At 36.2% G+C, this 57,671-nt stretch carries 54 protein-coding genes, 1 tRNA gene and 1 pseudogene (1 of these 56 running past the window's edge); 43 read left to right on the forward strand and 13 right to left on the reverse strand.

From position 1 onward, the window contains the following. Positions 1-100 precede the first annotated feature (100 nt). The gene (locus tag FFM51_RS03635; protein WP_137597277.1) at positions 101-1,078 is read right to left on the reverse strand and encodes a polyprenyl synthetase family protein; all 978 of its coding nucleotides are present in this window, start codon (positions 1,076-1,078) and stop codon (positions 101-103) included. A 93-nt stretch (positions 1,079-1,171) separates the two neighbouring features. On the opposite strand from FFM51_RS03635, the gene FFM51_RS03640 reads away from it, so the two are divergent. The 13 genes from FFM51_RS03640 (at position 1,172) to FFM51_RS03700 (ending at position 17,617) form a co-directional block, all read left to right on the forward strand. Next, a complete protein-coding gene (locus FFM51_RS03640; protein ID WP_137597278.1) occupies positions 1,172-2,080 on the forward strand; it encodes a 1,4-dihydroxy-2-naphthoate polyprenyltransferase in 909 nt (302 codons plus the stop codon). A gap of 108 nt (positions 2,081-2,188) precedes the next feature. Continuing rightward, positions 2,189-2,830, forward strand: coding sequence for a glycoside hydrolase family 73 protein (locus tag FFM51_RS03645; RefSeq protein ID WP_137597279.1), 642 nt, complete (start codon positions 2,189-2,191; stop codon positions 2,828-2,830). Positions 2,831-2,839: 9 nt separating this feature from the next. Then, positions 2,840-3,424, forward strand: a complete 585-nt coding sequence (locus FFM51_RS03650; protein ID WP_137597280.1) for a xanthine phosphoribosyltransferase — start codon at positions 2,840-2,842, stop codon at positions 3,422-3,424. 15 nt (positions 3,425-3,439) lie between these two features. Next, positions 3,440-4,594 (forward strand): ATP-grasp domain-containing protein, encoded by a 1,155-nt coding sequence (locus FFM51_RS03655; protein ID WP_137597281.1) that lies wholly within the window; start codon positions 3,440-3,442, stop codon positions 4,592-4,594. Between the two features lie 174 nt (positions 4,595-4,768). Next, positions 4,769-6,979 (forward strand): DNA helicase PcrA, encoded by a 2,211-nt coding sequence (gene pcrA, locus FFM51_RS03660; RefSeq protein ID WP_137597336.1) that lies wholly within the window; start codon positions 4,769-4,771, stop codon positions 6,977-6,979. A 277-nt stretch (positions 6,980-7,256) separates the two neighbouring features. Next, a complete protein-coding gene (gene ligA / locus FFM51_RS03665; RefSeq protein WP_137597282.1) occupies positions 7,257-9,287 on the forward strand; it encodes an NAD-dependent DNA ligase LigA in 2,031 nt (676 codons plus the stop codon). A 50-nt stretch (positions 9,288-9,337) separates the two neighbouring features. After that, complete coding sequence (locus FFM51_RS03670) at positions 9,338-10,414, forward strand: CamS family sex pheromone protein (RefSeq protein ID WP_137597337.1); 1,077 nt, start codon at positions 9,338-9,340, stop codon at positions 10,412-10,414. Between the two features lie 374 nt (positions 10,415-10,788). Beyond that, positions 10,789-11,100 carry an Asp-tRNA(Asn)/Glu-tRNA(Gln) amidotransferase subunit GatC gene (gene gatC / locus FFM51_RS03675; protein WP_137597283.1) on the forward strand — a complete coding sequence of 104 codons (312 nt, stop codon included), beginning with the start codon at positions 10,789-10,791 and terminating at the stop codon, positions 11,098-11,100. Next, positions 11,100-12,569, forward strand: coding sequence for an Asp-tRNA(Asn)/Glu-tRNA(Gln) amidotransferase subunit GatA (gene gatA / locus FFM51_RS03680; protein WP_137597284.1), 1,470 nt, complete (start codon positions 11,100-11,102; stop codon positions 12,567-12,569). The genes gatC and gatA overlap by 1 nt, the downstream gene beginning before the upstream one ends. Then, the gene (gene gatB / locus FFM51_RS03685; protein WP_137597285.1) at positions 12,569-13,996 is read left to right on the forward strand and encodes an Asp-tRNA(Asn)/Glu-tRNA(Gln) amidotransferase subunit GatB; all 1,428 of its coding nucleotides are present in this window, start codon (positions 12,569-12,571) and stop codon (positions 13,994-13,996) included. The genes gatA and gatB overlap by 1 nt, the downstream gene beginning before the upstream one ends. Positions 13,997-14,017: 21 nt before the next feature. Continuing rightward, positions 14,018-15,046, forward strand: a complete 1,029-nt coding sequence (locus FFM51_RS03690; RefSeq protein ID WP_137597286.1) for a diacylglycerol kinase — start codon at positions 14,018-14,020, stop codon at positions 15,044-15,046. Between the two features lie 225 nt (positions 15,047-15,271). Continuing rightward, positions 15,272-16,636 carry a 23S rRNA (uracil(1939)-C(5))-methyltransferase RlmD gene (gene rlmD / locus FFM51_RS03695; RefSeq protein ID WP_137597287.1) on the forward strand — a complete coding sequence of 455 codons (1,365 nt, stop codon included), beginning with the start codon at positions 15,272-15,274 and terminating at the stop codon, positions 16,634-16,636. Positions 16,637-16,906: 270 nt separating this feature from the next. Further along, the gene (locus FFM51_RS03700; RefSeq protein ID WP_137597288.1) at positions 16,907-17,617 is read left to right on the forward strand and encodes a glycosyltransferase family 2 protein; all 711 of its coding nucleotides are present in this window, start codon (positions 16,907-16,909) and stop codon (positions 17,615-17,617) included. Between the two features lie 118 nt (positions 17,618-17,735). Here FFM51_RS03700 and FFM51_RS03705 read toward each other — a convergent pair. Next, positions 17,736-18,463: pseudogene (locus FFM51_RS03705) on the reverse strand (DUF554 domain-containing protein). Positions 18,464-18,589: 126 nt separating this feature from the next. Between FFM51_RS03705 and FFM51_RS03710 the strand changes: the two are divergent. The 5 genes from FFM51_RS03710 (at position 18,590) to FFM51_RS03730 (ending at position 23,878) form a co-directional block, all read left to right on the forward strand. After that, positions 18,590-19,477: a LysR family transcriptional regulator gene (locus tag FFM51_RS03710; protein ID WP_137597289.1), complete on the forward strand. Its 888-nt coding sequence runs from the start codon at positions 18,590-18,592 to the stop codon at positions 19,475-19,477. A gap of 288 nt (positions 19,478-19,765) precedes the next feature. After that, entirely contained in the window at positions 19,766-21,241 is a 1,476-nt protein-coding gene (locus tag FFM51_RS03715; protein WP_137597290.1) for a UbiD family decarboxylase, read from the forward strand. 25 nt (positions 21,242-21,266) lie between these two features. After that, the gene (locus FFM51_RS03720; RefSeq protein WP_137597291.1) at positions 21,267-21,863 is read left to right on the forward strand and encodes a UbiX family flavin prenyltransferase; all 597 of its coding nucleotides are present in this window, start codon (positions 21,267-21,269) and stop codon (positions 21,861-21,863) included. Further along, a complete protein-coding gene (gene lpdD / locus FFM51_RS03725) occupies positions 21,835-22,269 on the forward strand; it encodes a prenylated flavin chaperone LpdD (RefSeq protein WP_137597292.1) in 435 nt (144 codons plus the stop codon). The genes FFM51_RS03720 and lpdD overlap by 29 nt, the downstream gene beginning before the upstream one ends. 100 nt (positions 22,270-22,369) lie before the next feature. Beyond that, complete coding sequence (locus FFM51_RS03730; RefSeq protein WP_137597293.1) at positions 22,370-23,878, forward strand: glutamate--cysteine ligase; 1,509 nt, start codon at positions 22,370-22,372, stop codon at positions 23,876-23,878. 86 nt (positions 23,879-23,964) lie between these two features. Here the strand turns inward: FFM51_RS03730 and FFM51_RS03735 are convergent, their stop codons facing one another. The 3 genes from FFM51_RS03735 to gntK form a co-directional block, all read right to left on the reverse strand. Next, a complete protein-coding gene (locus FFM51_RS03735) occupies positions 23,965-24,534 on the reverse strand; it encodes an LOG family protein (RefSeq protein ID WP_137597294.1) in 570 nt (189 codons plus the stop codon). Positions 24,535-24,663: 129 nt separating this feature from the next. Then, the gene (locus FFM51_RS03740; protein ID WP_137597295.1) at positions 24,664-26,019 is read right to left on the reverse strand and encodes a gluconate:H+ symporter; all 1,356 of its coding nucleotides are present in this window, start codon (positions 26,017-26,019) and stop codon (positions 24,664-24,666) included. Positions 26,020-26,257: 238 nt separating this feature from the next. Then, complete coding sequence (gene gntK / locus FFM51_RS03745; RefSeq protein WP_137597296.1) at positions 26,258-27,796, reverse strand: gluconokinase; 1,539 nt, start codon at positions 27,794-27,796, stop codon at positions 26,258-26,260. A 259-nt stretch (positions 27,797-28,055) separates the two neighbouring features. Here gntK and FFM51_RS03750 point away from each other — a divergent pair, with 259 nt between their 5' ends. After that, positions 28,056-28,892, forward strand: a complete 837-nt coding sequence (locus FFM51_RS03750) for a MurR/RpiR family transcriptional regulator (RefSeq protein WP_137597297.1) — start codon at positions 28,056-28,058, stop codon at positions 28,890-28,892. A 494-nt stretch (positions 28,893-29,386) separates the two neighbouring features. Then, positions 29,387-30,163 carry a GH25 family lysozyme gene (locus FFM51_RS03755; RefSeq protein WP_137597298.1) on the forward strand — a complete coding sequence of 259 codons (777 nt, stop codon included), beginning with the start codon at positions 29,387-29,389 and terminating at the stop codon, positions 30,161-30,163. Positions 30,164-30,229: 66 nt separating this feature from the next. Here FFM51_RS03755 and FFM51_RS03760 read toward each other — a convergent pair whose 3' ends face one another. Then, on the reverse strand, positions 30,230-30,595 hold the full coding sequence (locus FFM51_RS03760; RefSeq protein WP_137597299.1) for a DUF4828 domain-containing protein: 366 nt from the start codon (positions 30,593-30,595) through the stop codon (positions 30,230-30,232). A 159-nt stretch (positions 30,596-30,754) separates the two neighbouring features. Between FFM51_RS03760 and FFM51_RS03765 the strand changes: the two genes are divergently transcribed. From FFM51_RS03765 to FFM51_RS03775, 3 genes are all read left to right on the forward strand, one after another. Continuing rightward, positions 30,755-31,756: a Gfo/Idh/MocA family protein gene (locus FFM51_RS03765; protein WP_137597300.1), complete on the forward strand. Its 1,002-nt coding sequence runs from the start codon at positions 30,755-30,757 to the stop codon at positions 31,754-31,756. A 13-nt stretch (positions 31,757-31,769) separates the two neighbouring features. Then, a complete protein-coding gene (locus FFM51_RS03770) occupies positions 31,770-33,104 on the forward strand; it encodes a DEAD/DEAH box helicase (protein WP_137597301.1) in 1,335 nt (444 codons plus the stop codon). Between the two features lie 77 nt (positions 33,105-33,181). Further along, a tRNA-Arg gene (locus tag FFM51_RS03775) sits at positions 33,182-33,254 on the forward strand. A gap of 173 nt (positions 33,255-33,427) precedes the next feature. On the opposite strand, the gene FFM51_RS03780 is transcribed toward FFM51_RS03775, so the two are convergent. Both FFM51_RS03780 and FFM51_RS03785 read right to left on the reverse strand, forming a co-directional pair. Next, positions 33,428-33,808 (reverse strand): DUF805 domain-containing protein, encoded by a 381-nt coding sequence (locus FFM51_RS03780; RefSeq protein ID WP_137597302.1) that lies wholly within the window; start codon positions 33,806-33,808, stop codon positions 33,428-33,430. A gap of 159 nt (positions 33,809-33,967) precedes the next feature. After that, a complete protein-coding gene (locus tag FFM51_RS03785; protein ID WP_137597303.1) occupies positions 33,968-34,348 on the reverse strand; it encodes a helix-turn-helix domain-containing protein in 381 nt (126 codons plus the stop codon). Positions 34,349-34,575: 227 nt separating this feature from the next. On the opposite strand from FFM51_RS03785, the gene wecB reads away from it, so the two are divergent. Then, positions 34,576-35,712, forward strand: a complete 1,137-nt coding sequence (gene wecB, locus FFM51_RS03790; protein WP_137597304.1) for a non-hydrolyzing UDP-N-acetylglucosamine 2-epimerase — start codon at positions 34,576-34,578, stop codon at positions 35,710-35,712. Between the two features lie 37 nt (positions 35,713-35,749). Here wecB and FFM51_RS03795 read toward each other — a convergent pair whose 3' ends face one another. The 3 genes from FFM51_RS03795 to FFM51_RS03805 form a co-directional block, all read right to left on the reverse strand. Then, positions 35,750-36,157 carry a GtrA family protein gene (locus FFM51_RS03795; RefSeq protein WP_137597305.1) on the reverse strand — a complete coding sequence of 136 codons (408 nt, stop codon included), beginning with the start codon at positions 36,155-36,157 and terminating at the stop codon, positions 35,750-35,752. A gap of 78 nt (positions 36,158-36,235) precedes the next feature. Beyond that, positions 36,236-36,691 (reverse strand): flavodoxin, encoded by a 456-nt coding sequence (locus FFM51_RS03800; protein WP_137597338.1) that lies wholly within the window; start codon positions 36,689-36,691, stop codon positions 36,236-36,238. 119 nt (positions 36,692-36,810) lie between these two features. After that, the gene (locus FFM51_RS03805) at positions 36,811-37,263 is read right to left on the reverse strand and encodes a hypothetical protein (protein WP_137597306.1); all 453 of its coding nucleotides are present in this window, start codon (positions 37,261-37,263) and stop codon (positions 36,811-36,813) included. Positions 37,264-37,546: 283 nt separating this feature from the next. Between FFM51_RS03805 and map the strand changes: the two genes are divergently transcribed. Together map and FFM51_RS03815 are read left to right on the forward strand one after the other, a co-directional pair. Beyond that, positions 37,547-38,332, forward strand: a complete 786-nt coding sequence (gene map, locus FFM51_RS03810; protein ID WP_137597307.1) for a type I methionyl aminopeptidase — start codon at positions 37,547-37,549, stop codon at positions 38,330-38,332. A 242-nt stretch (positions 38,333-38,574) separates the two neighbouring features. After that, a complete protein-coding gene (locus tag FFM51_RS03815; RefSeq protein ID WP_137597308.1) occupies positions 38,575-39,471 on the forward strand; it encodes a YihY/virulence factor BrkB family protein in 897 nt (298 codons plus the stop codon). 33 nt (positions 39,472-39,504) lie between these two features. Here the strand turns inward: FFM51_RS03815 and FFM51_RS03820 are convergent, their stop codons facing one another. Further along, positions 39,505-39,744, reverse strand: a complete 240-nt coding sequence (locus FFM51_RS03820) for a DUF2922 domain-containing protein (RefSeq protein ID WP_137597309.1) — start codon at positions 39,742-39,744, stop codon at positions 39,505-39,507. Positions 39,745-39,771: 27 nt separating this feature from the next. Next, complete coding sequence (locus FFM51_RS03825; RefSeq protein WP_137597310.1) at positions 39,772-39,978, reverse strand: DUF1659 domain-containing protein; 207 nt, start codon at positions 39,976-39,978, stop codon at positions 39,772-39,774. 162 nt (positions 39,979-40,140) lie between these two features. Here FFM51_RS03825 and recX point away from each other — a divergent pair, with 162 nt between their 5' ends. The 17 genes from recX to FFM51_RS03910 all read left to right on the forward strand — a co-directional run. Then, positions 40,141-40,941, forward strand: coding sequence for a recombination regulator RecX (gene recX / locus FFM51_RS03830; protein WP_137597311.1), 801 nt, complete (start codon positions 40,141-40,143; stop codon positions 40,939-40,941). 27 nt (positions 40,942-40,968) lie between these two features. Then, a complete protein-coding gene (locus FFM51_RS03835) occupies positions 40,969-42,720 on the forward strand; it encodes a hypothetical protein (protein ID WP_137597312.1) in 1,752 nt (583 codons plus the stop codon). Between the two features lie 244 nt (positions 42,721-42,964). Beyond that, the gene (locus FFM51_RS03840) at positions 42,965-44,680 is read left to right on the forward strand and encodes a GH25 family lysozyme (RefSeq protein ID WP_137597313.1); all 1,716 of its coding nucleotides are present in this window, start codon (positions 42,965-42,967) and stop codon (positions 44,678-44,680) included. A gap of 371 nt (positions 44,681-45,051) precedes the next feature. Continuing rightward, complete coding sequence (locus FFM51_RS03845) at positions 45,052-45,984, forward strand: glycosyltransferase family 2 protein (protein WP_137597314.1); 933 nt, start codon at positions 45,052-45,054, stop codon at positions 45,982-45,984. Positions 45,985-45,996: 12 nt separating this feature from the next. Beyond that, positions 45,997-46,644, forward strand: a complete 648-nt coding sequence (locus FFM51_RS03850; protein WP_137597339.1) for a sugar transferase — start codon at positions 45,997-45,999, stop codon at positions 46,642-46,644. Position 46,645: 1 nt separating this feature from the next. Further along, on the forward strand, positions 46,646-47,863 hold the full coding sequence (locus FFM51_RS03855; protein ID WP_137597315.1) for a hypothetical protein: 1,218 nt from the start codon (positions 46,646-46,648) through the stop codon (positions 47,861-47,863). Further along, positions 47,860-48,501, forward strand: coding sequence for a YveK family protein (locus tag FFM51_RS03860; RefSeq protein ID WP_137597316.1), 642 nt, complete (start codon positions 47,860-47,862; stop codon positions 48,499-48,501). The genes FFM51_RS03855 and FFM51_RS03860 overlap by 4 nt, the downstream gene beginning before the upstream one ends. A gap of 12 nt (positions 48,502-48,513) precedes the next feature. Beyond that, complete coding sequence (locus tag FFM51_RS03865) at positions 48,514-49,281, forward strand: DUF4422 domain-containing protein (protein ID WP_137597317.1); 768 nt, start codon at positions 48,514-48,516, stop codon at positions 49,279-49,281. Positions 49,282-49,301: 20 nt separating this feature from the next. Next, entirely contained in the window at positions 49,302-50,291 is a 990-nt protein-coding gene (locus FFM51_RS03870; protein WP_137597318.1) for a glycosyltransferase family 2 protein, read from the forward strand. Continuing rightward, complete coding sequence (locus FFM51_RS03875) at positions 50,288-51,298, forward strand: Stealth CR1 domain-containing protein (RefSeq protein ID WP_223875889.1); 1,011 nt, start codon at positions 50,288-50,290, stop codon at positions 51,296-51,298. Before FFM51_RS03870 ends, FFM51_RS03875 begins: the two co-directional genes overlap by 4 nt. A 46-nt stretch (positions 51,299-51,344) precedes the next feature. Beyond that, positions 51,345-52,250 (forward strand): glycosyltransferase family 2 protein, encoded by a 906-nt coding sequence (locus tag FFM51_RS03880; protein WP_137597319.1) that lies wholly within the window; start codon positions 51,345-51,347, stop codon positions 52,248-52,250. 25 nt (positions 52,251-52,275) lie between these two features. After that, positions 52,276-53,397: a UDP-galactopyranose mutase gene (gene glf, locus FFM51_RS03885; protein ID WP_137597320.1), complete on the forward strand. Its 1,122-nt coding sequence runs from the start codon at positions 52,276-52,278 to the stop codon at positions 53,395-53,397. Positions 53,398-53,400: 3 nt separating this feature from the next. Next, the gene (locus tag FFM51_RS03890; protein ID WP_137597321.1) at positions 53,401-54,822 is read left to right on the forward strand and encodes a flippase; all 1,422 of its coding nucleotides are present in this window, start codon (positions 53,401-53,403) and stop codon (positions 54,820-54,822) included. 79 nt (positions 54,823-54,901) lie between these two features. After that, positions 54,902-56,425: a prepilin-type cleavage/methylation protein gene (locus FFM51_RS03895; RefSeq protein ID WP_137597322.1), complete on the forward strand. Its 1,524-nt coding sequence runs from the start codon at positions 54,902-54,904 to the stop codon at positions 56,423-56,425. A 22-nt stretch (positions 56,426-56,447) separates the two neighbouring features. Then, positions 56,448-56,936, forward strand: coding sequence for an acyltransferase (locus tag FFM51_RS03900; protein ID WP_137597323.1), 489 nt, complete (start codon positions 56,448-56,450; stop codon positions 56,934-56,936). 17 nt (positions 56,937-56,953) lie between these two features. Further along, entirely contained in the window at positions 56,954-57,484 is a 531-nt protein-coding gene (locus FFM51_RS03905) for an acyltransferase family protein (protein WP_349720519.1), read from the forward strand. A gap of 172 nt (positions 57,485-57,656) precedes the next feature. Continuing rightward, positions 57,657-57,671 carry the 5' end (the start) of an aggregation-promoting factor C-terminal-like domain-containing protein gene (locus FFM51_RS03910; protein ID WP_137597325.1) on the forward strand. 1,236 nt of this gene lie beyond the right edge of the window, so only the first 15 of its 1,251 coding nucleotides appear in the window; it begins with the start codon at positions 57,657-57,659; the stop codon falls past the right edge of the window.

Genomic DNA, 57,671 nt, shown 5'->3' on the forward strand with positions numbered 1-57,671 from the left:
TAAAAACACCTCCGAATAAATTTTACTTTTTTCGAACGTGCTTTTATATGTTTGTATCAAATTATAACTTCAGTTCCATTTTGGTTCGTTTTTTTTGCGATTATTGTTCTCGTTGTAGCAAATTAGATGTCAATTTGGTGAGTGGTTCTTCGATAGAATTATTGTGCAAATCTTTAATTAGTTCCAATGCATCTGTTGTATACTGATCGGCAAGCTCAAATGCCCGTTTTACACCACCAACTGCGACGACAATCTGCTGTACCTGAGTGACATCTGTAGCTGTCATTTTATTTTTCTTGTTTAAAAAATGTTTTAAATCTGATCGGTTAGTTTCTAAAGCCAAAATTAATGGTAGGGAATATACACCTTGTCGGACGTCTTCCAGCGTTGGCTTAAGTGTATTTTTTTTCTGGCCAGTATAATCTAAAATATCATCTCTAATTTGGTAGGCCAGTCCAATTTTTTTGCCAATTTGTGCAGCAGTGTTGATAATAACTTGTTCACATCCACTTAATCGGGCTCCTTGAGAACAAGCAAGTTCAAATAGTTTAGCGGTTTTACCCTCAATTTCAGTAAGGTACTGTGTGACGCTGGTTTTTTGGTTATAATTAAGTTGCATTTGATTTAATTCACCATTTAAAATGGCATGCATAATATCTGCATTCGCGGCCACATCATCCATGCTATATGCTGATTTGATTACTTGCTTGAAGTAGAGGGTGAATAAAAAATCACCGGCATAGATAGCATTTTTTTGCCCGTATAAGGTTTGAATTGTGGTAACGTTTCGTCGTAGTGGTGATTCATCGATAACATCATCGTGAATCAAAGTTGCCACATGTAATAATTCTAACGCAGCAGCTCCCGCTTGGAGTTTTTCCGGATCTTGTGTAGGCCCTAGCGAACTAAATAAATAAAAATAACCTGGTCGCAAAAGCTTGCCACCAGCGCCAAGAAGCTCTAAAATCTTAGTTTGAATGGGTTTATTTGTTAACGAAACCAAACTAAACATGTATTCTTTTAAATCGTCAAGTTTGACTGCTGTAGCTGGAAAATTTTGCCAGATTCGATGTGCCATTTTGTTACCCCGGAGTAAGAATTTATATCTTTAACGATACAAATAACTGTAAGCCTTGTCAATCTTATTTCACTATCTTGGAGGACGTTTATTTTGAAGCCCAAAGTTTTTTTTGAATTTATTGAGATTCAATCACTAATTGCATCTGTTTTTCCGTTTGTACTAGGAATTATGTACGCGTACTACAATTATCATCTGATCCAGGTTGGAAACATGATTTTATTTTTTGTTGCAGCCAACGTGTTACAAATGGCAGTCAATGCTAACGATAATTACCAAGATTTTATCCATTCTGATGATGAGTTAGAGTTTAAGTCGAAGACAAACGTAGTGGGCGTGAACAATATCCCGATTGGTTTGGCTCGTGCAATCACCATTGGACTAGCAAGTATATCGGCCATAATTGGAATTTATCTGGTTGTCAGAGTTGGTTTACCGTTGTTGTGGCTGGGTCTTTTTAGTTTTGCGGTTGGTTATTTTTATGCGGCTGGTCCGCTACCAATTTCTAATACCCCATTTGGTGAAATTTTTTCTGGGTTTACGATGGGTTTTATCATTTTTCTGATTGCTGCTTTTTTGAATGTCTACAATGTTCAAGCATTAACCTTTAGTTTTTTATGGCGAGTGTTATTGGCTTCTGGTATTGCTATTTTTGCAATTTCAAACATTATGTTGGCGAATAATATCTGTGATGAACAAGAAGATCGTCGCAATAATCGACGAACAGCTGTGTATTATTTTGGTAAGAAAATAATGTTGCGTGTGTTTGCACTTAGTTATGTCGCTGGATACTTGTGCTTGTTAGTTGCTGTCTGGATTGGTATTTTACCAATATTATCGGTGTTGACGCTATTGAGTGTTCCACTGGTTTGGCATAATGTGCGTATTTTTTTCCAAAATCAAGTTAAACGTGAGACATTTGTCTTGTCAGTTAAAAATTCAGTAATCATCACTTTATTTTTTGCAATTGCTATGGGACTCGGAATTTGGTTGAATTTTTAAGGAACCATAAATTAATGGAATTGTTTTTCCGCTAGCGTGACTTTCAGTGTAAAATGAAGATTATTGCTAAGCTAATTAAATACGGTGGCTAGGAAAGGGGAACATTTTTTGGCGCGTAGAAGAAAAAAAAGGTCAAAAACAACGAACTTTTTATTCAAACGAGGGCAGTTCCGTTGGTTAAATTTATTAGTTCTAATACTAGCTATTTCGCTAGTGGGATATGGTATTGGCCAATTACACCAGCTCCGTGAACGACAACAAATTGTTTCAAAACAGTCAGATGCTAAAAAATTATTTATTAAACAGATTGCACCAGAGTCACAAAAAATGATGAAAGAGCACAATGTATTAGCATCGATCACAATGGCTCAAGCAATTCTAGAATCTGACTGGGGCAGTTCAACATTGGCTGCAAAGTATTATAATCTTTTTGGGGTTAAAAGTTCATCACTTACTAACAGTCAGGTATTAAGCACCAAAGAATATGAAAATGGTAGTTGGATCGTGATTCATGGCCGCTTTCAGGTGTACACAAGTTGGGCCGCCTCTATTGACGCACATACAATGCTTATGGTTAATGGAACTACTGATGATCAAGACAAATATGCGGGCGTAATTAAAGCAACTAACTATAAAGATGCGGCCCAGGCCTTACAAGAAGCGGGATACGCCACTGACCCTGATTATGCTGCTAAATTAATTCAAGTTATCCAAACTTACCACTTAGACAAATACGATCAGAATGGATAGGGAGTTCAAATGAGAGAATTAGAAGAACGAATTAAAACAGATGGACAAGTTCTATCAAATAACGTGTTAAAGGTTGATCAATTTTTAAATCATCAGGTTGACCCTGATTTAATGTTTGCAATTGGTCAACGATTTGCTCAGTTGTTTATGGATGCCCACATTACTAAGATATTAACAGTAGAATCTTCTGGAATTGCACCAGCACTGATGGCTGGCTTACAATTACATGTTCCTGTTATCTTTGCTCGCAAGCATAAGAGTTTAACTTTAACTGATGATTTGTACACCGCAAATGTGTATTCTTTTACTAAACAAACTGAAAATCAAATTACGGTTTCTAAAAAGTATCTAGACGTTAATGATCAAGTACTAATTATTGATGACTTTCTGGCTAATGGACAAGCAGTGTTTGGATTATTAGAGATTGCTCAGCAGGCAAGGTTTAATGTGGCCGGCGTCGGGATAGTTATTGAAAAAAGTTTTCAACCTGGAGCACAGAAGATTCGCGAGCAAGGTGTTAGACTAGAGTCGTTAGCACGAATAAAATCATTACAAGATGGTCAAGTAACATTTATGTCAGATGAAGAAAACTAATTGAGGTGAGAGATTGTGAGTTCAGAAAGTAATCATGTTTTATACCCAGGTAAAACGCTCGGAATCATTGGAAGCGGATTTAGTGGGGCTCGATTAGCACAGACGGCACAACGTTCAGGTTTTCAAGTTGGGGTCTATGGTTCACAGCCTGGTGATGCAGCGATGAAGCAGGCCAACTTTGGTGTAATAGGGATATTAACTGACAAAGACAAGTTAAAGGAATTCGCACAAGAATGTGATGCAGTTACCTATGTTGGTTCACACATTGATGCTGCAGTAATTGAGTATATTAGTCAATTTTCATGGGTGCCACAGGGGAAAGAAACGCTGGAGGTTATTCAAGATCGGTTATTAGAACGGGCTTTTTTTGACCAAATTAATGTCAATATTGCCCCTTATGTGACAGTAATTGGTTTGGATGATTTATATCAGTCAATTGATTCAATTGGTTATCCGGCAGTACTAAAACCAATTCAACGTGGCTTGGGTGAGCGGTCAATGCTTATTAATAAGCAGTCTGACATCACAAAAGCGGCTGATTTTCTTGAAACGGGTACATATGTATTAGAATCATATATTCCGCATGCCCATGAGTATTCATTAGTTATTGCCAAGGGTTACAAAGATACCCAAACCTTTCCGTTGATGGAACTCAACTTAGATGGTACAAAGCTAATTGAGGCGGTTGCACCAGCCGATTTATCTGATGATGTTTTAGCAGAGATAATGAGAATTGGTAGCTCCGTGGCTCAGCAACTGCAATATGTTGGGGTTTTTGAGATTGGATTTTACCTAACTGATACTGGTACTTTATATGTTAAAGGTGTTACGCCGGCATTGACCATCCAAGGCGCACTATTTGATCAAACTAGTAACGTCGACCAATATGAGCAGCATTTGCGAGCAATTATCGGGGTTTCGTTACGACCAATTAAAACTTTACAGCCAGCTATCATGATGACTATCCAAAGTAATCAAATGGATGGCATTCGGACTCAATGGCTACTAAAGGATAATTGGCAGTTTACCTTTTATCAACAAACACCAGAATCACGCTCAACGACAGTTGGTCACGTACTAATTGCTGGCCTACCGCTAGATAAGCTGCAGTTGCAGGTTGATAATACCGAAGTTTGGGACAGTTTTGGTGTATCAGATCAACAAAAATAATTAGAACCAACCATTTTTGGTCAACTTGTATGTTGCCTGATAACGGTTGGTTTTTAATTATTGTAAAATTATCACTAGATAGCCACATTCATATGTTGGATTTGGTATAATATTCATTGATTGAAATTAGAGGGGATTGAATGCAACGTGGCAAGCCAAACACTATTAACAGGAATGAATGATAAACAACAGGAAGCCGTTTTGTATACTGAAGGACCACTACTAGTAATGGCTGGCGCAGGGTCCGGTAAAACACGTGTGCTAACTCATCGAATTGCGTATTTGATTGAGGAAAAAAATGTCAATCCATGGAATGTTCTAGCAATTACCTTTACTAACAAGGCTGCAAAGGAAATGCGTGAGCGAGTGGCTAAACTTTTAAACGAAGGGGCCCGCGATGTATGGGTTTCAACGTTTCATGCGCTATGTGTGCGAGTTTTGCGTCGAGATATTGAACAGATTGGATATAATCGGGCATTCACAATTGCCGACACGGGTGAACAGCGAACTCTGATTAAGCGTGTTTGTAGTGATTTAAATGTAGATCCTAAAAAGTTTGATCCACGGGCGTTGCTGAGCGCAATTTCAAATGCTAAGAATGCACTGCAAACACCAGCTGACTACGTCAAAAGCGCTAGCAGTCCATTTGAAGAAGTGGTTGCCAAGGTATATAGACAGTATCAAGAGGAGCTACAGGCCAATCAGGCAGTTGATTTTGATGATTTAATTATGTTAACAATTGAATTATTTGAAAAAAATCCAGATACGTTGAGTTATTATCAAAATAAGTTCCATTATATTCACGTTGATGAGTATCAAGATACCAACGATGCCCAGTATAAATTGGTAAATTTATTAGCCCAACAATACCGTAATTTATGTGTTGTTGGGGACGCTGACCAAAGTATCTATGGTTGGCGTGGCGCCAATATGGAGAATATTCTTAATTTTGAACATGACTACCCAGATGCTAAAACAGTAATGTTGGAACAAAATTATCGTTCTACGCAAACAATCTTAGATGCAGCCAACGAAGTGATTGAAAACAACACAATTCGGCGTAAGAAGAATTTATGGACTCAAAATGGATCCGGAGAGCCAATTTCATACTATCGAGCTCAAAGTGAAAACGATGAGGCTCATTTTGTGGTGTCTAAAATTAATGAAGAAATCAAAAAAAATAATTTGAATTATAATGACTTTGCCGTTTTATACCGGACGAATGCACAATCACGAACGATTGAAGAAACATTTCTGAAGGCTAACGTACCGTACACGATGGTTGGTGGTCACAAGTTTTATGACAGAAAAGAAATTCGCGATGTGTTGTCATATTTGACCTTGCTAGTTAATCCGGCTGACTCGATCAGTTTTGAACGGGTAGTTAATGAACCTAAACGTGGGATTGGTTCAAGTAGCGTGGATAAACTACGGTTATTTGCACAGGAACATGGTTGGTCACTGTTGGAGGCGGCACAAAATGCTTCAATTAACAATGAATTAACTAGTCGGGCACGTAATAAAATCGAAGAATTCGGATTATTAATCAATGATTTGACTAAAATGGTTGAGTTCTTATCGGTAACTGAGTTAACTGAGCAAATTCTTGAAAAAACTGGTTATTTGACTGCATTAAAAGCAAATAAGAGTTTGGAATCGCAGTCACGACAAGAAAACTTGGAAGAATTTATGTCGGTGACAAAAGAATATGATGATGCACATCAAGACGACGAAGTTGAATCGAACGCTAATAAGGTAACTAACTTCTTAGCTGACTTAGCATTAGTTTCTGCGCAAGATGACGTTGATGAACAAACAGCTGCAGTTACATTGATGACATTACATGCTGCTAAGGGGCTAGAATTTCCAGTTGTCTTTTTAATGGGGATGGAAGAAGGAATATTCCCGTTATCACGAGCAATTTTGGAAGATGATGAATTAGAAGAAGAGCGTCGGTTGGCATATGTTGGAATCACACGGGCAAAGCGTAAGTTGTATTTATCAAATGCCTATTCCAGAATGCTGTACGGTCGCCGTCAAAATAATCAGGCATCACGATTTATTGAAGAAATCAATCCGGACTTATTGCATGTAGAAAATGAAAATGCAGCGGCAGTTCCCAATAATCGACCAGTCCCGTTTGCACATAAAAATGCGACTGCAAGAACCTATAAGCGTCCAGCACAGCCGGTCCAACAAAACTTGGGAACAGGTGCAGACAAACAAACTTGGAAGTCGGGCGACAAGGTAACTCATAAAAAGTGGGGTCAAGGAACAGTTGTTAAAGTTGCTGGTGAAGGCGACAATATGGAACTAGATATTGCATTCCCAGAACAAGGAATTAAACGACTCTTGGCCAGCTTCGCGCCGATTACAAAAGTATAGAGTGCGTAGGCCTGCGTTAAGATGTTGTAGGATAAAGGCATAAACACCGATTGATAAATCGGTATTTGATTTATTGATTGGTGTTTATGCCTTTATCCCTAAACATCTGCAGGCCGGAGCACGTTTAAAAAAATATGTATGCCTGTAAATAAGGTGTTTCAGGAAGATAAATCGGTATGTGATTTATTGATTGGTGTTCATGCCTTATCCCTAAACATCTGCAGGCCGGAGCACGTTTGCACTAATTCAAAATCACAATCAACAGGTGAATTAAACAATGAATAAGCAAAAACCAGTGGATCAATTAACAATTGAAGAGGCCACCCATGAAGTCAAAGAGCTGAGCTTGCAAGTCGAAGAGTGGGGGCGCGAGTATTATGAAAAGGATAATCCGAGTGTCGAGGATTATGTATATGATCAAGCTTATCAACGGTTGGTAACGCTTGAGCAAATATTTCCAGAACTTCAGTCACCTGATTCACCTACGCAACAAGTTGGTGCGGCGACAATTTCTGATTTTGCTAAGGTTGAACATCAAAATCCAATGCTATCTATGGGTGATGTATTTTCAGTGGCTGAATTAATGGATTTTAATGAGCGTCTTCAGCGTAATGGCGTTGATCATCCTGAGTACAACTTAGAACTTAAAATTGATGGCTTAGCGATTTCATTGATGTATGAGAATGGAAAATTCGTGCAGGGATCTACACGTGGCGATGGGCGAATTGGTGAAGATATCACTAAAAACTTAAAGAAAATCAAATCAATTCCGCAAACATTGACGCAACCCATAACGATTGAAGTTCGCGGCGAGTGTTACATGCCAAAGGAAGCATTTGCAAAATTGAATGAACAACGTGAGTCGCAGGGATTACCTGTATTTGCAAACCCACGCAATGCAGCTGCCGGTAGCTTGCGACAGTTAGATCCACAGGTAACAGCCAACCGAGAATTGAGTACATTTATGTACTATGTTCCTGATTACCAAACTCTTGGTGTGACAACTCAAAGTGAAGCACTAACCGCATTAGTTAAACTAGGGTTTAATGTGAATTTAAATAATCAGGTTGCTACAACAAAAGAGGAGATCGCAGACTATATCAACGGCTACACCCAGAAACGCAACGATTTAGAATATGGTATTGATGGAATCGTCGAGAAGGTTAATGATCTTGCGTTACAAGAAGAACTCGGTAGCACGGTTAAGGTTCCACGCTGGGAAATTGCATATAAATTTCCACCAGAAGAAGCAGCTACGGTTGTTCGTGAGATTGAATGGACGGTAGGGAGAACTGGAACGGTTACTCCAACCGCTGTAATGGACCCGGTTTTATTAGCAGGGACAACTGTTGCACGGGCTTCATTACACAATCCGGATTACTTGCAACAAAAAGACGTGCGAATTGGGGATACAGTTTATTTACATAAGGCTGGTGATATTATTCCCGAAATTTCGACAGTTGAATTGGACAAGCGTCCAGCAGATAGTGTTGAGTATGAGATTCCGACACGTTGTCCGGAATGTGATTCTAAATTAGTTCATTTGGATGAGGAAGTGGCATTGCGATGCATCAATCCAATGTGTCCTGCTCAGATTAAAGAAGGCCTTGCACATTTTGCTTCACGTAATGCAATGAACATTGATGGGTTAGGCCCGAGAATATTGGAACAGTTGTTTGAACGTAAAATGATTACAGATGTTGCTGATTTGTATCATTTAACCAAAGCCCAATTATTAACTTTAGATAAATTTGGTGATAAATCAGCTGATAATCTATTGACAGCTATCGACAATAGCAGGCATAATTCTTTGGAACGTCTTTTATTTGGTTTAGGGATTCGACATGTTGGAGCAAAGGCTGCCCGATTGATTGCCGCTCAATTTAAAAACATTGAGGCACTAATGAATGCTAGTAGTGAAGAGATTGCTAGTGTTGAAGCGATCGGCCCGATTATTGGTGACAGTGTAGTCACATACTTCAATAATACCCAGGTTCACGAGCTTATTCAGGAGTTACAAAATGCTCATGTTAATACAGAATACTTAGGGACTGCAACTGAGGTTAAAGAAGGTCCGTTAACCGGACAAAAAGTCGTTTTAACTGGAAAGTTAATTGAGATGACGCGACCACAAGCACAAGAATGGCTGGAAACTCAGGGTGCGGATGTGGTTGGCAGTGTTTCAAAGAAAACTAATTTGGTCATTGCAGGTAGTGATGCTGGTAGTAAACTGGCAAAGGCCCAGTCTTTAGGAATTGAAGTTTGGAATGAAGAACAATTCCGAGCAGCAATGAAGGAGGATTCCTAATCGTGAATTGGAAAAAATTAAGAACTGCAGTATTACTAATTGTCAGTACAATGGTATTGGCGTCGTGTGGATTTGGCAGTTCGAGTTCAAGTAAGTCATCAAAATATACAACGACAGGTGATGCAAACAGTGGTACTTACGAGGGTGTAATTAAAAATGGTAAGTATCAGGTTAGCAAGTCTCGGGGAGTTAACGTTGCTCAAAACGATAATACATTTAACTTAAAAAGTTTTGAGTCTGGACTACTAAATGTCTCCAAAAAAGTATTCTCAACTAAGAGCTATATATTTCAAGAAGGACAGTATTTGAATACTGATACAATTGAAAACTGGTTGGGACGTAAGTCAAAAAGCAACAAAACCGGGTTGAATCCAGTTAAAGGTAAGACAAATGGCAAGCGTAATCCAATTTATGTTCAACAAATTGAAGAACAAGATTACATGAAGCAAAGTGGTGATAATCTTAAATTGCATGGTATTACAATCGGAATTGGATTAAATTCTGTTGATTATTATCGAAAAACGACTAACGGACCACAGTATAAACAAAAAATTAGCGATGCTGACTTGCGGGCATATGGTGAAGAAGCAGCGCAAAAAATATTAAAGCGGATGCGTCAGAAAAAAGGATTAGAAAATGTTCCAATTGTGATTGCACTTTATAAACAAGCGTCTAACGATAGTCTTGTTGGAGGAACTTTCTTCGAATACAGTTCTAATAAGGGAACTCAATTATCTAGTTGGAAGCAAATGAATGTTAAAAATGCAGTTTATCCGAAGGCTTCGGATGCCACTACTTCTAATAGTGATGGGCAAACGGATAACAATACGTTCGATAACTTTAAGAGTCAGGTACAGTCATTCTTCCCGAACTTAAGTGGTGTGACAGCACAGGCACAGTATCAAGATGGTGATTTGTCGGGGATGCACATAACGGTGACGACGCAGTTCTACAGTGAGACTGAAATTACGAGCTTTACACAGTATATTTCTCAAGCGGCAGCTAAATACTTACCAAGCGGAATTCCAATAGACATTAAAATTCAATCATCACAAGAAATGCAGGCATTTGTCTACAGAGATTCAGGACAGAGTAAGTTCTCTAGTCATGTGTTTGATAGTTATTAATTTAAAAGAGTGCAAAACGCCGCGTCAAGATGGCGTGGTATAACACAAATAATCCTAGATGGTTCGAACTATGAACCATCTAGGATTATTTGTGTTATACAATAGCCATTTGCGGCGTTTTGCACGTTTAGACAATCGAAATAGACCGATATCGAACTATGAACCATCTAGGATTATTTGTGTTATACAATAGGCATTTGCGGTATTTTGCACGGTTAGGTAACCCAAAAAAGTTTAATTTTAAAGTGAAATGATTATCAAGAAAACATTCAATAAAATTATTGATAACTATTAAAATCCTGCATAAAATCTCGCCGCCTGTGCTACAATGTTATGATGTAAGTAGTGAACATTTTGGGAAAGAGGTTACGAGAATGGCAAGCAAAATTGATGAACAGCAAGTTAAACACGTTGCTTCACTAGCCAAGCTTCAGTTTGACGATGATCAACTAGGCAAATTTACCACTCAATTAGAAAGTATTATTGATTTATTTGAAACAATCGACAAGGTTGATACTACTGGCGTTAAGCCAATGACATCTGCCACTGATCAGGTTAATGCGATGCGTGAAGATATTGCCGTTAATAGCAACCAACGTGAGGCATTATTAAATAATGCGCCGGATACTGAAGAAGGTTACATTAAGGTACCTGCAATTATTGATGAAAGTGGGGATGGCGAGTAATGAATTTTTATGACACTGATTTAACAAAACTCCATGATGACTTAGTCAATAAGAAAATAAGTTCAACAGAGTTGACTAAGGCAACGTATGAAAATATTACGGCTGATGATGATCAAGTAAAGGCTTTTTTAACACTAGATGAAGAAAATGCTTTAAAAAAGGCTGCAGAGGTTGATCAACAAGGTGTTGCTGCCAATCAATTAGTTGCTGGAATTCCTTTGGGTGTCAAAGATAATATTGTCACTAAAGATTTGAAGACCACAGCCGCATCCAAAATTTTAAGTAATTTCAAGCCAATTTATGATGCGACTGTTATCGAAAAATTGAAAGCCCAAAACTTTATTAACGCTGGTAAATTGAACTTGGATGAGTTTGCCATGGGTGGTTCGACAGAAAATTCTGCGTTTCAAACAACACATAATCCTTGGGATCTAACTCGTGTACCTGGTGGTTCTTCTGGTGGTTCGGCTGCTGCGGTAGCTGCTGGAGAAGTGTTAGCTGCTTTAGGAACCGATACGGGTGGCTCAATTCGCCTCCCAGCTTCATATAATGGTGTTGTGGGTATGAAGCCAACATATGGCCGCGTATCTCGTTGGGGTATTATTGCCTTTGGTTCTAGTTTGGATCAAGTGGGTTGGTTAACACAGAGCGTCAAAGATAACGCACTCTTAACATCATTGATTAGCGGTCACGATGATCGTGATTTAACCTCATCAACTAAAGAAGTACCTAACTTTGCAAGTCAATTAAATGATGATACAAATGTTAAGGGCCTTCGAATTGCTGTTCCTAAGGAATACTTAGGAGAGGGTGTAGATGAAAATGTTAAGGCTGTGATTAAGGCTGCCTTAAAACATTATGAATCATTAGGGGCTATCATTGATGAAGTCTCATTACCAAATACGCAATACGGAGTTGCAGCTTATTACATTATTTCATCATCAGAGGCGTCATCAAATTTACAACGGTTTGATGGTATTCGTTATGGCGTTCGAGCTACTGATGTTAAAAACCTAGAAGATGTTTATGTTCGTTCTCGTTCGGAAGGGTTCGGGGATGAAGTTAAGCGTCGGATCATGCTCGGAACGTTCTCACTTTCTGCTGGTTTTTATGACGCTTACTTCATGAAAGCAAGCCAAATTAGAACTTTGATTCGCCAAGACTTTGAAAAAGTATTTGAAGATCATGACCTAGTCATGGGACCTGCTGGCCCAACTGTTGCTTATAAGATTGGTTCTAACATTACTGATCCTAAGTCAATGTACATGAACGATGTTTTGACTGTTCCTGTGAACATGGCCGGCCTACCTGGAATGTCAATTCCTGCTGGTTTTGCTGATAATATGCCAGTCGGACTACAAATTATTGGAAAGCCATTTGATGAAGAAACAATGTATAAGGCAGCTTACACGTTCGAACAATCAACTGATTTCCACAAGCAAACACCTAAGTTAGGAGGCCAAAAATAATGAATTTTGAAACAACTATTGGACTTGAAGTCCACGTTGAATTAAAAACTAATTCTAAAATTTTTAGTCCATCGCCAGTCCAATTTGGGTCTGAACCCAATGCAAATACAAACGTGATTGATTGGGGCTATCCAGGTGTTTTACCGTCAACCAATAAAGGGGTCGTCGAAGATGGAATTAAAGCTGCATTAGCTTTACATGCTGAGATTGAACAGAATCCACACTTTGATCGTAAAAACTATTTCTACCCTGATAATCCAAAAGCTTATCAAATTTCACAATCAGAAACACCATTAGCACATGATGGCTGGATTGAAATTGAAGTGGATGGTGAAAAAAAGAAAATTGGAATTGCCGAGATGCATATTGAAGAAGATGCCGGTAAGAACACGCATAGTCCTAATGGCTTTTCATTCGTTGATTTAAACCGTCAAGGAACCCCATTAATTGAAATTGTTTCTAAGCCAGATATTACTTCTCCAGATGAAGCATATGCTTATCTCGAAGCTTTACGCCAACGCATTCAGTTTACTGGTGTTTCTGACGTTAAGATGGAAGAAGGATCCATGCGAGTCGATGTCAATATTTCAATTCGCCCAATCGGTTCTGATAAGTATGGTACTAAAACCGAATTGAAGAACTTAAACTCATTTAACTATGTTCGTAAGGGACTAGCTTTTGAAGAACAGCGACAACAACGGGTCTTAATGTCTGGTGGCACGATTGGACAAGAAACTCGTCGTTATGATGAAGCTAGTGGTCAAACAATTTTAATGCGTGTTAAAGAAGGTTCAGATGATTATCGTTACTTCCCAGAACCAGATTTACCGGTTCTAGAAATTAGTGACGACTGGATTAACGAAATAAAAGCAGACATGCCTGAAATGCCAAGTAATCGTCGTGATCGTTATGTCAATGAACTAGGACTGAAAGAATACGATGCAATGGTCTTGACGCAAACCAAAGAAATGTCAGACTTTTTTGAAGCAGCTGTTGCAAAAGGTGCTGATGCTAAGATGACCGCTAATTACCTGATGGGTGATGTGAATGCCTATTTGAATGATAATCAGGTTGATTTACAAGATACTAAATTAACACCGGAAAACTTAGCCGGCATGGTTAAATTAATTGATGATGGAACTATCTCAACTAAGATGGCTAAGAAAGTCTTTAAGGCAATTACTAATGGTGAAGAACCTGCTAGCTATGTCAAAGAACATGGATTGGTGCAATTGTCTGATCCAGCTCAATTACAGCCAATCATTGATGAAGTATTAGCTAATAACGAACAGTCAATTGAAGACTTCAAGAATGGTAAGGACCGTGCTGTTGGTTATTTAGTGGGTCAAATCATGAAACAAACGCATGGTCAAGCCAACCCACAAGTGGTCAATCAATTATTAATGAAATCACTTAAAGCATTATAAGCAAAATGGAGGAATTTAAGTATGCGTAAACGGGCACGGATAATTTATAATCCAACTTCAGGCCGTGAAGCCTTGAAAAGTGACTTAGTGGATATTCTGGCGATTTATGAACGCGCTGGATATGAAACTAGTGCCTTTGCTACTACTCCAGAGCCTAATTCTGCGAGGGATGAGGCCACACGTGCGGCTAAAGAAAAGTTTGACTTAATTGTTGCTGCCGGTGGTGATGGTACGATTAATGAAGTAGTTAACGGTATTGGTGGGCTTAGACATCGCCCCAAGATGGCCATAATTCCCGCTGGGACAACTAATGATTATGCACGTGCCTTGCGTATCCCTCGTGAGGATCCGATTGGTGCAGCTAAAATAATTTTGAAAAAGCAATCAATTATGATGGATATTGGTAAAGCTGGTGAGAATTATTTTATCAATATTGCCGGTGGTGGGCTGTTAACTGAATTAACATATGATGTACCATCAAGTGTCAAATCATTATTTGGTTATCTGGCTTATATTGTAAAAGGTGCTGAATTATTACCTCGAATTAAACCAATTCAAATGGATCTTAAGTTTGATGGTGGTGAGTTTAAGGGTAAGGCGTCAATGTTTTTACTGGCACTGACTAACTCAGTTGGTGGCTTCGAACAGATCGTTCCGGATGCTTCGCTTGATGATGGTAAATTCACCATGATTATTGTTAAAACTAGTAACGTGGTTGAAATTATGCGCTTAATGACTTTGGTGCTAAATGGTGGGAAACATGTTGAGGACCCTAAAATTATTTATCGTAAAACATCTAAACTAGTTGCTAAGCCAGTCGATGAACGAATGATGATTAATTTAGACGGCGAGTATGGTGGAGATGCGCCAATGACGTTTGAAAATTTGGCACGACATATTGAAATGGTGGCTAATTTGGATGCCATTCCAGATGATGCTGTTACGGGGATATCACCAGAAGTACGACGTGCCGAAGATAGGTTTGTTAAAGAAGTTCAAAAACTACCTGAAGATCAAACTATGTTAGATAATGATGGAACAGTAAAATAGGTTAACGAGAGCAGAATGTGGTAGAATTACTATTGTTCTGCTTTTTTAGACGGATTTTTTAGGATGTTGAATATGATTTGATGTGTTCGTGCGGGTAGACACCTAGAGCCGAACCAGAAATAACAATTAATAAATCAAAGTCCGATTTATTAATCATTATTTCTAATTTATCCTACGGTATCTGAACGCCCTTACTCACACTTTTTTACTACAAGGAGAAAAAAATTGAAACTTAATACACCGGTACACAAAAATGAAACATTAGATGGCACGGTTATGGATTTAACCTATCAAGGGATGGGTGTGGTTAAGGTTGATAACTTTCCAATCTTTATTCCCAATGCTTTACCTAGCGAAGAAATCACCTATGGGGTTACTAAAGTAAGCAAAAACTATGCATTTGGTCGGGTTGTTGATTGGAAAAAGAAGAGTGCTGATCGGGTTGAGGTGAAAAATAAACAATATACTCAAACTGGTATTGCACCCTTACAACATTTAGCTTATCCAGCACAATTGAAATTTAAACAGCAACAAATTGCTGAGCTGTTGCAAAAATCACATTTGGATATTGAAGTTTTACCTACTCTGGGGATGGACAATCCATCTCAATATCGTAATAAAGCACAAGTTCCGGTTAGAATGGTACGTGGTCAGCTACAGACTGGGTTTTACAAACGGGGTAGCCATGAATTAGTACCCATTGAAGATTTTTATATTCAAGATCCTAAAATTGATGCTGCAATCATTGTTGTTCGGGACCTATTACGAAAATTTCATATTGAACCATATGATGAACAAACGAATAAAGGAGTCATCAAGACAGTTATGGTTCGCCGAGGTTTTTATAGTCATGAAATGATGGTTGTATTGGTAACGAAGACCAAAAAACTACCCATGGTCCAAGAATTAATGGATGGTATTACAACACAATTACCAGAAGTTAAAAGTATTGTACAAAATGTTAATTCAGCCAAAACTAATGTTTTATTGGGTGAAAAGAACTTCACTATTTTTGGTAAACCAACGATTGATGATCAATTGATGGGCATTAATTTTACAATTTCGCCAAACTCATTTTATCAAGTGAACCCACAACAAACGGAGAAATTATATCAACGAGCAATTGAGCAAGCTGAATTAACTGGTACTGAAACTGTTATTGATGCGTATTGTGGAATTGGCACAATTTCATTGGCTGTTGCACAGCATGCGGCTGAAGTCTACGGGGTTGAAATTGTCGAAGACGCCGTTCAAGATGCTAAACATAATGCTAAACGTAATAAGATTAACAATGCTCATTTTGTGGTCGGCAAAGCCGAAGATCAAATGGCAAAATGGCAAGAAGATGGAATGAAACCAGATGTGATTATGGTCGATCCACCACGAAAGGGTCTAGCTCCTGAGTTAATCGAAGCTGCTACTAAGATGGAACCAAAAAAGGTAGTTTATGTCAGTTGTAATCCAGCTACTTTGGTTCGTGACATTCAACTGTTTGCTACACAAGGTTATACAGTTAAGCAGCCAATTCAACCAGTTGACCAGTTTCCACAGACTACACATATCGAGAGTATTACAGTTTTAAGCCGTTAAATCTTAATTTAATTACTATATTAAACATATGCAAAAGCACCTAATTCAATGAATTAGGTGCTTTTTTTTCAATAAAAAAGTTCGACATATTGTAAATCTAAATAAGTGATTGTTGTTATTACTTATTTTGAATTTCTACTTGGGTAGAAATTCAAAAGATTTGTGAAGAATATAAAAATGATGAGTGATGGAATATTATTTTTATCGAAAGCTATTTATTTGACCAAATCAAAATTCCGTTCATAATAATGACAAAATGGAGGTCTGAATATGAAATTAAGTGTGGTTGTACCGACTTATAATTTGGGCACATACGTAAAGGCATTATTACAGGATTTGGAAGCCCAAACAGCTATATTTGAATTATGGTTAATTGATGATGGGTCGACCGACAATACTTTTAAGCAGTTAGAAGAATTTGTTCAGGGTCATTCAGAATTTCATGTGGTTCAATTACCTCATCGAGGTGTTTCTGTAGCACGAAATTATGGTCTTTTACACTCTACTGGTGATGCAATTACTTTCATTGATGGTGACGACATGATAGCTGATAAATTTGTTGAAACAATGGTTGATGGTTTACAACGCGGCGCGGTAATGGCGGCAGTCGGATATGAATGGTACCGGAGACCTAGAACACAGTCCAATGAATTTATTGAAGTTGATCAACAAACAATGTTTGATCAAGTTTCTCAACACGGCAGTGAAATTGGCGGTTATGTGTGGAATAAGGCTTTTAATCGGCAGGAAATAATTAATGCGGATTTAAAATTTGATGAATCACTACATTTGGCAGAAGATTACCTTTTTACAGCGTCATTTGTGGCGCACACACCTGGAAAATACGTATATTTGCCCCGTGTTTTATATACAAAACGTAATCGTCCTGATAGTACCATCCATATGGCCACATCGCGAGATCGGTTGGAGGAAGATGGTGTATTCGAACAGATTAGAGCAATGGAAAAGATGATCAAATAATATTCAATCGATATTTAGAGAATAAAATTAGGCGGCGCAAAAATGTATTTTTTACGCAGCCTAATTTTATATTCATTGAGAATTATTGCTAAATCGTTGGAAAAAGAATTTTGTTTTTTTAAAGTATCGGTAAGATAACAGTAATCCACAACCAAGAAATAGGCATGACAATGATCATGGTTGGAATCATATCAGCAGTTGGAAACATTTTTAGTTGAACCATTCTAAAACCAGTTGCTAACATTAAAACACCACCAGCAGCTTTGAAATCAAAGATCATGGCTGCGGTAGTAAGCGGATAAATTAGGTGAGCTGCAAAGAATAGAATAATAAAAATGATAAACTGTGGAATTGCGATTAACGATACAACGTAACCTAAGTTAGCAGCAAAAATAGCAGCGGTGAAAAAATCAAGAATTGATTTAGAAATCAAAATAGTGGCATCTCCGTTCATTCCTTCTGTCAGGGCACCATAGATCCCGGTTCCACTAGCACAAAATAACACAATAACGGTAACTAACGTTGCGTCGAATGTTTTTTTTGATCGATTCCGGTGGGTGAAGAGATAAATCTTGAAATTAATTTTTGCATTTGGTTCGCTCCACGGTTGATCCAATCACCAAGATGAATCATTAATCCAAAACCAGTACCAATGATGATAGAAAAGATAACTGCTGCCATGTTTTTCATTGGGACAATAGCGTAGAACCCCATTGTCATCGAACAAATCCCAAATGGCATATTTAGTCCATCTTTTAGACCGGTAGACATTCTTTTACCACCAAGTGCACCAAAAATTCCACCTAATAAAACTGATAAAGCATTAATTGTGATACCGACTGGTATGAAAAGGTTTCCTAAGTTTTACGATTATTGCTAACCAACCTAGTAGTCTACAGATTAATAATTGTGAGAACAATTCAACTTTTGTGCTAAAATATTCCAAATAGGAATAAGTAGATAGGAGTCAACATGGATACTCGAAAATTAGCAACATTTGCTGACTTGGCACAAACTAAAAATTATAGTAAGACTGCAGAACGAATCTTTGCCACCCAGGCAACAGTGTCGAAACATATCCTAGCCTTAGAAAAGGAATGGAATGTGGAACTTTTTTCGCGTGCTCATCGCACAGTGACTTTAACACCGGCCGGAAGAGCAATTCTACCAGATGTATTGGCATTATTACAAACGGAGCAAAAATTGAACCAAACGATTCACGAGCAAAGTTCCAATGAAACTAAAACATTGGTAATTAAGGGTATTCCATCAATTTCGCAATATCAGGCTTTCAATGTAATTACCGAATTTGCACGGCAATATCCGGATATCAATCTCAAATTTAGTGAAGCGGAGACTGAGATATTGCTAGATACGCTAGATGATGATAATGCTGATATTGTGTTTACACGGCTTTTTGGTGAGGCTCAATCGCGCTATGAGTTGTTAGCTAATGAGCGCGACTACTTTGTTGCACTAATGCCGAAAACAAACCCGTTGGCAAATAAGCAGACGTTAACTGCAAAAATGTTAAAAAACGAATCGTTTTTATTGCTAGATGCATCGACGAATCTGTTTGAACCAATTGTTACATTATTAAAGCATGATGGAATTGATCCTCACATTACCTATGAGGGACGAAGGATCGACTTGATTTTGGAAATGTTGAATCGAGGTATGGGAGTTTCAATCATGATGAACAAGTCATTTGATTTAACAGATTACAAAAATGTAGTGGCCATTCCAATTGAGCCCAAAAAGTACAGTCAGTTAGCTTTTTTACGACGCCATGGGAAGCATTCGGCAAGTAGTGATTTGTTCTGGAAGTTTGCACAGACACACGCACAAAAACTGGAATAACTGAGCTATTCCATAATGGAATAATTGTAGTGGCAACTTGAATTGTTAGCCTGATTAAATTGAATTACAATGACTTTGTAAGTTAATGAACGGTGTTAGTTTGGTTGGATAAGGGATGACGTTAATTGGCTGGAATAACACTTGGTATTTTGAAACGTGCTAATTCAGCCAGGCGTTTAGAGCTAAGCTAATTAAGCATCATTCGCTGAAATCATGCGAATAATGCTTAATCAACTTAGATTACAACACCTAACCGGCTGAATTAGCACTCTATAATAGGAGGCTAACGTGACAGAACAACCATATGATTTAAGAAAGGTTCTTGCAGAAATTAAGGACGATCCTACTCAGTATCACGAAACAAATCAGGAAATAGATCCTAATGCTGACCTAGCTGGTGTTTATCGCTATATTGGTGCTGGTGGAACAGTTAAACGTCCTACTACTGAAGGACCAACGATGATGTTCAATAATGTCAAGGGATTTCCGGGTAGTCGGGTGTTAATCGGTTTACAAGCATCTCGTAAGCGAGTTGGAAAAATCCTGCACCACGATTATCAAACTCTAGGACAAATGCTGAATGAAGCTGTATCAAATCCAGTTAAACCAGTTGAAGTTAAAAAAGAAGATGCGCCGGCACAAGAGGTTGTTCATCTAGCTTCTGATTCAGACTTTGATATTCGTAAGTTACTAGCCGCTCCTACTAATACACCTGATGATGCTGGTCCATACATTACCATGGGTGTTGTTTACGGTCACAGTATTGATGGTGAGCAAAGTGATGTTACGATTCACCGGATGGTATTAGAGGACAAAGACACAATTGGTATGTACATCATGCCTGGTGGTCGTCATATTGGTGCATTCTTAAAGGATTATGAGGAACAAAATAAACCAATGCCGATCACAATTAATATTGGGTTGGACCCAGCAATTACCATTGGCGCAACCTTTGAGCCACCGACGACTCCACTTGGCTATAATGAATTACAGGTGGCCGGTGCCTTGAGAAATGAACCAGTGCAAGTGGTTCCGGGAGTAGCAGTGGATGCATTAGGGATTGCTCGCTCAGAATGGATCATCGAAGCTGAAATTTTGCCAAATAAAAAAATGCAAGAAGATATTAATACTAATACCGGCTACGCTATGCCAGAATTTCCTGGATATAACGGAACTGCTAATCCAGCTGTTAATGTGGTTAAGATTAAAGCTGTCACTCATCGTAAGGATAACCCAATTGTGCAAACGACGATCGGACCATCAGAAGAACATGTTTCAATGGCCGGAATTCCTACCGAAGCTTCAATTTTGAGCCTGGTTGATCGTGCGATTCCAGGAAAAGTGTTGAATGTTTACAATGCTCCTGCTGGCGGTGGTAAACTAATGACAATTATGCAAATCCATAAGGATAATGAGGCGGATGAAGGAATTCAACGTCAAGCAGCACTACTAGCATTTTCTGCATTTAAAGAGTTAAAGACCGTTATTTTGGTTGATGAAGATGTGGATATCTTTGATTGGAATGATGTGATGTGGACTATTAATACTCGTTTCCAAGCAGACAGAGATATTATGGTCTTGGAGGGAATGCGTAATCACCCACTTGATCCTTCGGAATTGCCAGAATATGATCCTGCTAGAATTCGAGTTCGGGGGATGAGTTCTAAACTTGTTCTTGATGGCACGGTACCTTATGATATGCGTGATAAATTTAAACGCGCAGCATTTAAAGAAATTCCAGATTGGAAAAAATATCTAGATTAATTAGTTTGAGGGGAGGCGGCAGCATATGAAAAAAATTGTAGTTGGGATCACAGGTGCCAGTGGGACTATTTATGGGATTAGATTATTAGAGGCCCTACGAACCACACCAGATGTTGAAACTCATCTGGTAATGAGTCGGTGGGCTAAAGAAAATCTAGCTGTTGAAGATACTGGTTATACAGAATCTCAAGTAAAGGCACTGGCTGGTTATGTTTATCCTGAACAAAATTTGGGCGCTACAATTGCTAGCGGTAGCTTCATTCACGACGGAATGGTTATTATTCCAGCCAGCATGAAGACCGTAGCATCGATTGCCACCGGATTGAGTGAAAATTTAATTGCCCGAGCAGCTGATGTGACCTTAAAAGAGCAACGTCAATTGATTGTTGTGCCGCGCGAATCTCCTTTTAACCAAATTCATTTGGAAAACATGCTTAAGCTTTCGAAGATGGGTGTGGGTGTTATTCCACCAATCCCAGCGTTTTACAATAATCCTAAAACTGTGAATGATATTGTTAATCACACCGTGATGAAAATTTTGGATCATTTAAAAATTGAAAATACGGTTAGTTCACGATGGGAGGGGTTAGCCAATGCCCGCAAAGATGCCAAACAAAAATAACCACGAACCGACTACTTTTAAAACGCATGTAACTAAGAGTGGATACACTATGACAGCTATTTTGGAGCGGCAAAGCCAAGATGTACTAATTCAATTGATTGGTGGCGATGTTCCACATTTTGGAGTTGTAATGTCAATTGATAACACAGGTCATGCTGAAACAACAGCATTGCCTAGTCGCCCGGGCCATGTTCATCAGGAGAAAATTCTGATTGAGCAAGTCGCCTATGCCATTAAACCAGTGTTGCAAAACAATGCGATTATTGTTTCGGGGATGCATGTGAATGATATTTCCTCCGAACAAATGCATGCTGCACTGCCGATGGCACTAGAACTTGGACAACAACTAGCTAATTGGTTGAAGGAACACCCTGCTGATCAGCCACACATAATTTTCGCAAAGTAGTAAAAAATTCAATAAAAGTTAAAAACACCTAATCTAGTTAGATTAGGTGTTTTTAGCGCAAAATTCGCTATAATAGTGGTCAATTACATGAGGTGATGACATGCCCAATAAATTAAGAGAAACACTTGCTCAAGCGAAGATTGCGCCTAAATTATTTACCGGTTTGTTCGGAGTTGAGGTTGAAGAACATCGAATTACAACTGACGGACGATTAAGTCGATATCCATATCCTAGCAAATATGCTTCTAGAAAGACCCATCCATATCTCCAATCTGATTTTACAGATAGTATGTTGGAGCTAGTAACTGAGCCGACCAAGGGTGGCTTGCAAGCAATTAAAAATCTAAAAATATTGCAGCAAATTAGTCAAGAACATTTAAATAAGGATGAACGAATTTGGCCGTTTAGTATGCCGCCCAAATTGGTGGATGATGATTTAGAATTTGCGCACAATAATTTTAGTCGTGATTGGTTTCAAACATATCGAGATTATTTAGAACGTAAATATGGAATTGAACACGAGATTATTTGCGGTACCCACATCAACTATAGTCTGAACGAAGATTTAGTTTATTCGCTCTACCATGAATTTCATTTTAACGAGAAGTATCCGACATTTGCAGCATTTAGAAACGCTACTTACTTTAAACTAGCACAGAGTTTTGCTCTGTATCGCTGGTTTTTCACATACTTGTTTGGCGCCTCACCGTTATCAGAGAATCACTATCGTAAGTTACCAGAAGATTTGAAGCTGCCAGTCAGGAGCCTCAGGAGTAGTAGCTTAGGATATAGTAATACTAATAAAGAAGCTATCAGCTATGATTCGTTAACAGCGCAAGTTGAACAGATGGAAAATTATGTTAATGATGGAACATTTTACTCCATTCATGAGTTTTATGGGCCTGTGCGATTGAAAGGTCGTTCTGATGATCTACGTAAAATGTTGGATGATGGCGTCGATTATCTGGAGTTTCGGGCTTTTGATTTAGATCCGTTATCCCGGGCAGGGGTAAGTGATGATACACTTGATTTGTTAGAGCTATTTTTAGTCTATAGTCTTGTCACTGACCTACCCAGTGATTTACCAAAACGACTAGCTGAGTCATTAAAGCTAAATGAAGAGGTAGCGCTAGAAAATCCAAATGAACAGCCAGACTGGTTGCAGACTAGGGCAACTGAATTAATTAACAATCTACATTTGTTTGCTGAACAATTTAGGGCACCAGAAAAATATTTACGAACTTTGGCAATTGCTGAGAAACGAGTGGCCAACGTTAAACTTACAATTGGTGCCCAATTAGCGTCACGAGTTGAAGACAATAGCTTAGTTACCTATGGACTTAAAATTGCTAATGATCGTTATGCATCGTTTTTGAACGCCTCACAGCCGTTGGTAGCGATTGCTAATGATTATTCAAGATCAGCACAACAATTAATCAAAGCAGCAATCATTATGGGAATTCGCGTCCAATTGCACCATGGATTCAAATTAACTATGGGCAACCATCATGAACTATTTGAAGCTCAGATGAATATTGAGTTTCCAAATGGTCCAGAAGAATATTTAAGATCTATTTTTGCAGAACTAAGTAATCCAAACGAAAAGTAAAAGACCGTTACTTTAATGAATTTCAAGGTTAAACTTCATTAAGTGACAGTCTTTTTATTTTGTCTGACCAATTTAAAAGTTATTTTTTACTTGTGATAGGTCCGGATTTTTGGTGGTTCATAATTTTCCATAAAATGCTTAATTTCAGTTAATGAGTCAGAAAAAAGGAGCTTATCGCGACTTTCCTGTGCTAAAAAGGCACGATTTGCCATTTCGTCAAACATATCCCGTAATGGATCGTAATAATGATCAACGTTGTAGAAAACACAAGGGTTGTGGTTATCACCAATCACGGCCCATGAAAATGCTTCAGCGATTTCTTCCAATGTTCCGGGACCACCAGGTAAGGCGATGCAACCGTCGGCCATCTCAAGCATGGTTCGTTTTCGGATGGACATATTGGCCACTACTTTTAGATGGGTAACTTCATTGAAGGCAGCCTCACGATTTCGTAATTCTTCGGGAATAACCCCCCAAACAGTACCACCATGTTCCATTACCGATTCTGCTATAACGCCCATTAAACCAAATTTACCGCCACCGTAAACAAGTTCATATTGATTATCGACCAACCAATAGCCTAAGTCAGCCGTGATATTCTCAAAGATACGATCATTTCCAGTGGAGGCGCCACAATAAACTGCAATTCTCTTCATTATAATCAACTTCCTTAAATGATTTAACTTGATTTTACCGTATTTTATTAGTGAAGGGGGAAATTAATTGAGCTTACAAAAAAAGGAATCGTGTTAAATTAACACTGATTCCAGTAGTAGAAAGCTATACTAGTTGAAAATTAAGTTTAGCAGCAAGACCATGAGTAAACCAACAATTGAAATGATGGTCTCTAACACGGTCCAGATAGCTAATGTCTGCTTAACTGTTAAATCAAAATACTCACGGAACATCCAAAAACCAGCATCGTTGACGTGTGAAGCAGCTAGTGAACCGGCTCCAATCGAGAGAACCATTAGTGCTGGATCGACACCGGCTTGAGTCATTAATGGCATAACTAAACCTGCAGCAGTCAATGCGGCTACTGTTGCAGAACCGAGGGCAACACGTAAAACAACTGCAATTAGCCAACCAAGAATTAATGGTGAAATGTCAGAATGAATGAATAGCTTAGCAACCTCATTTCCAACGCCACCGTCAATTAATACTTGTTTGAAGGCTGCACCACCACCAATTACCAATAAAAGCATGGCAATTGACTTGATGGCTTCTTCAAGTGACTGCATAATTTCACTCACATGACGTTTCTGGGCTACACCCATTGACCACATCGCAAAGACTAATGAAATTAACATTGCAATACTTGGTGATCCAATAAATGCAATGGCTTTATCAATGTTATTAGGATCCTTTGGATAAGAACCGTTACTAAATGCCAATTGATAAATTGTTGTGATGGCCATTAAAATAACAGGAAATAGTGAAGTTAAGACGGCCATTTTGAAACTAGGAGAATCTTCATCTGAAAATTCTTTAATTTCTCCAAACGAGGATAAGTTACCTTTCTTTTCAAATGCACTAGGGGCAAAACGACGAGCCAACTTAGTGAATAAAGGGCCGGCGACAATGGCTGATGGCAAGGCTACCATGATTCCATATACTAAAACTTTTCCAGTGTTGGCATGTAAAGCCGCTGAAATAGCAACTGGTGCAGGGTGTGGTGGTAAGAAACCGTGAGTCACTGAGAGAGCAGCAGCCATTGAAATACCAAGGTATAAAATTGGCACACCAGCTTCAATAGCAATGGCAGCGACGATTGGAATTAGTAACACCATTCCTACTTCGAAGAAGAGGGCAATTCCGATGATAAAGCTAGCAATCATAACTGCAGCTTGGAGCCACTTGCGGCCAAATTTATTGATTAACGTGGTAGCAATTTTATATGCACCACCAGCATCAGCCACTAAGCGACCAAGCATTGCACCGAACCCAAATACCAGTGATAATTCACCCAATGAACTACCAATTCCGTCTTGAATACTTTCAGCAATCTTAGCAGGATCCATACCCAACCCAAGAGCGACAACAACTGATGTAATGATTAAGGAAACGAATGTATTGAGTTTGAATTTAATAATTAGAAATAATAGTAACGCAATTCCAAATAGTAAGACTAATAGCTCCATAGTGAAACCCCTTTCAAGTGGTAGAAATAAAAAAGTGAGGCAAAAGATTGGATTAAAATCCATTCCTTGGCAGTCTTACAGGTTCGAAAACCGGATCTATAAATGATTGTCAAAACTTTTGTCTCACTTAAGTTTAGTAAACTTGTTTTTTTTGTAATTTGTTGCTGTTAATTGCGTGCGTCGAGGTGAATGTCTAAGGATGCACCGATTACGACATCTTGACGCCTTGTTTCACACTCTATTTATTTCCGTGCTTTCTTTGGAATGCCGCAATGTTTGCGTATTCTGTTTGTAGTTGACGGCTTAAACGAATGTAGATTGGAACTAATTCGCGATAAACTTCGTAATTTTTTGGATTTGGTTGATAAGTGTTCGTTTCACCAATGAATCCTTTAATTGCGGATAGATCATCGACTGCACCCAAACTCTTCATTCCCATTACTACAGCGGCTAAAGCACCGCTCTCAAATGATTTTGGAATCGTAACTGGGCTTTCAAAAATATCGGCCAACATTTGACGCCACAATTCAGAGCGGGCAAAGCCACCAGTGGCCATAATTTCTTTTGGCTTACCAACGACTTCTTCCAGAGCCAGCATCACGGTGTATAGGTTATATACAATCCCCTCTAGTGCAGCACGAACCATATGAGCACGTGTGTGATTACGAGTTAATCCGAAAAACGAACCACGGGCATTAGCATCCCAAATTGGTGCTCGTTCACCACCAAGGAATGGGTGGAATAAAAGACCATCTGAACCAGCAGGAACTTCCTTAGCAATTTGAGTTAACAAATCGTATGAATCCATGTTCATCATGTCAGCGGTGATTTTTTCTGGTGCAAATAGTTGATCACGAACCCAGCGAAAGACAATACCACCGTTGTTGACAGGACCACCGACGACCCATTTATCCTTAGTAAGAGCGTAACAAAAGACACGTCCCTTAGGATCAATTGTTGGTTTGTCAGTAACAACTCGAACGGCACCGGATGTTCCGATGGTAACTGCAACAACGCCTGGTTCAATTGCATTAACACCAAGGTTCGAAAGGGTTCCATCAGAAGCACCCATGATAAATGGTGTGTCAGCAGGAATCCCGATTACCTTAGCATATTCATCACGCATACCAGTAACTTGTTCCAGTGGATCAACTAATTCTGGTAGTTGTTCACGACGAACACCGGTGACTTCTAGTGCTTGCTCATCCCAATCGAGATTAAAGATGTTAAACAGGCCAGTTGCTGAAGCTATTGAGTATTCTTCCTTTAATACACCGAAAAGGCGCCAGAAAATATATTCTTTGATACCAACCCAGTATGCAGTGTTATCATAAATATCTTTGTGTTCAGTTTTGAGCCATAATAATTTATATAATGGCGACATTGGGTGAGTTGGTGTTCCAGTTTTTTTGTATAACTCGAAACCAACACCGCTTTTTTTGTATTCATCAGCGTATTTAGCAGCTCGGTTATCGGCCCAAGTGATGACACGTGTGATTGGCTTGTGGTCTGCATCCAAACCAATCAAACTGTGCATAGCGGCTGAAAACGAAACCCCACATAACTTGCCAGTGGTTAAATCAGCCTTACGTAAAACCTCAGTGAGGGCATCAACTACAGCATCAAAAATTTCATCAGGATCTTCTTCAGCCATGTCAGGTTGATCTTGGTAAAGTGGATATAGCTTATTAGCATAGCCCAGTACGTTGCATTTATCATCGTACAAAACGGCTTTGGTACTAGTAGTACCTAAATCCACACCGATCATATAATCCATTAAATAAACCTTCCTTTCAGATTTAGAGTGCAAATTTGACCTGGCAAAGTCCGTAGCATAATTTCAGTTAACTTTGAACATAGATTTGGTGCTCGAAGTTAACTGATTATAGCTCCAGGAATTTGGGCAAATTTGCACGTTTCAAATTGCGTTAAAAATCAAGAACGAACTCCATTATATGAAAAACGCTTTCACAATTCAAGTGATTTGTTGTAAAATATTTACAAAGAGACAAAATGACATATTTGGGGTGGCCGCGATGGTAGAAGACAGTATAGTAAGTATTAAAGCTTACTACAATGGATTTAGTGGTAACGAGAAAAGAATTGCAGAATATGTGATCAAACATGCAGCAACGGTTCAAGAGCTTACAATTAGCGATTTAGCAAAAAAATGTAATACTTCTACAGCATCAATTTCACGATTTGTTAAGCATATTGGTTATTTAAACTATCGTGAGTTTTTAATGGAAATGCCTAAAAATACGTATGGGGATATTTTTAGTGAAATTGAAGAAAGTGATTCTGATTTACAAATTACTGAAAAAACATTTAATGGTGCAATTAATGCACTAAAAGCGACAAAAAAAATGATTGATAAAAGTAAAATAAAACAAGCGTCAGAGTTGTTACGCCGGACAAAAAGACTTGGCTTTTTCGGATTGGGTGGTTCGTCCATTGTAGCCTTAGATGGGTTTCATAAATTTTTACGAACAAGTTTAGATTGTGAATATCATCCGGATTTTGATATTCAACTAATGCAAGCTGTGAAATTGACTGATGAAGACTGTGCCATAGTAGTTTCACATTCAGGAAGAAATAAACAAACGTTGTTGGCAGTTCAACAGTTACAGCAGCGCCATGTACCGATCATCGCCATTACTAGTTTTCCAACAAGTGAATTAGCACAAAACGCTGATGTGGCACTAATTTCAGTAGCAGAGGAAGTAAATTTCAGGTCAGAAAGCATGTCGTCACTAATGGCACAACTGACAATTATGGACAGTTTATTTATGATGACAGCGATCCATCACACCGAGCAAACAGAGTGCATTATAAGTGATGTAAGAGCCGTAATGAACAAAACAAGAGCGTGAGTACCCACGTAAGGAAACGTAGTATAACGAGGAAAGCCCAATTGATTAATTCGAACTATGAATTGATTAATTGGGCTTTCCTTGTTATACCTAGTTTTCTGTGGGTACGAACGCGTTTACACTATAAAAAAAGAAGGTGATCAGTAAAAATTAATTCGATCTGTGAATTGATTAATTGGATTTTCTCTGTTATACCTAGTTTTCTGTGAGTACGAACGCATTTCTGCTATAAAAATAGGAAGTGAGCAATAAGAATTGATTAACTGACAATTTCTTATATATCTAGTTTCGTGGGTATGAACAAGTTTCCGCTATAAAAATAAATAATAAATATTTAGCACAAAGCAAGAATAAAAAGAAAAACTATTCAGTTTTATAAGTAAAAAAATTCAAAAAGTTAACAAATTACAAATAAATAGCACCAGCACGTGCCTGCCCTATCATCAAACACACAATTCTGGTAAAATATAAGACATTACCAAGGGGGACGGTCAATGGCTAAGCGTAAAATTGAACCAATTTATGACGATACGTTTCGGCGCAGTGATCGACACCATTCAAGAAAATATCGTTGGTTGGGTGTTTTGGCTGGGATTATAGTTGTCTGTATTATAGGTGGACTCATCTGGCATAATCACCATCAATCTGCATTGAATGCCTATGCAGTCCGTGGTGTTAGTGTCTCTCAAGATGATGGGTACATTGATTTTCATCAGCTACAAAATGATAAGATTAAATTTGCGTATTTAAAATCAACCTCTGGGGCCAGTTATATGGATGATAGTTTTATTGATAATTATCAACGAATTTCTGGTAGTAATTTGCAGGTTGGAATTTACCAGCAGTTTAGTTTTTCTTCTAGTGCAAAAAGTCAGTTTCATTATTTTGTCAGTCAGGTAAAACAGCAGTCTGGTAATTTACCAATTGCAATTCAGGTTTCGTATTATGGTAAGTATGCGAATAATCCACCAGATGCCAGAAAACAGGGAAAAAAATTGGCTCTCTTAGCAGAATTATTATCTGAACATTATGGGCAGGGATGCATTATTTGGGCAACACCGACGGTTCAAAAAGAATTGGTTGATCCTAATTTACCGCAAGCCAAAAAATGGATGGTTTTGCCAAAACTGAAACGCCAAGGAAAGAGCGTCTTTTTCATGCAGTATACTGGCCATCAAAAACTAGAAATTGATGGTGTTAAAACAGATGTGACGCAATCCGTCTTTAATGGAAGTTTGAAGGAATGGAACGAACGATTTGGCACGGAATAGTAATGAAATGTTTAAAATAAAAAACAAGCCCAGATGTTACTTTGGCTTGTTTTGATTGAAACATAATTAGTCTGGTTGCGGTACGGTAATGGTGTAAGTCTGATCGTCAGCGTCATCAATTAATTTGACTGGACGCTGTTCATTTGCTTGAATCGTAATGTGGTAGCCAAACTTGTCAATATAAATTAGTTGTTGACTATCAATCAATTCTACAGTTGTAGGAATATCGTGATTATCAATTGATAATTTTAATTCAGGTGTAATTTCCAATTTGTGAATACGGTCACGTTCGGGATCATAATACTCCCAAGTTCCAGCATAAAAAATGGGTAGCGAGGTAGGATGGGTGGTTTTTGAACGGCCAAATCCTAATGTACTAGTTAATCCAGCAACTAATCCTGCACCGAATAATAAAATGTTATGTCGTTTCATTTTGCTCGTTCCTTCCCCCTGAAAATAAAATCAATTGACCCCATCATCAATTCCGTTTCTTTCATTATACAATACAATTAACAAATATTCTTTTACATTTATGTAAAATACATTGATAAACTGATAAAATGTAATTATAAGTCAAGTAGGAGGTCAAACATGCTTAAACTGGGGATTATCGGCACTAATTGGATCACGGATCAATTTTTAGAAGCCGCAAATATTACAAAACAGTGGCAATTGACAACAATTTATTCCCGAACTAAACAACGAGCTCAGGAATATAGTGAAAAGTTTCACGCTCAAGAATTTTTTACTGATATTGATGAATTTTTCAACAGTGGAGTGTTTGATGTTGTTTATATTGCTTCACCAAACAGTTTACACTATCAATATGCACGGCAGGCAATCGAAAACGATAAACACGTTATCGTTGAGAAGCCGGCATTTACTAACCCAGATGAATTTGCCCAAATAGAAGCATTATTGCAGGCTCATCCACAAGTTCGGCTAGTTGAAGCAGCGCGGCATATTCATACGCCGATGTTTGCTGCTGTAAAAAAACAAGTAGCATCCATGAATCAAATTCAAGGAGCTACATTGACGTATATGAAGTACTCCTCACGATATGACCAAGTGTTGGCCGGAAAAACACCCAATGTTTTTTCATTAGAATTTGCTGGTGGTGCATTGCAGGACTTAGGTGTATACCCTGTTTATACTGCGGTGGCTTTGTTCGGTGAACCCAACAGTGTTGTATACTTTCCAACTATGATTGCTACTAAAGCTGATGGTAAGGGAGTTGCTATTTTGCGTTATGACGATTTTGAAGTTACGTTGAATTTTGGCAAAACATCCAATTCACACCTTGAGTCTGAAGTCTACGGACTTAAGGATACACTAGTAATGGACAACCCAGCAGAGCTTACTAAGGCAGTTTATTATGACGAGCGGCAACAAAAACATCATTTAGAAGCTCCAGTAGCAGATAATTCAATGGTGGGAGAACTACAAGATTTTGCATCATTATTGGCTAATCCAGATGATGAAGAGCAGTTAAATAAATACCAAGCATGGTTTAAGTTGAGCCGACAAGTAAATTCATTATTGTATACGTTGCGTCAATCAGCAGGAATAGAATTTCCGGCAGATAATCGATAGGGTGGGGTAGTTAATGATTGATATTTTTAAGCAACATTTTAAGGAACGTGGTTTTAAGGAACCGACAGCAATCCAAACTGCAGTTCATGAAGCAATGGCCAATGATAAGTCTGTTCTGGGAATCGCACCAACGGGGTCAGGTAAGACGATCGCATTCACATTACCAATTCTACCTAAAGTGATGGCAAAACAAGGAATTCAAGTTTTAGTGTTATCACCATCACAAGAATTGGCAGTTCAAACCACCAAAGTAATGCGTGAATGGGCGCAACTATTGAATTTAAAGGTTATGTCACTAACTGGTGGAGCAAATATGCGACGCCAAATTGACAAGCTTAAAAGCCACCCGGAAATCCTGGTGGGCACACCTGGACGAGTACTTCATTTATTGGAAACTAAGCACTTAAAGCTGAGTAATTTACAAACAATGATTATTGACGAAGCCGATGATATGCTGCAAGACAGTACTTTAGCGGTAATTGAAGACATTGAGCGTGCTACGCCGATTACCACACAGTTAGGCTTTTTTTCAGCAACTAAAACACCAGTACTAGATGGATTAAATTATATGTTTGGCCGAGACATTATTGAATACGATGTACGAGATGAAGACCATTCACAGGGACTGGTTCGTCATGGACAAATGCAAATTGGTAGTCATCAGCGTGGTGAAATGCTACGTCGCTTTAGTCACATTAAGGACTTTCGGGCACTAGTATTTTTTAATCAAACCAAAACAATGATGCATGTTGCTAGTCAATTGAAACACGATCATGTCGCTGCAGCAGTGCTTGGTGGACAACAACGGCAAACTGAACGAGAAAAAGCATTACGAATGTTTCGCAATCGGCAGTTAAAGTTTCTTTTAACAACAGATGTGGCGGCACGAGGGTTAGATATCGTCAAACTGCCAGCTGTAATTAACTTTGAATTACCGACAGAGGCAGTTACGTACGTTCATCGTGTTGGTCGAACTGGGCGTCAAGGAGAGCCAGGATTAGTAGTTAATTTTGGTAATGATCATGACTTACGTGATCTGAAAAAACTACTTGCGGATCAAAAATATGAATTGAAGCCAATCTACTTTGCGCATAATCAATTGGTTGATGAACGACCAAAACAAGGTGAACAACAAGAACGAGTTGAAAATGTTCAAGAAAAGGTTCATCGCGTAGTTCGTAAAGAACAATTGAGTGATGAACATGTAAATATTGGAAAGAGTGTCAGTAAAACGATTGATGTTGCAAAAGATCAACCAACCAAGGCTAAGCGTCACAAAAAGAACAGACACAACAAGAATAAAGGAATTCGATTGAAGCATCGCCACCAGACTGAAGAAAAAAAGTAGTCGATGTAATCTAAAAAATGCCACTCATACTTTTACTTTACAGGGATTTGAATTAATGAGAAAATAATTCTTGTTTTGTTCCTATAGCATAATTGGATAGTGCGTCCGCCTCCTAAGCGGTTGATTTCGGTTCAAATCCGAATGGGAACATAGTGAATCAAATTTAATAGATTGTAAAAGAACACCACTTATTTACTGATTAAATAAGTGGTGTTCTTGTTTTGTATGAGAGTGCTATTAATTATATATTTTGAGTATATTGTTACTTACAACTATCGTATTAAAAAATATTTGTTGTATACAATTGACTCTAATTACAGCATTTAGTAATTATCTTGATTTTTCCAGCGATTATTTTTGGAAGGCAATAACATTAAGATAAAGAACCAAATACCACCGATCAGTGGAATGATTTGAATGAAAATCCACCAGCCGGAACGGTCAGTATCGTGCAGACGGCGAATGGAAACTGAAAGTGTTGCAATCCAAACAATAATCGCGACAATGTTTCTGACTGAGGCAACACCTAAGTCGTGCCAAGTGTATATTTCAGAAATCGGGTGGCCCAGACTTCCCTGAATAATAGCAACGATGATAACACCTAAAACCCAGTTGATGATTGCAGGCCACCAATAATCTGGTCGATTAGCTGTACCAGAAAAATTAAAAATATTATTCCAAAACTTTTTATATGAGTTCATCAATGTACTTCACTCCTAGCCTAATTTTGATTGTGGATAGTTACTTTTAATAACTTCCATATTTTAATTCTACCATTAATATTTAACGAATCGTAATGATTAGCTTTATCTAGAATCATAATTTGAGCAATAAAAAAGGATCATTAAATGATCCGAGTGATGCTAGTTGTTATTATGTGCAAATTGATCCATAAACTTAGTGATTTTGGTCAATTCTTCGGTTGTGATTTGGGAATTAAGATGGGTGGCTAACACCCGTGCTGTACGTTCCACGTTTGTGATATCTAGACGTTCATCTAATAGTTCACTTAGAGTTACATCAAAGTACTCTGCAATTTTACTTAATGCAGCAATTCGCGGGGTTTTTAAGCCAGTTTCCCAGTTACTGATTTCTTGTTTTGAAAAATCAAGTGCTTCAGCCAAAGCTTTTTGTGTCAAATTACGGTTATTACGAAGTTCTGCAATCTTTAGAGCTAATGCAGGTTTATTTTCTCTTGCCAGTGTCCTTACCTCTTTCTTAATTGTACATTTACTATTAATCATCCATGCTTGCGATAAAAAATGCAAGGCGATTAACAAATACTCATAGACTTCTAATTGATGGCGTTATCAATCTAATGGTTTACCAATCTTTTGAGCGTTAATTGAACAGTTTTACTGTTTTAGTCAGATTTATTGTAGATTAGCGATGGTGAATTAAGTGCTAATTTAAATGCAAAGTAGTAAAATAATATTAAGAAAATATTAAGAAATCAAGAGAGGTGAATTGAATGGCAGTACCGCACAAAATTATGATGATTTTTGGCACGCGTCCTGGGGCAATTAAAATGGCGCCAATTATTACTGAGATGCGCAGTCTGCCAGATCAATTTGACCCAATAGTTGTGGTTACGGCCCAGCACAGACGGCTGTTAGATCAGGTTTTGAATTTTTTTGCGATTGAACCGGACTTTGACCTTAATACAATGCAACCACGTGAAAGCTTAAGTGAACGGACTAGTAAAATGCTCCACCATTTGGACAACGTTATTAATGCGGCCCAACCTGATATGATTTTGGTGGTAGGGGATGCCTCGACGACTCTAGCTGCTGGTTTAGCTGGCTTTTATCATAAAATTCCAATTGGTCATGTCGAAGCTGGGTTACGGACGTATGATAAGTACGCTCCGTTCCCAGAAGAGGCTAATCGGCAGCTTACTGATGTGTTGAGTGACCTGTATTTTGCTCCCACGACCCTGAGTCGGGATAATTTATTGGCCGAACGGCATTCAGCTAGCAATATCTTTGTTACTGGTAATACGTCTATTGATGCGCTTAAATATACGGTCAGGTCAGACTATCATCATCCAACCCTAGATAAAATTCCTGCCAATCATCGAATTTTATTACTAACCATGCAACGGCGCGAAAACTTGGGGACACCAATGCGACGAGTTTTTCACGCTGTCAGAGATATTGTTGAAACTAATTCAGATGTTGATTTAATTTATCCGGTTCATCCTAATCCAGATGTAGTTGCGATGGCGAACGATTTATTGGGAGACCGTGACCGAATTCACTTGGTTGATCCGTTAGATGTGCTAGATTTTCATAATTTTGCAGCGCGTAGTACGCTAATTTTAACAGACTCAGGTGGTGTGCAAGAAGAAGCACCAGCACTAGATAAGCCCGTGCTAGTACTGAGAAATAAAACAGAACGCCCTGAAGGAGTGACAGCTGGAACTGTGCGGTTAGTTGGTACCTTTCCAGAAGAAATTCAGCGAGCTGCGTTCGAATTGCTAAACGACAATCGCGAGTATAAAAAAATGGCACATGCACCAAATCCGTTTGGGGATGGCAATGCGGCCAAGAGAATATTACAAGTTATTCAGGATTACTTTGATAATAAAGAAAAACAGACAGAATAAAAATAACAATGCTCTTACCAAATTGGTAAGTCCATTGTTATTTTTTTACCGTTTTGAAAATATACCACTTAGAAAAGATATAATTAACTACAATTACAATAACGTTATCAATCACTTTGACTAAAATAGCATTCCAGTTGAGTAGTGAAATACCGATGTACATGATGACTACATCAATAATGAGAGTTAGCGCACGGAAAAAATAAAATTCAAAGAATTCAATAATAAATGCCTTTATAGTGGTGTAGTGTGAGGAAAACACCCACACTTTATTGGTTAGATAGGCAACGAGTACCGATAAAAACCAGGCAATTACGTTGGCTAATTGATAGTTCCAGTGAATGGCATCAAGGCCAGCAAATACGCCAATGTTAACCAATGTGGTAACACCACCAAAAAAAATGTAGGCAATCACCGATTGATATTTTTTAAAAAGAGCAAGCATATGGACCTCCAAAATAGAGTGCGAACCAGGACGGTTAGATATTGTCTTATCCCTAAGCGTCTGCCATGGTGAGCAAGATTAATCAACAGTACCAGCCTTAGCCACTAAGTTACCAACAAATTTAGTCAGTGTCTTAATATCGTCAGTATCTGGTTCTAAGTCAATTTTTACCGGATCAGCCCCACGTGTAGCGCCGGTTTTATCAAAAGCAGCCGCAAATTTATCAACGGCCACGTTGTAGTCATCTAAATAAAATGTGTCACCAGAACCGGCAACACCATATATCTTGCCGTCGAGATCCATTTCTTGTAGGTCTTCATAAAAATCTAAGCCTTCTTCAGGCAAAGCACCCTCATCGTACGTATAAGGGCAGACAACACAGATATCAACACCTTCAAAATCACTTGGATCTGCTTGCGTAATTTCAACTTCTTCAACATCTACGTTGAGGTCTTCAAAGGCTTCGGTAACGATGTCTGCCACGTCTTCGTTATTTCCAGTGATGGTCGCAAAAACTACTAGTGCGCTGGCCATAATAATTCCTTCTTTCGTTTCAAATTCAACCATCACAGTATACCAGATAAACACAAAAAAATAATTCTTAACTTAAAGATAGTTAAGAATTATTTGGAAATCAATGTGATAGTTGATAATTAATTGATCATGTTTCCTGCATTTGGATCATTATTAACTTTATTGTTGTAACTATCGCTAGGATCGTTTTGCATCATATTCTTTGCTTCCTCATACGCAGAACTAGATGAACTTGCTGAATCGCCAGCATGAGGATCATTGTTAACTTTATTATTGTAACTGTCATTTGGGTCATTTTGCATCATATTTTTAGATGATTCATAAGTGGCAGAACTACTTTGACTATATGTTTTCGCATCAGTAGCTTTAACGGGAGATGGTACCACGGAAGTACTTGATGGTACGACACTATTACTTTGGTTTGTATTTGAAGTAGAATTTGTTTTAGCGATTTGCGAACTAGAAACTTGTGAAGCTGAATAATTGTCAGAAGATTTAGTATTAACACTGGCGCAAGCCGCCAGAGATAATACAAGAACAAGCAAGGTACTGAGTCTTAAGATACGTTTCATGATAAGCACCCCTTTCATCCAAAAATGTAACATTTCTGTAACATTTTCTTCACCTTTATTATAATTCATTAGCAATAAAAAAACACAAATTTTGTACGGAAATTAGTTATATTTTGGTAAAGAAATCATCGAGGTTTGCATGGTCACAAAAGCTCGGCTTTTATCGCAGATTGAAGACTTTATGCGTGACTGTTTACACTTTGAGTTCTAAATAATGAACAAAATCAATTCTAGTAGTATAATAGTCGAGTACAGAAATTCAGTCGAAGGAGTTCCATATTAAATGATTAGTTTAAAGTCACCACGAGAAATTGAAGCAATGAAAAAGTCTGGTGCGATTATTGCGGGAATGCACATTGGCTTGCGTGACATTATTAAGCCAGGTATTTCCAGCTGGGAAATCGAAGAATTTGGTCGTCATTACATTGAGAGTCATGGGGGGATTGCTGAGCAGATTGGCTTTGAGGGTTATAAGTATGCTACTTGTGTCAGCATTAATGATGAAATCTGTCATGGCTTTCCACGTAAAGGCCTAATTCTAAAAAATGGTGACTTGGTTAAAGTTGATACTGTAGTCAGCCTAGATGGGGCTTTCAGTGATTCTTGCTGGAGTTACGTTGTTGGTGAAGCCAGTCCCGAAGTTAAGAAGTTAATGGCAGTAACTCATAAGGCTTTATATTTAGGGATTGACCAATGCGTGATTGGCAACCGAATTGGTGATATTGGCGCTGTTATTCAAGATTATGTTGAAGACCAAATGGGTTATGGTGATGTTCGTGAGTTTGTGGGGCATGGAATTGGACCTACGATGCATGAAGATCCTAATGTGCCACATTATGGCGAAGCTGGTCACGGGGTACGACTACGTGAAGGGATGACAATCACAGTTGAACCAATGGTGAATGTTGGTACATGGAAAGCTGATACTAGTGATCCAGACGGCTGGCTAGCAAAAACGGCCGATGGTAGTTTGAGCTGCCAATATGAACATACACTTGCAATTACAAAAAATGGTCCTCAGATTTTAACATCTCAAGATCCAGAATTTGATGCTAAGTATCTATTCTAAGTTGTGAATAAAGGCGTTAAAAAAAGGGAATTCATCTTAAAAATACCACGCACATGGGTAAATTTTATCTACGTGCGTGGTATTTTTGTTTGGATTGGACTTGTTTTTTGCGTTTGCCGAACACGTTTGGTCTATGAAAAAAATCACAAAAGACGTTTTTGTACCCAAATTGGTATCAGTACCAAGCTTCGTGTATAATCAAAAAGAGATTAATTAATGATATAACTTGAAAGGAACAAGCTATGAGACAGTCTGCATTCAACAAAGTGAGCATTTTCTTTAAAGTGTTCTTCAGACATTATGGTATGGCAGAAGTTTCATCATCGGCCATTGTACTGGCGTATTACTCATTATTATCGATTTTTCCAGCTGTCATTATGGTTGGAAATATCTTGCCATTAGTGGGGCTGAATGCTAACACTGTTTTAAACTACCTATCAACGGCTATGCCAAGTACTGTTTATAGTTTTATCAAGCCATTAATTTCAGACTTTTTGCGCAATGGAAGTGGCGGATTGCTGTCAATCGGTGCAATTGTGACATTATGGTCAACTAGTCAGGCTGTTGCAGCATTTCAACGAAGTGTCAACCGAGCATATGGGGTGGCCCATAACCAAAATGCGATTGTTAATCGAGTAGTGTCGTTCGTTTGGATGATTGTAGTAATTGCGATTATGGCGGCCATAATTGTTTTTTTTAGTATTGGTCAGCTATTATTAGAGCAGTTACAACCAATTATTCATATTGACATGAGCTTAATTAGCTTTGTGGCATCAATTAAATGGCCGGTCACTTTTGCCGGATTGTTTATCATGTTGTGCTTGCTGTACTACTTTGTGCCCAATGCAAAGGTTAAGCTAAGATATGTATTGGCAGGATCGCTGTTGGCCACATTTCTATGGATGATGTTGTCACAAGTGTTTTCATTGTACACACATTTGTTTGCACGAACAGTAACCTCTTACAAAACGGTTGGGGTATTTATTGTGCTCATGATTTGGTTGGATTTGTCGGGGATGATTGTTATGATCGGTGCGACGTTAAACGCCACCGTTCAGACGTTGTTTGAAGGAAAAATTGATGAAAAGTCGCGGCCGTTGGAACATGTCATGCGGCGGATTAAACGTAGCAACAAATAAACCCCACTTCAATTAAGAAGTGGGGCATGTTAGTTACACGGCAGGAGTTGTTTCTTCTGCGGTATAGACAGGTGTAACGGTTGTTTCAACATACTTACCAGAAACTGGTTGGGCATAGATCTTTTCGCCGTTAGAAACGAACAGATCGAGAGCAGCCAATTGATCCATGGTATTTTTAACAGTCTTCGCGTCTAGATTATCATTAGCATATGCTAACTTTAAGGTATGCGCTTTTCCCAGACTGCCTTTAAATGTTAAGTTAAGTGATTTCATATTTTATTCATCCTTTCGAAATTAGGTTTACTTAGGGTCTAGTTGATGTGAAACAGTAACAATGGCATTGTCGAATTTATCTGGTGAGATGGTTTCCAGCAATGCACCGAGTTGTTGAATTTGTTCATCATTTGCATCTTCAGGCAAGTGACTGAAAGTACGAGCGATCCCTTTTTCGTGGCCTGCACCCACCATCATTAATTGCACTTTAGCGTTGGTAAATGTTCGAATCATATTAAAAACTCCTTTTAGTTTATTTGGTAAGTTGCGGCCGCGCCTTACCTCGTTAATAACGAAATGGAGACAGAAAAGTAAACCAAACGAGAAAAACTATTTCCAAAGCAACTATCCAGGCATATAATCATTGTTGATGTGTCAGCTATTAAGGAGCAAGTAATGACCAAAAAAATCACTAAAATTGAAACACAGAAACGACCAGGGCGCTATAACATTTACTTGGAGCAAAAATACGCTTTTTCCGTTAGTGAAAGTGTATTGATTAACTTCCAGCTTGCAAAAGATATGGAAATTGATGATCAGCTTCAAAAAATGATTCTGGCTGATGATGACGTGGCGAAAGCCTACAATAAAGCACTAAATTATTTAGCGCACCAACTTCGTGCTGAGAGTGAAGTGATTACAAAACTCAAAGAGTTGGAATTAGACGATGGTGTGATTGACGAAGTCATGCAAAAACTCCGTGAGCAAAAATTGATAGATGATCAAAACTATGCGGAAAGCTATGTCAGAACGATCATGCTGACATCAGATAAGGGGCCGAGTGTAATTCGGCAAAATCTACGTCAGAAAAAAATTGGTGAAAATTTGATTGATCGAGCCTTGGAACAATATCCGGACGATAAATTGCTTGAAAATGGGACCAAATTAGCAACTAAGCAATTGAAACACTATCATCATTTCCCAGTCAAAGTGCGTCTTCAAAAGGTACGTCAGTCAATGATGACTAAGGGATTTAAGGGTGATTTAATCACTAAAGTTTTGGATAATATTACCATTGAAGATGATCCGGATGAAGAGTGGGAAGATTTGGATGTTCAAGCACAGAAAATCTGGCATCGAAATCGAAAATATGACCTTCGTGAACGAACAATGCGGACAAAGCGAAGCTTGTTTGGGAAGGGGTATCAGATGGAACAAATTAATCGGTGGATCGAAGAACAATCTACAAATCATTAAATATTAATCTATTGGAGAGTTATGATTTTGAGAAATTTAAAAATTTTTTTAGGTAAGAAAAATATTGATGTTCTAATAATTTTATCTGCAATTGCAATAGTTATAATGTTACCCCAGATATATAATCATGCCATAATTCTTGGCGGTGATACACTTTTTCATATGAATAGATTTTATGAAACGTATCAGCAAATTAAGACTGGAAATTATAGTTATTTTCAATCACTATATGGATTTAGTGGGTCTGCAAGAATAGTAAATGCGTTATATGGTCCTTATTTGGCATATCTGATGGGTTTTCTATTATTAATACTTAAAAGCTGGTTTAAATTTCAAATTGTAACGGGCTTTTTTTTACTTTTTATTTCAGGATTTACAATGTTTGAATTGGCAAGAAAAGTTTTGATAGAAAAGCCAATCGCACTCGTAATGTCGGCTATGTACATGTGTACCCCATGGGTTGCAAGTGGATCTTTCACTGCTGTTGGGGCGTCACTATTTCCACTAGTGGTAATGGCTGGTGTTTCTATGTTAGATGATAATAATTCAGTATCGATCATTAAACTTTCCTTTTTGATCTCCATTCTAGTTCAAGTGCATATGTTTACCAGCTTTTTAGCTATTTTAGTACTTATACCATTTTTTTTAGTTGGTTTAATCGTAAACAAAAATAAGGTTAAATTAGCATCAAAAGTGATTATATCTGCTATTATTACAATTTTTTTAACTAGTAATGTATGGTCTTCGATGCTGGAAGTTATGGGTAGCAACGAATTGATAACTGTGTTTCCAAGCGAAATGGAAAAATCAGTTATGCATTTTTCTGATATAAAGTTTGGATTGATGGATTATGGAATGTATTCAATTGTTTTTTTGTTCATTTTAATAAGAACTATTATTTTGTGGCGTAAAATCAATGTTTTGGAAAAAACTATTAATTCTGTTGGAATGTTTTTCTTGTTACTATCAACATCCTTTGTTCCTTGGAGATTTCTTGAGCATCATTTTTATTTTCTCCGTTCCTTCGTTCAATTTCCGCATAGGTTTTCGGTAGTTGTTTTTACATCTTTAATATTAGGATTTGGCATTGTTCTTAATGATACTGAAATGTTTAATAAAGTTAAATTTGATAAATATGCAAAAATCATCTGTTTAACATTTTTGTCATTATTAGTGATAAATGCAAATGGAATTTTCGAGTCAGTTTCCCAGTATTGGAACACGGACAAGCCATTTTCATCCGCTGCCATGCCTTTAACGAAAAGCGCGAATACTATTAGAAATGCTTTTAAAAATTCAAAAAATCTCGGGAGCGGGTTTAATTATCTGGCTAAGGTTAATCCAGATTACTTGCCATCAAAAAGAAAGTATATTGCAGATGCAGATTCATACAATCGGTTAAATCCTTATGAACTCTATTATGAACAGATAAGTTTGAATAAAGTAAAACTTAATCGACATATAGCAAAAAACGGCAAGCTAATTGTAAGCTGGGATAATAAAGGAAAAAATAAATTTATACAATTACCTATTTTTAAATATCGTAATAGCAAAATGTACATTAATGGGAAAAGAGCATCAAACAGTAATATTAAGATTTCAAAGATAGGTGCTGTTACGGCTTATTCTCACGTTGGAGACAATAAGTTAGTAACTGAATATAAGTCAAGCAAATTAACAAGATTATTGATGCTTATGAACTATACAAGTTGGGGGATATTTTTGATTGCTGTTTTTTTCATTTATTTGAGAAAAATCGTGAAACACAATAATAAATAATTTTGTTCATTAATTTGTTTAAACTTAAAGTGATTAGTTTATTTAATTAGTGGTTAAACCAATGCTGGCTACTACAATTTTAAATTATAATAGATATAAATTCTTTCTTTGAAAGTGAATATCTTTTATAAAGACATAATATTAAAAATTAAGTCAAATGAAATGAATCTGTAATCATTTATTGCATTATCTTATGATAATATAAAGGTCATAATTAATGTTATAAAAAACAGGAGGAGTAAATGTGAAAGAGGAGATAAATTTTAGTAAAATTAAGTCTTGGTTGAGCTGGTCATCGGTCTCATTAGCTGTAATTTCGCTCGGAATTGGGTTATCAGTGACAGATAATGTTAATGCTGATAGTTATGCCAGTGAAGTTACACCAAGTAGTACTGCAAGTTCCAACAGGAATGTGGGATCTGAAGATAGCGATGTGTCTGCAATAAGCTCTGCCAATGCAACTTCAGTATCATCAGATAATAATGATGTAAGTGCTACTGATCCAGCAAATTCTAGCAACACTGACTCATCTCAAAATATTCCTTTGAATAGTGAAACCGAGGTATCTGGTGATTCTACTGATGCGAATACAAATACCAATGATTTAGGAAATGCTAGTGATATTGAAGTTAAAGCTACCAAAGTAGCGGCAGAGAATCAATATGCTATAACTGGGAATGCACAAACAATAACTAGAGTTGACGCAACAGTTTCCCCGGATAAAGATGGTTGGGTTAGTGAGTTTGGAATATCGTATTTTTATAAAAATGGAGAAAAAGCGAATGGATATCTAAACGATGGATCCAATTGGTATTTATTTAAAGATGGTATTCGACAAAGTGACGTGCAAAAGTGGGCTGGAACATTCTATTATTTCAACCATAATACGTATTTACGTGTTGATAATGCCTATGTTAAGTCTAACTGGGGTAGTTATTATTTATTTGGATCCGATGGGCGTATTCAAACAGGCGTACAAAAATGGGCAGGCAGTTATTACTATTTTGATAAAAAGACCTATTTAAAAAGAGTTAATGCCTATTTAAAGTCACAGTGGGGAGATTATTATCTATTTGGATCCGATGGACGTATTCAAACGGATGTACAAAAGTGGGCAGGTACTTATTATTATTTTGATCATCATACTTTTTTACGCGTTGATAATAAATATGTAAAATCAAATTGGGGTAATTGGTATCTTTTTAAATCAAATGGACGAATTGCATCTGGATGGTTCAAATATGGCTATTCAAGCTATTATTTTAATCCAAGGACTTACTTATTACAGAAAGTTGTTTCTAGCAAAGTCAATGGCGGAGTCGATGGATGGACAATTGGAGATCCAATGAGACCGAGAGTAACTGCAGTTGATATTGCTTCGTACCAATCAGGCTTAACTCAAGCTAATTATAATACTTTAAAATCGCTTGGTGTGAAAACCGTGATTGTTAAATTAACAGAAGGAACAACTTACAATAATCCTTACGCAGCTACTCAAATAAAAAAAGCTCAGAATGCTGGGTTGAATGTAGCTGTTTATGATTATACTAAGTTTAACAGTACGAGTTCTGCAGCTAGTGAAGCAAAGTATATGGTTACATATTTAAAAAAGTATGGTATTTCTAAAGATGTAACGATTATTGCCGATATGGAGGATACTGCTACATATAGCAGCAGTTGCGCTAAAAATTTGAATCAATTTTGGTCAACATTAAATTCAAGTGGGTATACTAACCATGTTGTTTATACCTACGTTTCATATAAGTATCGTGATGCTGTGGTTTCTACTGTCGGAAAGGGTAAAACATGGATAGCTCAGTACCCTTATTCTCCGCTGGTCAATACAAGTTGGAATAGCTCTTATGGTGCATGGCAAGTTAGTTCTCAAGCGTATATGCCAGGTTACGGTAGCAATATAGATGTTTCAGTTGATTATAATGGACTCTTAGCTAATATGTAGGATCTATAAAAGCGACAAACTGCAATCAGCAGTTGTCGCTTTTAATTATAATTACGTAAATTATGTAGAGACTGGTTTATAACCTTGTACTTAAAATGATATATTTTTAAATTATGCATGTTCTAATTAACGGCTTTAAAATATATTTTTAGTTACATGCATAATGGTCATTTATTTGACTATTTTGAGATTTTAATTGTCCAAAAAATAAATTCATTATATTTTAAGATATAGTTCGAATATTCACATTTAGAAGATCGTATCTACCTTAAGTTTAATTTAAAGCTAAATTTAAAAAAATTAACTTTTTAAATGTTTTGTTTACTGGTATCATGGAACTCGAGCGTTTAATTTTGAGAGGTATGCTTAGAATGAAAAAGTTATCAATTATTGTACCGTGTTTTAATGAGGAAGAAACTATTCCCATTTTTTTTGAAACAATTGATAAAATTATTAACAGTATGAATGATGTCGTTGCGGAATACTTGTTTATTGATGATGGATCTAGTGACCGGACTATAAATGAGATTCACAAACTCAATATGGAGCATCCAGCCGAAGTTCACTTTGTTTCGTTTTCTCGGAATTTTGGTAAGGAGTCGGCCTTATATGCTGGGCTAAAAGAAGCATCAGGAGATTATATAGTTGTAATGGATGTTGATTTGCAGGATCCTCCAGAACTATTACCTAAAATGTATGAATATTTGAAAAATGAAGAGTTTGATTGTGTAGGTACGCGTCGAACGAACCGAGAGGGAGAGCCGCCAATTAGATCTTTCTTTGCTAATCAATTCTACAAATTAATTAATTCAATTTCCAGTACTAATATTGTAAATGGTGCGAGAGATTACAGAATGATGACACGTCAAATGGTTAATGCTATATTATCGGTTACTGAATATAATCGTTTCTCAAAGGGGATTTTTAGCTGGGTTGGTTTTAAAACTAAATTTATTGAGTATCATAATATAGAAAGAGTAGCTGGAAATACTAGTTGGTCTTTTTGGAAACTGTTCAAGTATTCTCTTGATGGAATAATGGACTTTTCTGAGGTTCCATTGTCAATCGCTTCGTGGACTGGAGTCCTCTCGTTTATTAGCGCGGTAATAGGGTTAATATTTATCGTAATTAGGGCTATTATGGTACCCGCAAGTAGTGTATCTGGGTGGGCATCATTGACATGTATAGTTCTATTAATTGGAGGCTTACAATTGTTGTGTTTGGGTATTGTTGGAAAATATATAGGTAAGATTTATTTACAAAGTAAAAATCGCCCTATTTATATAGTGAAGGAAAAGAAATAATTGGAATTAAGGATGCTGAATGTGAAAATTGATAGTGAAAAGTTAAATAAGCAATTTGTCTATATTATCATAAAAAGGATATTTGATTTTTGTGCTTCTTTAGTAGGTTTAATTTGTTTGAGCCCATTATTTTTGATTTTAGCAGTATTAATAAAATTAGATGACCCAAAAGGTCCAGTCTTTTATTCACAAACAAGAGTTGGTAAAAGTAGTGTTAAATTTAGAATGTTTAAATTCAGGTCGATGGTAACTAATGCTGATGAGATTCGACAGAGTTTAATTAGTCAAAATGAAGTTGGTGGTCCGATGTTTAAATTAAAACATGATCCGCGTATTACTAGAGTAGGACGAATAATTAGAAAATATAGTCTTGATGAGCTTCCCCAATTAATAAATGTTGTTAATGGAACAATGAGCTTAGTTGGCCCACGTCCGCCTTTAGTTTCGGAAGCTGAAAAATATTCATCGTTTGATGATCAAAGATTATTGGTAAAGCCTGGCTGCACAGGAATGTGGCAGGTTGGTGGAAGAAATGATGTGGACTTTGATGAAATGGTAAGGCTTGATCTTGACTATATTTCGCATAGATCAGTATGGCTGGATTTAAAAATCATTTTTAAGACAGTTTTTATTATGATTAAACCTAATGGTGCATATTAAAATGGAAATAAGAGAAAATAGGTTAAATAAATTTATCAATGATATTTCTCAGTTGAAAATAAATTCAAGAAATATCTACCTTGTTGCTTTTACTCTATACTTAAGTGTTGCTTTTTTGAAGACTACCATGGTCACTGATTACTTATCGACCCATCTATTAAATTACGGTGCGTACTTGGCAATGAGTATCCTTTTTTTTAAGTGGATGTTTTTTTCTAGATTCACTAAGTGGCAACTAATCTTAGAAGCTCTTATTTTTTTATTTTCTGGAATATCATGGATCAAATCTGGAGATCCTTTAGCGTTTTATATGACGACACTTGTAATAACTGCTAAAGGTTTAGATTTTGAGGAAATTTTGAAATGGTATGTCATACTAGCAACAATAATACTTGTATTAATTGTTTTGTTGTCAGAGTTAGATGTAATTAGGAATCTTTCATATCTGAGAATGGGGCATATTAGATATGCTTTTGGAATAGTCTATCCAACTGATTTTGCTTCGCATGTATTTTATCTTTTGCTAGCATATTGTTATTTGTGGTTCCATTCACTAAATTATAAACATTATTTGATATTGTTTATAATCGCTGGGTTGATTTACTATTTTACCAACGCAAGGTTAGATACTATCTTAATTCTAGCAATTATTCCGACTATGATTATTGCTAGAAAAAAACAGTATACTAATTTTGATTCACATGGTATTTTAAATTATAGTTGGATGACTACTGGGATCATAGCATATTTAGCCATTATGGTTTCTGTATTTTACAGCACAAATGGGCCATTAGTGTTAATTAATAAATTAATATCTTCCAGGATTTCGCTAAGTCATAGTGGCTTTATAGATTATGGAGTTTCTGTTGTTGGGCAGGCAGTTAAGGAATATGGGTGGGGAGGAGCCAAAGGCTTTCGTAATTTTAACGTTGGCGGTCAACTTCATCAGTACTTTATGCTTGATTCATCCTTTATTAGATTATTGTTGATTTATGGAATTGTTTTATTTTTATTGATCATTACTGCTGTTTCATATACGGCACTTAGGGCAATTAAAATAGGGAACTTTGCGTTGGTTGCGGTTTTATTTTTGGTAGCTTTAAGCTGTTTAATAGACCAACATATGCTGGAATTGGCTTACAATCCCTTTTATATTTCAATTTACGCAAGTGTTGAAACTGCATCATATTTAGATAAGAGAGTAGGAATAACATCATGAATCATTCATACACATTAATGGATTTTTTTAAATTAGTTTTAAAGCACGTTATAACTATAATTGTTTTTGCACTTATTTTTGGAGTATTACTGGGAGGATATGCTAAGCTAAAACAAACAACAACTTATAGCGCTCGTAGATCTATGGTTATTGGCCATAATGTTGATAAAGTTAATGCTAGAGATAAGAACTCGCGTGTTTTAGCCGATATGCAGATGTTAAATACTTATGCTAAAGTTGCAAATGATCAATCGGTTTATACTAAAGCAAAAAATATTCTAGCGCATAAATACAATTTAAAAATGAGTACAAATGAAATTATGAAGTCGGTCAAGGTTAGTACAGAGCCACAGACTCTTATTTTAAACGTTGAGGCATCCAGCAAAACTGAAAAGAAGGTTACAAAAGTTGTAAATGCAACAAGTATTGCAATTAAGGATGAATTACCAAATTTAGTTGATAATCCTGGAAAAATTAAGTTATTATCTCCTGCAGTGAATTCTGATTTAAAAAGTAAAACAGGTCCCTCAGCAAAAAAATATACAGTGCTCGGATTGGCAACAGGATTATTTGTTGGATTAGTAGTTGTCTTTGGGCGATATACAATTTTGGATACAAATGAATCTAAAAGTAAGTAGGGTGGTTACCATATGGATGTTAAAATTTTAGTTGCAGCGCATAAACCGTATAAAATGCCTAGTGATAAACAATTATATTTGCCAATATATGTTGGTAAGGATTTACATTCCGGTAATGAAATTGATGGATATATAGGTGATAATACTGGAGACAATATTTCTAGTAAAAATGGTTCTTTTAATGAGTTGACAGCAATTTATTGGGCGTGGAAAAATTTGAAGGCTGATGCTATAGGACTCGACCATTATAGGCGATATATGAGTATGACAAAGAAAAAAGATATTAATACAACTCTGAACAGAAGTCAGATTGATGAACTATTTAAAAATCATGATATTATTCTTCCAAAGAAAAGAAACTATTACATTCAATCTAATTACAACCACTATATTCATGCCCATCATAAGGAACCGCTTGATATGGCAGCTAAAATAATTCAAGAGAAATATCCTGAATATTTGGGATCTTTTGAAAAGATTATGAAGAAAAAATCTGCACATATGTTCAATATGTTTCTTATGAAGAGGGCTAAATTTGATGAGTATTGTGACTGGATGTTTGATATTTTATTTGAATTAGAAAATAAAACAGATGTAACTTCTTATTCTAAGTATGAACAGAGAGTGTATGGATTTGTAAGTGAACTATTATTAGATGTATGGTTGGACAAAAATAAATTTAGTTATTATGAAGTTAATTTTGTTCATATGGAAAGTCAGCACTGGATTAAAAAAGGTATTTCATTTTTGACTAGAATCTTAAAGAAACCTGAAAACTAATACATTGAGGTAAACTTTAGATGAATGAATTAATTAGTGTTATCATTCCTGTATATAATGTAAAAAAATTTTTACAACAGATAATAAATGATCTAGAAAATCAAAATTTTGATAATTTTGAAGTTTTGTTGATCGATGATGGATCTACGGATGGTAGTGGATCGTTATGTGAAAATATTTGTAAAAAGTCACCATTATCTATACACGTAGTTCATCAAAAAAATCAAGGATTGTCTTCTGCAAGGAATACAGGAATCAATCTGGCCGTTGGAAAATATTTCACATTTATTGATCCTGACGATAGAATTGCTCCTAATTTTTTGTCTTATTTAATTAAACTAATAGAAAAATCTGATTGTTTAATGTCTGCATGTTCTCACTTGATAGTCAGAGGTAATAGAAGAAGTTTAGGCGTTGATAATGCCACTAATTATGAAGTTGTTTCTGCATATAGGTTCATCGAGGGACTTTTATATCACAGAAGATTTGATACTTCGGCATGGGCTAAAATGTTTCACAGAAGTTTATTTGAGACAATTAAATTTCCGGAAGGAAAATTATATGAAGATTTAGCTACTATCTACAAATTAGTTATTAAAGCACAGAATGTATGTGTTGGTAATGAAGCAAACTATTTTTATTTGATTAGAGATGAATCAATTACGAATACCACTTTTTCTGATAAACAACTGGATTTTATTGATGTTACTCAACGGATGAAAACTGAAGTTGACCGTGTTTTTCCAACCTTGTCAGATGCTACTGCTGAGAGACTCACGTTTTCATATATAAGTACGCTGACTAAGACTTTTAATAGTGTTGAAAATTCCGAATTAAATGATGTACAGCGGAAATTAGTTGCGTTCATAAATAAAAATAAAAAAAGCATTCTAAATAATCACATGAGCATGTTAAGAGATAGATTAAGTGTGTATCTTTTAACATTTTTTGGATTATTTGGCTTTCGGCTATTGTGGAATTTATACGAGCGTGTTAGGAGAATTTTATGATGAAAATTGACATAGTACTACCATGGGTGAATGGTGAAGATAGATCGTGGTTAGAAAAAAAGAATCAATACAGAATTAAAAACGATGATGAAATTGAAGGTGAAGAAACGCTAGAAGAATTAAATGGGGTGGAAAAGTATCGTGATTCTGGCACATTAAAATATGTGTTAAGATCGATTTTTAAATTTGCACCTTGGGTTAATCATATTTATTTGATAACTGATCATCAGATTCCAGATTGGATTAACGTGAAATATCCATTAATAACAATTGTAAATCATGAGGATTTTATTCCAACTCAGTGGTTACCAACATTTAGTTCTAATGCAATTATTTTAAATAGTTTTAGAATTAAAAATTTAAGTGAACATTTTATTTTATTTAATGATGACATGATTTTAAATGACCAAGTTGAGCCAGGTAATTTTTTTACTAAAAAGGGTTTACCGGTAGATATTGGTATCTACTCTGTTATTCCTAGCTTTGAAGATTTTTCACATATGATTTTAAACAACACTATTGTTATCAACAAATATTTTAATAAGTGGTCTGGAATAAGGGCAAATTTTTTTAGTTTTTTTAACGTTAAGTATGGAAGGAGTTTATTGCGTTCTTTTTTAGCACTTCCTTGGCATGGTATAACTGGATTCTATAATCCACATATGCCAATATCTTACTTAAAAAGTTCGTTTGAAATAGTGTGGGAATATGAAGAGAAATGGTTGTCAGAGACATCTTCTCATAAATTTAGGGCAAGTTCAGATTTAACTGATTGGGTTGTTAGATATTGGCAATTACAGTCCGGAAAGTTCAAAGCAGGATCAATTAATTTTGGTAAATATTATTTACAAACCCAGACACATGAAATCATTAAGGACTTGAACGATAGTAAGCATAAAATTATTTGCATTAATGATACGCCAATGACTAAAAACGGAGAGATTGATACAAAAATAAAATATGCGTTAGAGAGCAAATTTGATTTTAAATCAAAATTTGAAAAGTAGGCATATTTCGGTTATGTATACATAAACGAATAGAATAGGTGAAATTATGCAAAGTAATAAAGTTTGTGCTGTTGTAGTGACTTATAATAAATTAGATCTTTTAAAAAAATGCGTTAGTCAGTTATATTCACAAACATTTCCACTTTCACATTTAGTAGTGGTTGATAATGCCAGTACTGATGGCACACAAGATTATTTAAACCAAATAGCAAGTTCTTATAATAACATTGTTACAGTTTTTTTAGATAATAATATAGGTGGCGCGGGTGGCTTTAATGCTGGGTTAAAAGAGTATGTAGAGTTAAATGATGATTTTGTTGTGATACTTGATGATGATTCAATATTAGAAAATAATTGTATTGAAAGCTTTATGAATAAAAAAAATAGTTTGCCAGAATTTGGATTTCTCTGTAGTAATGTTAGATGGAAAGATGGCACAGCTTGCTTAATGAATGTTCCTAAGGTCTCTGAAGGAAAATGGAGTGACTACATTGAGAATGGAATTGTTAAAATTGATACATGTTCGTTTGTTTCAGTTTTTATTCCAAAGGATGTTGTAGTTAAAGTTGGATTTCCAATTACTGAATTTTTTATTTGGGGTGATGATTTGGAATATACGGACCGAATTAATCGTTGTTTCAAAGAAAGAGAAAATTATTTAATTGCTTCAAGTAAAGTTATTCATGAAATGAAAGAAAATATTAATGTTGATATAATTAATGATTCTGAGGATAGATTACAAAGGTACTATTATAGATATCGTAACCTTAACTACGTCAGTCGTAAGCAAGGGTTGAAAGCTAGTTTAAAGTATATTATAAAGTCACTTTTAACGGTTTTTAAAATATTTAGAAGCGACTCTCAGCACAAGGTTAAACGTTGTGGTATCTTAATAAGAGGATTATTTCGTGGATTTGTTTTTAATCCAGAAATAGAAGTTGTTGATAAATAGAATCAGTTGTTTGGGGGTAAGAATAGTGAATAATTATGATTATTTAGTGGTTGGATCCGGATTATTTGGTGCGACATTTGCTTATGAGGCTGCTAAGCGTGGCAAAAAGATCAAAGTAATTGAAAAACGTGATCATATTGCTGGCAACATTTACACAAAGGAAGTTAGCGGCATCCAAGTACACGAATATGGTGCACACATATTTCACACAAGCAATGAAGAAATTTGGAATTATATTAATCAGTTTGCTAAATTCAACCGATATACTAATAGTCCAGTAGCTAACTTTCATGGTGAGATATATAACATGCCATTTAATATGAATACGTTTAATAAAATGTGGGGAGTAGTTACACCTGCTGAAGCTCATGCTAAAATTGAGGAGCAACGTAAAGAAATGGCCGGCAAGGAGCCAACCAACCTTGAAGAACAGGCTATTTCTTTGATTGGGCGTGACATTTATGAAAAATTAGTTAAAGGTTATACGGAAAAGCAGTGGGGACAAAAGGCTACCGATTTGCCTGCTTTTATTATTCGACGTTTACCGGTACGACTAACTTATGATAATAATTATTTCAATGATACTTATCAAGGAATTCCAATTGGCGGATACACGCAAATTGTTGAAAAAATGTTAAAAAGTGACCTCATTGATGTTGAAACAGGTATTGATTTTTTTGACCGCAAGGATGAATATTTACAGGAATATCCCAAGGTGATTTTTACTGGAATGATAGATCAATTCTTTGACTATCAGCTGGGCGAGCTAGAGTATAGAAGCTTACGTTTTGAGACTGAAGAGCTTAATATTAATAACTATCAAGGTAATGCAGTTGTTAACTATACAGATGATGATACACCGTATACACGTATTATTGAGCATAAGCACTTTGAGTTTGGTCAAGGTGATAAAAATAAAACAATTGTTACACGTGAATATCCTCAAGCTTGGCACCGTGGTGATGAGCCTTATTATCCCGTTAATAATACTTTAAATAATGGATTGTACAAAAAATATAATAAATTGGCTGCTCAAGTTCCTAATGTGGTATTTGGTGGACGGCTAGGTCAGTATCGCTATTACGATATGCACCAGGTAATTCACGCAGCATTAACTACTGTTCTACGGGAGTTTAGTGATAAATAAATTATGAAAGTTATAAAAAATTATCTTTATAATATGAGTTATCAAATTTTAGTTCTACTTGCTCCGTTGATAACAGTCCCTTATGTAGCACGTGTTTTGGGGTCACATGGAGTTGGTGTAAATTCTTATACTAATTCTTGGATTACATTTTTTCTTTTGCTGGGACAGATGGGAATTGCATTATATGGTAATCGAGAAATTGCATACCATAGGGATAATAAGTTAGATAGATCTAAAATTTTTTGGGAAATAGAAATTCTACAAGCACTGACAATTATGTTTGCCTATGTGGTTTTTTTGATTTTTCTTTTTAGGTTCAGCCATGCACAACGACCTTTTTTCTTAATTCAATCACTTTTGATTGTTGCAGGAGGGTTGGACGTGTCTTGGTATTTTATGGGAATGGAAGATTTTAAAAAAACAGTTTTAAGAAATGCTGTAATTAAAATTGTTTCCATTGCTCTTATTTTTGCTTTGGTCAAAGGACCAGATGATTTAGGAAGATACATTCTTTTGTTGGGTATGTCTCAAGTTGTTGGGAACCTAACTCTTTGGCCCTATCTTAAAGAGAGTGTTCAATTTATTAAAATTAGCATTCTAAGACCTTTTAAACACTTTTATCCTGCACTATTATTGTTTATTCCAACAATAACCACACAGGTTTATCTGGTGGTTAATCGCATTATGTTGGGGCGACTTGATAGCATTATTGCTGCTGGACAATTTGATTATGCAGATAAGATAACTAAGCTAGTTTTAGCTGTAGTTACTGCCACAGGATCCGTAATGTTACCACATATTGCACATAAGTTTGCGGATGGTGACGTCCGAGGAATACGGCAAAGTTTATATAATTCATTTGATTTTGTTACGGCACTAGCCGTACCTATGATGTTTGGATTAGCGGCTATTTCGACTAGCTTTGCACCTTGGTTTTTGGGAAATGAGTTTGCTCCAACTGCAAAAATTATGTTTATTGAATCTCCAGCTATTGTTTTAATTGCATGGAGTAATGTAACTGGAACCCAATATTTAATGCCAGTAAATCGTGTTAAGGAGTTTACAGCATCGGTGGCTGTTGGAGCTGCTGTGAATATTGTTTGCAATCTATTCTTAATTGAGGTTTTTGGTGCTAATGGAGCTGCATTGGCAACTGTTATTTCTGAATTCGTAGTTACAGCATTGCAGATTTATTTTATCCGAACAACAATACGAAGACGACAGTTATTTAAGTATACATGGAAGTATATTGTGAGTGGTGGGGTGATGTTTATTGTGGTATATCGATTAAATAGTATGATGCACATGAATTTAACTAACTTAATAATTCAAGTTATAATTGGTTCGATTATTTATATAATCTGTATTTTTTTTACTGGAGCGCCGATTATTGCCCAACTAAAAAATTTTGTTAGTAAAAAATAAATCTATCCGTATCCAGCTAGTAAAAAATATTTGATTAATAATATTTTCGGTTGTAAATAAATGCTAGGAGTATTAAAGAATGTATAAACATAGAATTAGCTCGATTTTTTGTATCATAGTTACTTTAATCATTTTTTTGTTAATTTTATTAACGTTACAATCAAATCCATTTGCTCAAATAATGCCATATCATGATTCATCAATGTTTCTATATTTTGGAAGCGGAATCGAACACGGTCTGGTTCCTTATACAGATATGTTGGATCATAAAGGTCCAATATTATTTATGATTAATTTTTTTGCTAATATTATTAATCCGATTTTCTTTAATCACGGATTATTTATTTTCGAAATAATTTTTTTAGTGCTGGATTTTTATTTTCTATATAAAACATCTAAATTATTAATTAATAGTGATCATGTATTTGTCTGTTCTCTTTTTATAATGGCTCCGTTAGTTACCATTACTTTTGGATATGGAAATTATTCTGAAGAGTACGCACTTACTTTCATTATTATAGCCTTGTACCTATTTACAAAACTTTTTTTTCAAAATGGTTCTTTAAGTTCAACTAGTCTTTTTATGATTGGCTTTTTGGGTGCATTAACCTTTTTTATACGACCAAACATGATTATGCTGTGGGTTGTATGTTGTATTGCGTTATTGGTAGCTGGTTTTTTTTCTATAAAAAAGAGTTTGTTAGGTAGACAGACTTTTTGGATTTTTTTAGGTGGACTATGTGTTACGGTTATAGTTGCGGTTTATGGAATTGTTACTAATTCTTTAAAACAAATGATTAGTAGCTCCATCATTTTGAATTTTTCTTATGCTGGATCTTCTTTAAGTGAAAAGTATACGACCGCAAAGTATTTTATTAATGTGCTTTTACATAACAATGTGGGATTTGTAATTGCTTTTTACTTAATATACTTAATTATTGAATATAGAAGCTTTTCACGAAAAGCCAAGGTATATAATCTACTTGTTTTTTTTATAGCTGTTTTAAATTTCCTAACAGTTATACTGTCTGGAAGACAGTATAATCATTACTTGATTACAGAACTTCCATATTTATTTATTTTTTCTCTATTTGCTCTAAATTTTATTTACGAAAAATTAACTAATTTAAAACATTTAAATTTAATTACTATGATTATAATGCTCGCGTTTATTACTCCATTTGTGCAAATATTTAAGCAGGAAATATCATATGTTAATCTGGAAACAAAAAGTAGCTATGAATTTAAGGAAAGCTATTTAAAAGTTTCTTCATACATAGCGAGTAACACCAATAGAAATGATGAAATATACGTACATGCTATAGATGCTAATATTTATCTACAAAGTAAACGTTTTGCAAATTCAAAATTATTTGTTTTACCATCGCTAGATTACACAAAGTATAGTTATCTTTCGTCTTATTTCGAAAGAAAAATGAAGAAGAACCCACCTAAATATATAGCAATTTCGAATATTGTCTATGAATCGGATCATCAAAATAACAAGCGAATGAACAAATTTATGTATACTATACTTAAAAAAAATTTCAATGAAGTAAAAAAATTTAAAAACAACGATATTCTTTTGTTTAAACTTAAGTAACGGTTGGGAGAAGTAAACTCATATGGGAAAAAATAGATTTATATATATTGATATTGCAAATATAATTGCAACTTTTTTTGTGTTGGAACTGCACTCGTCTCAAGCCTTTTTCTATATTAAAAGTGGCACCAATTTGTATTTACAAACAAAACTAATTCAAGTTATATTTATTCCCGCAGTTTTACTTTTTTTTATGATATCAGGGGCAATGTTATTGGATTATCGTAATCGACAGTCTACTTCTATGTTTTTAAGAAAAAGGTTCTTTAGAGTTGTAATTCCGTTTATTTGCTGGAGTATCTTATGGTATGTTTTTGATATTTTTTGGACAGCTAATCCTGGCCCAATGAGACATACTGATCCCAGTGTAGTTGATTTTATACAAGGCATGATTTTAAATAATATTAATAATATTTTTTGGTTTTTTTATGTCATAATTGCTTTATATCTAGTTACACCAATTTTTTCCCAATTGGCAATTGCAAAAAAAATAATCTTTTATTTGCGATAGTTTGTGTTTATTTTATAGTGAATGGTGTTTTATTGTATTTTAATGGACTTTTTAATATTAATATTGACTTGTCTAACGTTTCGCAACCGTTGTTGAGTTCTTCGTATTTGGGCTACTTTTTAATTGGATACTTGATTCATAAAAACTATTTCGGTATTAAACAGGAAAATTGGTTTATGGTTATGGGATTAATTGCTTTGATTATTTGTGTAGTGTCAGCATTAATTTGGCCTGATGTAAAAATAACCTCAACCACAGGAGCGACAGTTTTTTTATATTCAGTTGGATTGTTAGTTGGTATTAAAAGATTTGCTAATAAAATTAGTTTTAATATATTGTGGACAAAAGTATTAGCAATGATTGCAGGCACTAATTTAGGAGTTTATTTAGTTCACCCTTTTTTTATTAAACTGTTCGATAAACTATTTTCTATTAATGAAAATGACTGGTTTCATATTTATATTTTTCCTTTTTTGATTTATGCTGTATGTATTGTATTTACGTTAGTATGTAAAAAAATACCAATCATAAAGAATATTTTCCCTTAGAAATACTTACGTTGAACTGAGTAAAGTAAAGATCAAATATAGAATAAGCCACCTTCAATCGATAATTCAATTGTTGAAACGCTATTGAAATATAAATGTAACTATAATGTCTTTTTTAAGTGCTATCATAATAATGATAAAGTTTAATTTTTATTTAATTTTAGGAGATAGCATGGACATTAATAAA

This window comes from Paucilactobacillus kaifaensis, assembly GCF_005405145.1.
Taxonomy (GTDB): Bacteria; Bacillota; Bacilli; order Lactobacillales; family Lactobacillaceae; genus Paucilactobacillus; species Paucilactobacillus kaifaensis.

What these genes read in the sequence shown, in the direction of transcription:
- FFM51_RS03770 (WP_137597301.1), top strand. Translation starts at nt 31,770, where the DNA reads ATGATTGATATTTTTAAGCAACATTTTAAGGAACGTGGTTTTAAGGAA.
- ligA (WP_137597282.1), top strand. Translation starts at nt 7,257, where the DNA reads ATGAATAAGCAAAAACCAGTGGATCAATTAACAATTGAAGAGGCCACC.
- FFM51_RS03860 (WP_137597316.1), top strand. Translation starts at nt 47,860, where the DNA reads ATGAATCATTCATACACATTAATGGATTTTTTTAAATTAGTTTTAAAG.
- FFM51_RS03730 (WP_137597293.1), top strand. Translation starts at nt 22,370, where the DNA reads ATGCCCAATAAATTAAGAGAAACACTTGCTCAAGCGAAGATTGCGCCT.
- gatA (WP_137597284.1), top strand. Translation starts at nt 11,100, where the DNA reads ATGAATTTTTATGACACTGATTTAACAAAACTCCATGATGACTTAGTC.
- FFM51_RS03755 (WP_137597298.1), top strand. Translation starts at nt 29,387, where the DNA reads ATGGCTAAGCGTAAAATTGAACCAATTTATGACGATACGTTTCGGCGC.
- FFM51_RS03735 (WP_137597294.1), bottom strand. Translation starts at nt 24,534, where the DNA reads ATGAAGAGAATTGCAGTTTATTGTGGCGCCTCCACTGGAAATGATCGT.
- FFM51_RS03870 (WP_137597318.1), top strand. Translation starts at nt 49,302, where the DNA reads ATGAATGAATTAATTAGTGTTATCATTCCTGTATATAATGTAAAAAAA.
- FFM51_RS03850 (WP_137597339.1), top strand. Translation starts at nt 45,997, where the DNA reads ATGCTGAATGTGAAAATTGATAGTGAAAAGTTAAATAAGCAATTTGTC.
- FFM51_RS03765 (WP_137597300.1), top strand. Translation starts at nt 30,755, where the DNA reads ATGCTTAAACTGGGGATTATCGGCACTAATTGGATCACGGATCAATTT.
- FFM51_RS03825 (WP_137597310.1), bottom strand. Translation starts at nt 39,978, where the DNA reads ATGATTCGAACATTTACCAACGCTAAAGTGCAATTAATGATGGTGGGT.
- FFM51_RS03690 (WP_137597286.1), top strand. Translation starts at nt 14,018, where the DNA reads ATGCGTAAACGGGCACGGATAATTTATAATCCAACTTCAGGCCGTGAA.
- FFM51_RS03740 (WP_137597295.1), bottom strand. Translation starts at nt 26,019, where the DNA reads ATGGAGCTATTAGTCTTACTATTTGGAATTGCGTTACTATTATTTCTA.
- FFM51_RS03650 (WP_137597280.1), top strand. Translation starts at nt 2,840, where the DNA reads ATGAGAGAATTAGAAGAACGAATTAAAACAGATGGACAAGTTCTATCA.
- FFM51_RS03805 (WP_137597306.1), bottom strand. Translation starts at nt 37,263, where the DNA reads ATGAAACGTATCTTAAGACTCAGTACCTTGCTTGTTCTTGTATTATCT.
- FFM51_RS03750 (WP_137597297.1), top strand. Translation starts at nt 28,056, where the DNA reads ATGGTAGAAGACAGTATAGTAAGTATTAAAGCTTACTACAATGGATTT.
- gntK (WP_137597296.1), bottom strand. Translation starts at nt 27,796, where the DNA reads ATGGATTATATGATCGGTGTGGATTTAGGTACTACTAGTACCAAAGCC.
- FFM51_RS03710 (WP_137597289.1), top strand. Translation starts at nt 18,590, where the DNA reads ATGGATACTCGAAAATTAGCAACATTTGCTGACTTGGCACAAACTAAA.
- FFM51_RS03670 (WP_137597337.1), top strand. Translation starts at nt 9,338, where the DNA reads ATGGTATTGGCGTCGTGTGGATTTGGCAGTTCGAGTTCAAGTAAGTCA.
- map (WP_137597307.1), top strand. Translation starts at nt 37,547, where the DNA reads ATGATTAGTTTAAAGTCACCACGAGAAATTGAAGCAATGAAAAAGTCT.
- FFM51_RS03845 (WP_137597314.1), top strand. Translation starts at nt 45,052, where the DNA reads ATGAAAAAGTTATCAATTATTGTACCGTGTTTTAATGAGGAAGAAACT.
- FFM51_RS03795 (WP_137597305.1), bottom strand. Translation starts at nt 36,157, where the DNA reads ATGCTTGCTCTTTTTAAAAAATATCAATCGGTGATTGCCTACATTTTT.
- FFM51_RS03635 (WP_137597277.1), bottom strand. Translation starts at nt 1,078, where the DNA reads ATGGCACATCGAATCTGGCAAAATTTTCCAGCTACAGCAGTCAAACTT.
- lpdD (WP_137597292.1), top strand. Translation starts at nt 21,835, where the DNA reads ATGCCCGCAAAGATGCCAAACAAAAATAACCACGAACCGACTACTTTT.
- pcrA (WP_137597336.1), top strand. Translation starts at nt 4,769, where the DNA reads ATGAATGATAAACAACAGGAAGCCGTTTTGTATACTGAAGGACCACTA.
- FFM51_RS03700 (WP_137597288.1), top strand. Translation starts at nt 16,907, where the DNA reads ATGAAATTAAGTGTGGTTGTACCGACTTATAATTTGGGCACATACGTA.
- FFM51_RS03880 (WP_137597319.1), top strand. Translation starts at nt 51,345, where the DNA reads ATGCAAAGTAATAAAGTTTGTGCTGTTGTAGTGACTTATAATAAATTA.
- wecB (WP_137597304.1), top strand. Translation starts at nt 34,576, where the DNA reads ATGGCAGTACCGCACAAAATTATGATGATTTTTGGCACGCGTCCTGGG.
- FFM51_RS03855 (WP_137597315.1), top strand. Translation starts at nt 46,646, where the DNA reads ATGGAAATAAGAGAAAATAGGTTAAATAAATTTATCAATGATATTTCT.
- gatC (WP_137597283.1), top strand. Translation starts at nt 10,789, where the DNA reads ATGGCAAGCAAAATTGATGAACAGCAAGTTAAACACGTTGCTTCACTA.
- gatB (WP_137597285.1), top strand. Translation starts at nt 12,569, where the DNA reads ATGAATTTTGAAACAACTATTGGACTTGAAGTCCACGTTGAATTAAAA.
- FFM51_RS03720 (WP_137597291.1), top strand. Translation starts at nt 21,267, where the DNA reads ATGAAAAAAATTGTAGTTGGGATCACAGGTGCCAGTGGGACTATTTAT.
- FFM51_RS03865 (WP_137597317.1), top strand. Translation starts at nt 48,514, where the DNA reads ATGGATGTTAAAATTTTAGTTGCAGCGCATAAACCGTATAAAATGCCT.
- FFM51_RS03815 (WP_137597308.1), top strand. Translation starts at nt 38,575, where the DNA reads ATGAGACAGTCTGCATTCAACAAAGTGAGCATTTTCTTTAAAGTGTTC.
- FFM51_RS03800 (WP_137597338.1), bottom strand. Translation starts at nt 36,691, where the DNA reads ATGGCCAGCGCACTAGTAGTTTTTGCGACCATCACTGGAAATAACGAA.
- FFM51_RS03875 (WP_223875889.1), top strand. Translation starts at nt 50,288, where the DNA reads ATGATGAAAATTGACATAGTACTACCATGGGTGAATGGTGAAGATAGA.
- FFM51_RS03760 (WP_137597299.1), bottom strand. Translation starts at nt 30,595, where the DNA reads ATGAAACGACATAACATTTTATTATTCGGTGCAGGATTAGTTGCTGGA.
- FFM51_RS03900 (WP_137597323.1), top strand. Translation starts at nt 56,448, where the DNA reads ATGGGAAAAAATAGATTTATATATATTGATATTGCAAATATAATTGCA.
- FFM51_RS03890 (WP_137597321.1), top strand. Translation starts at nt 53,401, where the DNA reads ATGAAAGTTATAAAAAATTATCTTTATAATATGAGTTATCAAATTTTA.
- recX (WP_137597311.1), top strand. Translation starts at nt 40,141, where the DNA reads ATGACCAAAAAAATCACTAAAATTGAAACACAGAAACGACCAGGGCGC.
- FFM51_RS03895 (WP_137597322.1), top strand. Translation starts at nt 54,902, where the DNA reads ATGTATAAACATAGAATTAGCTCGATTTTTTGTATCATAGTTACTTTA.
- FFM51_RS03785 (WP_137597303.1), bottom strand. Translation starts at nt 34,348, where the DNA reads ATGATTAATAGTAAATGTACAATTAAGAAAGAGGTAAGGACACTGGCA.
- FFM51_RS03820 (WP_137597309.1), bottom strand. Translation starts at nt 39,744, where the DNA reads ATGAAATCACTTAACTTAACATTTAAAGGCAGTCTGGGAAAAGCGCAT.